At 47.7% G+C, this 57,671-nt stretch carries 51 protein-coding genes and 1 pseudogene (1 of these 52 running past the window's edge); 31 read left to right on the top strand and 21 right to left on the bottom strand.

The genetic code is table 11. The features are described 5' to 3' along the window. From pgi to edd, 3 genes are all read right to left on the bottom strand, one after another. Nucleotides 1–457 carry the 5' end (the start) of a glucose-6-phosphate isomerase gene (gene pgi / locus AAKU64_RS08240; RefSeq protein ID WP_354361989.1) on the bottom strand. The gene continues 1,163 nt to the left of window position 1, outside the view, so only the first 457 of its 1,620 coding nucleotides appear in the window; it begins with the start codon at nucleotides 455–457; its stop codon lies beyond the left edge, outside the window. 197 nt (nucleotides 458–654) lie between these two features. Further along, nucleotides 655–1,305, bottom strand: coding sequence for a bifunctional 4-hydroxy-2-oxoglutarate aldolase/2-dehydro-3-deoxy-phosphogluconate aldolase (gene eda, locus AAKU64_RS08235; protein WP_354361988.1), 651 nt, complete (start codon nucleotides 1,303–1,305; stop codon nucleotides 655–657). 73 nt (nucleotides 1,306–1,378) lie between these two features. Continuing rightward, nucleotides 1,379–3,247 carry a phosphogluconate dehydratase gene (gene edd / locus AAKU64_RS08230; RefSeq protein WP_354361987.1) on the bottom strand — a complete coding sequence of 623 codons (1,869 nt, stop codon included), beginning with the start codon at nucleotides 3,245–3,247 and terminating at the stop codon, nucleotides 1,379–1,381. A 390-nt stretch (nucleotides 3,248–3,637) separates the two neighbouring features. Between edd and zwf the strand changes: the two genes are divergently transcribed. The 8 genes and pseudogenes from zwf (at nucleotide 3,638) to AAKU64_RS08190 (ending at nucleotide 10,348) form a co-directional block, all read left to right on the top strand. Further along, nucleotides 3,638–5,107 (top strand): glucose-6-phosphate dehydrogenase, encoded by a 1,470-nt coding sequence (zwf, locus tag AAKU64_RS08225; protein ID WP_354332960.1) that lies wholly within the window; start codon nucleotides 3,638–3,640, stop codon nucleotides 5,105–5,107. Further along, nucleotides 5,094–5,795 carry a 6-phosphogluconolactonase gene (pgl, locus tag AAKU64_RS08220; RefSeq protein WP_354332958.1) on the top strand — a complete coding sequence of 234 codons (702 nt, stop codon included), beginning with the start codon at nucleotides 5,094–5,096 and terminating at the stop codon, nucleotides 5,793–5,795. The genes zwf and pgl overlap by 14 nt, the downstream gene beginning before the upstream one ends. A 33-nt stretch (nucleotides 5,796–5,828) precedes the next feature. After that, nucleotides 5,829–6,728, top strand: a complete 900-nt coding sequence (locus AAKU64_RS08215) for an SIS domain-containing protein (RefSeq protein WP_322117913.1) — start codon at nucleotides 5,829–5,831, stop codon at nucleotides 6,726–6,728. 157 nt (nucleotides 6,729–6,885) lie between these two features. Continuing rightward, nucleotides 6,886–7,728 (top strand): HDOD domain-containing protein, encoded by an 843-nt coding sequence (locus tag AAKU64_RS08210; protein WP_354361986.1) that lies wholly within the window; start codon nucleotides 6,886–6,888, stop codon nucleotides 7,726–7,728. A gap of 273 nt (nucleotides 7,729–8,001) precedes the next feature. After that, nucleotides 8,002–8,943 (top strand): DedA family protein/thiosulfate sulfurtransferase GlpE, encoded by a 942-nt coding sequence (locus AAKU64_RS08205; protein WP_354361985.1) that lies wholly within the window; start codon nucleotides 8,002–8,004, stop codon nucleotides 8,941–8,943. 58 nt (nucleotides 8,944–9,001) lie between these two features. Further along, a complete protein-coding gene (locus AAKU64_RS08200; RefSeq protein WP_354361984.1) occupies nucleotides 9,002–9,604 on the top strand; it encodes a tetratricopeptide repeat protein in 603 nt (200 codons plus the stop codon). A gap of 9 nt (nucleotides 9,605–9,613) precedes the next feature. After that, a pseudogene (locus AAKU64_RS08195) lies at nucleotides 9,614–9,790 on the top strand (hypothetical protein); the annotation flags it as partial. Between the two features lie 135 nt (nucleotides 9,791–9,925). After that, on the top strand, nucleotides 9,926–10,348 hold the full coding sequence (locus AAKU64_RS08190; protein ID WP_354361983.1) for a hypothetical protein: 423 nt from the start codon (nucleotides 9,926–9,928) through the stop codon (nucleotides 10,346–10,348). A 124-nt stretch (nucleotides 10,349–10,472) separates the two neighbouring features. Here AAKU64_RS08190 and ypfJ read toward each other — a convergent pair whose 3' ends face one another. The 6 genes from ypfJ to AAKU64_RS08160 all read right to left on the bottom strand — a co-directional run bounded on the left by ypfJ (nucleotide 10,473) and on the right by AAKU64_RS08160 (nucleotide 15,937). Beyond that, nucleotides 10,473–11,372 carry a KPN_02809 family neutral zinc metallopeptidase gene (ypfJ, locus tag AAKU64_RS08185; protein WP_354332953.1) on the bottom strand — a complete coding sequence of 300 codons (900 nt, stop codon included), beginning with the start codon at nucleotides 11,370–11,372 and terminating at the stop codon, nucleotides 10,473–10,475. 73 nt (nucleotides 11,373–11,445) lie between these two features. After that, nucleotides 11,446–11,799: a single-stranded DNA-binding protein gene (locus AAKU64_RS08180; protein WP_354332952.1), complete on the bottom strand. Its 354-nt coding sequence runs from the start codon at nucleotides 11,797–11,799 to the stop codon at nucleotides 11,446–11,448. An 81-nt stretch (nucleotides 11,800–11,880) separates the two neighbouring features. Next, nucleotides 11,881–12,252 carry a hypothetical protein gene (locus tag AAKU64_RS08175; RefSeq protein ID WP_322117918.1) on the bottom strand — a complete coding sequence of 124 codons (372 nt, stop codon included), beginning with the start codon at nucleotides 12,250–12,252 and terminating at the stop codon, nucleotides 11,881–11,883. A 96-nt stretch (nucleotides 12,253–12,348) separates the two neighbouring features. Continuing rightward, the gene (locus tag AAKU64_RS08170; RefSeq protein WP_354361982.1) at nucleotides 12,349–13,080 is read right to left on the bottom strand and encodes a flagellar brake protein; all 732 of its coding nucleotides are present in this window, start codon (nucleotides 13,078–13,080) and stop codon (nucleotides 12,349–12,351) included. Nucleotides 13,081–13,200: 120 nt separating this feature from the next. Further along, nucleotides 13,201–14,529, bottom strand: coding sequence for a sensor histidine kinase (locus tag AAKU64_RS08165; protein ID WP_354361981.1), 1,329 nt, complete (start codon nucleotides 14,527–14,529; stop codon nucleotides 13,201–13,203). After that, on the bottom strand, nucleotides 14,519–15,937 hold the full coding sequence (locus tag AAKU64_RS08160) for a sigma-54-dependent transcriptional regulator (protein ID WP_354361980.1): 1,419 nt from the start codon (nucleotides 15,935–15,937) through the stop codon (nucleotides 14,519–14,521). The genes AAKU64_RS08165 and AAKU64_RS08160 overlap by 11 nt, the downstream gene beginning before the upstream one ends. Before the next feature lie 349 nt (nucleotides 15,938–16,286). Between AAKU64_RS08160 and AAKU64_RS08155 the strand changes: the two genes are divergently transcribed. The 5 genes from AAKU64_RS08155 to AAKU64_RS08135 all read left to right on the top strand — a co-directional run bounded on the left by AAKU64_RS08155 (nucleotide 16,287) and on the right by AAKU64_RS08135 (nucleotide 24,387). Beyond that, nucleotides 16,287–17,573, top strand: coding sequence for an efflux RND transporter periplasmic adaptor subunit (locus tag AAKU64_RS08155; protein WP_354361979.1), 1,287 nt, complete (start codon nucleotides 16,287–16,289; stop codon nucleotides 17,571–17,573). Nucleotides 17,574–17,934: 361 nt separating this feature from the next. Further along, complete coding sequence (locus AAKU64_RS08150) at nucleotides 17,935–20,451, top strand: ABC transporter permease (protein WP_354361978.1); 2,517 nt, start codon at nucleotides 17,935–17,937, stop codon at nucleotides 20,449–20,451. 86 nt (nucleotides 20,452–20,537) lie between these two features. Beyond that, entirely contained in the window at nucleotides 20,538–21,218 is a 681-nt protein-coding gene (locus tag AAKU64_RS08145) for an ABC transporter ATP-binding protein (RefSeq protein ID WP_354332942.1), read from the top strand. Between the two features lie 115 nt (nucleotides 21,219–21,333). Beyond that, nucleotides 21,334–23,742 (top strand): ABC transporter permease, encoded by a 2,409-nt coding sequence (locus AAKU64_RS08140; protein WP_354361977.1) that lies wholly within the window; start codon nucleotides 21,334–21,336, stop codon nucleotides 23,740–23,742. Nucleotides 23,743–23,859: 117 nt separating this feature from the next. After that, a complete protein-coding gene (locus AAKU64_RS08135) occupies nucleotides 23,860–24,387 on the top strand; it encodes a GNAT family N-acetyltransferase (protein ID WP_354361976.1) in 528 nt (175 codons plus the stop codon). 145 nt (nucleotides 24,388–24,532) lie between these two features. Here AAKU64_RS08135 and AAKU64_RS08130 read toward each other — a convergent pair whose 3' ends face one another. Together AAKU64_RS08130 and AAKU64_RS08125 are read right to left on the bottom strand one after the other, a co-directional pair. Beyond that, the gene (locus AAKU64_RS08130) at nucleotides 24,533–24,967 is read right to left on the bottom strand and encodes a hypothetical protein (protein ID WP_354361975.1); all 435 of its coding nucleotides are present in this window, start codon (nucleotides 24,965–24,967) and stop codon (nucleotides 24,533–24,535) included. A 120-nt stretch (nucleotides 24,968–25,087) separates the two neighbouring features. Next, complete coding sequence (locus AAKU64_RS08125; RefSeq protein WP_354361974.1) at nucleotides 25,088–25,468, bottom strand: glutathione S-transferase N-terminal domain-containing protein; 381 nt, start codon at nucleotides 25,466–25,468, stop codon at nucleotides 25,088–25,090. Between AAKU64_RS08125 and AAKU64_RS08120 the strand changes: the two genes are divergently transcribed. Continuing rightward, the gene (locus tag AAKU64_RS08120) at nucleotides 25,467–25,592 is read left to right on the top strand and encodes a hypothetical protein (protein ID WP_354361973.1); all 126 of its coding nucleotides are present in this window, start codon (nucleotides 25,467–25,469) and stop codon (nucleotides 25,590–25,592) included. The genes AAKU64_RS08125 and AAKU64_RS08120 overlap by 2 nt on opposite strands. Before the next feature lie 54 nt (nucleotides 25,593–25,646). On the opposite strand, the gene AAKU64_RS08115 is transcribed toward AAKU64_RS08120, so the two are convergent. Together AAKU64_RS08115 and AAKU64_RS08110 are read right to left on the bottom strand one after the other, a co-directional pair. After that, nucleotides 25,647–27,050: a tetratricopeptide repeat-containing glycosyltransferase family protein gene (locus tag AAKU64_RS08115; protein WP_354361972.1), complete on the bottom strand. Its 1,404-nt coding sequence runs from the start codon at nucleotides 27,048–27,050 to the stop codon at nucleotides 25,647–25,649. A gap of 465 nt (nucleotides 27,051–27,515) precedes the next feature. Next, a complete protein-coding gene (locus AAKU64_RS08110) occupies nucleotides 27,516–27,890 on the bottom strand; it encodes a hypothetical protein (RefSeq protein WP_354361971.1) in 375 nt (124 codons plus the stop codon). 239 nt (nucleotides 27,891–28,129) lie between these two features. On the opposite strand from AAKU64_RS08110, the gene AAKU64_RS08105 reads away from it, so the two are divergent. Further along, on the top strand, nucleotides 28,130–29,008 hold the full coding sequence (locus tag AAKU64_RS08105; RefSeq protein ID WP_354332927.1) for a DUF4349 domain-containing protein: 879 nt from the start codon (nucleotides 28,130–28,132) through the stop codon (nucleotides 29,006–29,008). A gap of 85 nt (nucleotides 29,009–29,093) precedes the next feature. On the opposite strand, the gene AAKU64_RS08100 is transcribed toward AAKU64_RS08105, so the two are convergent. After that, on the bottom strand, nucleotides 29,094–29,405 hold the full coding sequence (locus tag AAKU64_RS08100; RefSeq protein WP_354332925.1) for a cupin domain-containing protein: 312 nt from the start codon (nucleotides 29,403–29,405) through the stop codon (nucleotides 29,094–29,096). 639 nt (nucleotides 29,406–30,044) lie between these two features. On the opposite strand from AAKU64_RS08100, the gene AAKU64_RS08095 reads away from it, so the two are divergent. The 3 genes from AAKU64_RS08095 (at nucleotide 30,045) to AAKU64_RS08085 (ending at nucleotide 33,901) form a co-directional block, all read left to right on the top strand. Continuing rightward, nucleotides 30,045–32,255, top strand: coding sequence for an OsmC domain/YcaO domain-containing protein (locus AAKU64_RS08095; protein ID WP_354332924.1), 2,211 nt, complete (start codon nucleotides 30,045–30,047; stop codon nucleotides 32,253–32,255). A 194-nt stretch (nucleotides 32,256–32,449) separates the two neighbouring features. Continuing rightward, nucleotides 32,450–33,067, top strand: a complete 618-nt coding sequence (locus AAKU64_RS08090; protein WP_354361970.1) for an SOUL family heme-binding protein — start codon at nucleotides 32,450–32,452, stop codon at nucleotides 33,065–33,067. Nucleotides 33,068–33,193: 126 nt separating this feature from the next. Further along, nucleotides 33,194–33,901 carry a TonB family protein gene (locus AAKU64_RS08085; RefSeq protein WP_354332920.1) on the top strand — a complete coding sequence of 236 codons (708 nt, stop codon included), beginning with the start codon at nucleotides 33,194–33,196 and terminating at the stop codon, nucleotides 33,899–33,901. Between the two features lie 151 nt (nucleotides 33,902–34,052). Here the strand turns inward: AAKU64_RS08085 and AAKU64_RS08080 are convergent, their stop codons facing one another. Next, nucleotides 34,053–34,592 (bottom strand): REP-associated tyrosine transposase, encoded by a 540-nt coding sequence (locus tag AAKU64_RS08080; protein ID WP_354332918.1) that lies wholly within the window; start codon nucleotides 34,590–34,592, stop codon nucleotides 34,053–34,055. Between the two features lie 352 nt (nucleotides 34,593–34,944). Here AAKU64_RS08080 and AAKU64_RS08075 point away from each other — a divergent pair, with 352 nt between their 5' ends. Next, nucleotides 34,945–35,091: a hypothetical protein gene (locus AAKU64_RS08075; protein WP_354332916.1), complete on the top strand. Its 147-nt coding sequence runs from the start codon at nucleotides 34,945–34,947 to the stop codon at nucleotides 35,089–35,091. Here the strand turns inward: AAKU64_RS08075 and AAKU64_RS08070 are convergent. Beyond that, nucleotides 35,074–36,765, bottom strand: coding sequence for an AIPR family protein (locus AAKU64_RS08070; RefSeq protein WP_354332914.1), 1,692 nt, complete (start codon nucleotides 36,763–36,765; stop codon nucleotides 35,074–35,076). The genes AAKU64_RS08075 and AAKU64_RS08070 overlap by 18 nt on opposite strands. Further along, nucleotides 36,762–38,525, bottom strand: a complete 1,764-nt coding sequence (locus AAKU64_RS08065; RefSeq protein ID WP_503012614.1) for a glutamine--tRNA ligase/YqeY domain fusion protein — start codon at nucleotides 38,523–38,525, stop codon at nucleotides 36,762–36,764. Before AAKU64_RS08065 ends, AAKU64_RS08070 begins: the two co-directional genes overlap by 4 nt. 721 nt (nucleotides 38,526–39,246) lie before the next feature. Between AAKU64_RS08065 and AAKU64_RS08060 the strand changes: the two genes are divergently transcribed. Then, nucleotides 39,247–40,326 (top strand): DUF2157 domain-containing protein, encoded by a 1,080-nt coding sequence (locus tag AAKU64_RS08060; RefSeq protein ID WP_354332912.1) that lies wholly within the window; start codon nucleotides 39,247–39,249, stop codon nucleotides 40,324–40,326. Between the two features lie 164 nt (nucleotides 40,327–40,490). Then, nucleotides 40,491–41,258: a DUF1223 domain-containing protein gene (locus tag AAKU64_RS08055; protein ID WP_354332910.1), complete on the top strand. Its 768-nt coding sequence runs from the start codon at nucleotides 40,491–40,493 to the stop codon at nucleotides 41,256–41,258. Between the two features lie 61 nt (nucleotides 41,259–41,319). On the opposite strand, the gene AAKU64_RS08050 is transcribed toward AAKU64_RS08055, so the two are convergent. Genes AAKU64_RS08050 through AAKU64_RS08040 form a run of 3 tightly spaced genes read right to left on the bottom strand, consistent with a single transcriptional unit; the run spans nucleotide 41,320 to nucleotide 43,959 of the window. Continuing rightward, nucleotides 41,320–41,895, bottom strand: a complete 576-nt coding sequence (locus AAKU64_RS08050; RefSeq protein ID WP_354332909.1) for a GNAT family N-acetyltransferase — start codon at nucleotides 41,893–41,895, stop codon at nucleotides 41,320–41,322. Between the two features lie 8 nt (nucleotides 41,896–41,903). Next, entirely contained in the window at nucleotides 41,904–42,755 is an 852-nt protein-coding gene (locus tag AAKU64_RS08045) for a LytR/AlgR family response regulator transcription factor (protein WP_354332907.1), read from the bottom strand. A gap of 4 nt (nucleotides 42,756–42,759) precedes the next feature. Continuing rightward, a complete protein-coding gene (locus AAKU64_RS08040) occupies nucleotides 42,760–43,959 on the bottom strand; it encodes a sensor histidine kinase (protein WP_354332905.1) in 1,200 nt (399 codons plus the stop codon). Between the two features lie 474 nt (nucleotides 43,960–44,433). Here AAKU64_RS08040 and AAKU64_RS08035 point away from each other — a divergent pair, with 474 nt between their 5' ends. Next, nucleotides 44,434–46,281 carry a M2 family metallopeptidase gene (locus AAKU64_RS08035; protein ID WP_354332903.1) on the top strand — a complete coding sequence of 616 codons (1,848 nt, stop codon included), beginning with the start codon at nucleotides 44,434–44,436 and terminating at the stop codon, nucleotides 46,279–46,281. 273 nt (nucleotides 46,282–46,554) lie between these two features. On the opposite strand, the gene AAKU64_RS08030 is transcribed toward AAKU64_RS08035, so the two are convergent. Further along, nucleotides 46,555–47,796 carry a CaiB/BaiF CoA transferase family protein gene (locus AAKU64_RS08030; protein WP_354332902.1) on the bottom strand — a complete coding sequence of 414 codons (1,242 nt, stop codon included), beginning with the start codon at nucleotides 47,794–47,796 and terminating at the stop codon, nucleotides 46,555–46,557. 71 nt (nucleotides 47,797–47,867) lie between these two features. Here AAKU64_RS08030 and ugpQ point away from each other — a divergent pair, with 71 nt between their 5' ends. From ugpQ to AAKU64_RS07985, 9 genes are all read left to right on the top strand, one after another. Further along, entirely contained in the window at nucleotides 47,868–48,602 is a 735-nt protein-coding gene (gene ugpQ, locus AAKU64_RS08025; protein WP_354332900.1) for a glycerophosphodiester phosphodiesterase, read from the top strand. Between the two features lie 156 nt (nucleotides 48,603–48,758). After that, the gene (locus AAKU64_RS08020; protein WP_354332898.1) at nucleotides 48,759–49,133 is read left to right on the top strand and encodes a hypothetical protein; all 375 of its coding nucleotides are present in this window, start codon (nucleotides 48,759–48,761) and stop codon (nucleotides 49,131–49,133) included. A gap of 214 nt (nucleotides 49,134–49,347) precedes the next feature. Further along, nucleotides 49,348–51,960: an alanine--tRNA ligase gene (alaS, locus tag AAKU64_RS08015; RefSeq protein ID WP_354332896.1), complete on the top strand. Its 2,613-nt coding sequence runs from the start codon at nucleotides 49,348–49,350 to the stop codon at nucleotides 51,958–51,960. Beyond that, complete coding sequence (locus AAKU64_RS08010; protein ID WP_322119582.1) at nucleotides 51,957–52,475, top strand: GNAT family N-acetyltransferase; 519 nt, start codon at nucleotides 51,957–51,959, stop codon at nucleotides 52,473–52,475. The genes alaS and AAKU64_RS08010 overlap by 4 nt, the downstream gene beginning before the upstream one ends. Before the next feature lie 4 nt (nucleotides 52,476–52,479). Beyond that, a complete protein-coding gene (locus tag AAKU64_RS08005) occupies nucleotides 52,480–53,001 on the top strand; it encodes an NUDIX domain-containing protein (protein ID WP_354332987.1) in 522 nt (173 codons plus the stop codon). Between the two features lie 176 nt (nucleotides 53,002–53,177). Beyond that, complete coding sequence (locus tag AAKU64_RS08000; RefSeq protein WP_354332895.1) at nucleotides 53,178–53,405, top strand: sulfurtransferase TusA family protein; 228 nt, start codon at nucleotides 53,178–53,180, stop codon at nucleotides 53,403–53,405. A 373-nt stretch (nucleotides 53,406–53,778) separates the two neighbouring features. After that, a complete protein-coding gene (locus tag AAKU64_RS07995; RefSeq protein WP_354332893.1) occupies nucleotides 53,779–54,531 on the top strand; it encodes an electron transfer flavoprotein subunit beta/FixA family protein in 753 nt (250 codons plus the stop codon). 100 nt (nucleotides 54,532–54,631) lie between these two features. Further along, nucleotides 54,632–55,561, top strand: coding sequence for an electron transfer flavoprotein subunit alpha/FixB family protein (locus AAKU64_RS07990; RefSeq protein ID WP_354332891.1), 930 nt, complete (start codon nucleotides 54,632–54,634; stop codon nucleotides 55,559–55,561). A gap of 171 nt (nucleotides 55,562–55,732) precedes the next feature. Beyond that, nucleotides 55,733–57,523, top strand: coding sequence for an acyl-CoA dehydrogenase (locus AAKU64_RS07985; RefSeq protein ID WP_354332889.1), 1,791 nt, complete (start codon nucleotides 55,733–55,735; stop codon nucleotides 57,521–57,523). Nucleotides 57,524–57,671 lie beyond the last annotated feature (148 nt).

The following is a 57,671-nucleotide window of genomic DNA, read 5'->3' as shown; positions in this document are numbered from 1 at the left end:
CTCCGATACCGATATTGATGACGGTACTAATCGGTTTGCCGGTATAGCCCAGCCAGCGACCTTCGCGTACCGCATCGCTGAAGCTACGCATTTGTGCCAACACCTGATGCACATCGGCGGCGATATTTTCGCCATTCAGATAAAACGATTCGCCTTTGGGTAGCCGCAACACGGTATGCAGTACGGCACGGTTTTCGGTATTGTTAATCGCTTCGCCGCGTAACATGGCATCACGATGAGACTCGACCTCTTGTTGTCGCGCCAGCGCCAGCAAATTGAGCTTGGCGGTCGTGTCGATTCTCTGTTTGGAGTAGTCGAGCAAGATACCGCAAGCCGATGCAGAAAAATGCGTAAATCGCTGCGGATCGGCGCGGAATAGTTCTTTCAGGCTGGGCATATTCGTCGCCCGTTGCTGCAGCAAACACCAAAGGGGAGTACGAGAAACAGAGGTCGTCATGATCAGAATTGATTCTATGAGCAAAAAATCGATTTAAGGGGGAGTATCTTGATTAAAACTCTAATTGTCCAATGAATCATTGGACAATTAGAGTAAAAATTACAATACCTAGATGAGTATATGTTTTTTTAGAGGGAGTTTTATGGATTGCTTCTTGTCAGCTTAGTGCGTTTTCTACATAGAAATTGTATGGAAAATCAAGCCAACTGAGGACGCCCTGCAATCATCGCTTGCGTCGCCAGTGTGCCGATTGCTTCCCAATCGCCAGCATTGATCAGGGAGGCAGGGCACATCCAGGAGCCGCCGACGCACAAGATATTATTTTGACGCAATAAGCCCGGCGTTGCTTCCACCGTTACGCCACCCGTCAGGCAAAAACGTACGTCGGGGAAAGGGCCGCCCAAGGCTTTTGCCATTTTGATGCCGCCCACGATGTCGGACGGGAATAGTTTGACGACATCAAAGCCATGTTCCAATGCCAGCATCAAATCACTTGCACCACCAACGCCTGGGAAGTACGGTAGACCGGATTCTGCAGCTGCTCGTGCCAGGGTTGGCGTGATACCTGGACTGATGCCGAATGCCGCACCAGCATATTTCACCGCATCCAGCTGGGCGGAGGTGAGTACCGTGCCTGCGCCAACAACGACATTCGGGCAAGCTTTGATGACTTCGCGCAAGACAGTCATTGCGTTTGGTGTACGCAAGGTAATCTCAACCGCAGGCAAGCCGTTTTCTGCGAGCGTCGTCACGCAACGAATTGCCTGATCCACATCGTCTGTCACCAGAATCGGCAAAACACGAAGTTGTTCTAATTGCGCAATGATGCTTTGTTTTGTGTGGATCATGATGGTCTCAATTCTTTAGTGATGGTTCTTTTTTAACAGATAAATAGCGGCACATCCTATTTGCTTGACGGCCTCAATCGATAAACAAAGTCGATGCACCGTGTTCTGGCGCAGTGACCACGCGTCGCTGTGCTGCAAATAATTCGCGACCGTAATCAAATGTTGCTTCGGTCGATGGCACGCGAACCGCGCGTTGTTCCCACTCTTCCGCATCGACTAAGGCCCGCAGTTCACCGGTATGGACGTTTAATTCAATGAGGTCGCCATCACGTACTTTACCTAGCGGTCCGCCTTGCGCTACTTCCGGGCTGACATGCAATGCAGCAGGCACTTTGCCGCTGGCACCGGACATGCGGCCATCGGTGACTAGGGCGACTTTATAGCCAGCCGACATCAGACTACCTAACACTGGCGTAAAGTGATGCAGCTCTGGCATACCGTTGGCTTGCGGCCCCTGAAATATCACGACAGCGACAAAATCTTTGTTCAGTTCACCTGCTTTGTAAGCGCCGACCAGTGCGTCTTGCGACTCAAACACAATCGCTGGCGCACGTACGATCCAGGCGTCTTCTGGTACCGCAGAGGCTTTCACAATCGCCCGACCGACATTACCCTGTAACAAGCGCAAACCGCCAGTCGCTGCGAACGGATCACTCACATTGCGCACGACGTCGTGGTTGGTCGAGATAGCGGGGAGGGTTTGCCATTGGACTTTATTGCCCTCTGGATGCTCTACCAGTGCCGGGCGGCTGGTGTGTCCTAACAAACCTTGATTACCGTAGACAGTTTTGACATCGGCATGCATCAAACCTGCCGACAATAATTCACGGATCACAAACGTAGGGCCGCCCGCATCTTCAAATGCATTCACGTCAGCAGTACCGTTGGGATAGACGCGTGTCAGCAAGGGGATAACCGAAGACAATTCATCAAAATCTTGCCAGTCGATCAGGATGCCTGCCGCGCGTGCGACTGCAACCCAGTGAATTGTATGGTTGGTCGAGCCGCCAGTGGCCAGCAAGGCGATGACTGCATTGACGATGACTTTTTCATCGACCAGCTTGCCAATCGGCGTGAACTGATCGCCATGTTCAGTTAGCTGCAAAACCCGCTCAACCGCCGCATCTGTCAGCACATGGCGCAAAGGATCGCCCGGATGGATGAAAGCCGCGCCGGGCAAATGCAAGCCCATGGCTTCCAGCAACATCTGATTGCTGTTGGCTGTGCCGTAAAAAGTGCAGGTACCAGCGCTGTGATAAGCCGCACTTTCTGCTGCCAGTAATTCTTCCTTGGTCGCTTTGCCTTGGGCATAGCGCTCACGTACTGCGGCTTTTTCTTTATTTGATAAGCCAGAACCCATAGGGCCGGCGGGAATAAAAATCGTCGGCAAATGACCAAATGCAAGAGCGCCGATCAACAGACCGGGCACAATTTTGTCGCAAATGCCAAGGCACAAAGTCGCATCAAACGCATCATGCGACAACGCTACCGCAGTCGCCTGCGCAATCACATCGCGTGAGAACAAAGACAGTTCCATTCCAGGGCGACCTTGGGTGACGCCATCGCACATGGCTGGCACGGCGCCCGCGACTTGGGCAGTACCGCCAAAGCGCAATGCAGCCTGACGGATTTGTTGCGGATAAGATTCATACGGTTGATGCGCCGACAGCATATCGTTGTAGGCGGTGATGATGCCGATATTCGGTTTTTGTGCTTGATTCAACCAGATTTTGGTGCCGCTATCCATCGCTGCGTTGGCATGTGCCTGATTGGCGCAAGACAAGCTGGCACGACGTGGACCGCGTCCCCGCATTTTTTCCAAGCGTGCCAGATAGGCAGTGCGCAAGGTTTTGCTACGCTCAGTAATACGTTCTGTCACGCGGGCAACAGTTGGGTTGATTGGGTTGATGTTGGCGGGTGTATTTGATGCAGATGTACTCATGAGGAGGCTCGCTTCAGACTTTTTTGGATAATTTTTTTGGATGGAATGAAGATAGCATAAATCTAGTAAAACTGTAACAAACTTTCATTTATGAGTATTTAACTCGATTAAAACAGTAAAAATGACAAATTTATCGTAATGAAACTACATTTTGGATTGAAATCAGGCATAATCAATAAAATAAAATCACATAATCAAACATGAAATCAGTGTAGTAAAAATATCGGTATAACCTAGTTTATTTTCGTTTCATCAGGACTTACGCAAAATTGTCCCAGCAAGGCGTAGCGACGACGACAGTACTTTAGTACGGCTAGGAGCTGCAACGCAGCTGGGGCGGTTTTGCGTAAATCCTATTCATCTCAAATTTAGAATAACTCTGGAGTCAGCATGACCACATTCGTATTATTTGGCGGCACTGGCGATCTCGCCAAACGCAAGATCATTCCCGCGCTGTATAGCGCATTTGTGAACGGTCGTTTAGATGCTGACTTTAAATTTATCGGTGCTGCACGCGAGGTGCTGACGGACGAAGAATTCCGGGTTCGTGTTGCGGCGAGTATTGAGTCACACGGCACTAAGGCGATTGATAAAGATGCAGGCCATAGTGAAAAGACTGCTGCCTTTTTGGCGCTGACGTATTACTCCAAAATTGATGCCCGCGAAGCTGGCGATTTTGACGCCTTAAAAAGTCAACTTAATACCAGCGACACTAATCCGACTTTGTTTTATCTGGCGACTGCCCCCGATATTTTTGTACCAGTAGTAGAGCAATTGTCCAAGCATGGTCTGGTGGAAGGCAATGCCCGGGTTGTATTAGAAAAGCCTCTGGGACGTGATGCGCAATCGGCAAAAGAAATCAACGCATCTTTGCGCACCCATCTGCGCGAAAATCAGATTTATCGTATCGATCACTATCTCGGTAAAGAGATGGTGCAAAACTTGTTGGCGCTGCGTTTTGCCAATGCATTTTTAGAGCCACTCTGGAACCGTAAGTCGATTCAAGATGTGCAGATCTCTATTTCTGAACAGGTCGGCGTCGAGTCCCGTGGTGATTTTTATGATCACACAGGCGCTTTGCGTGACATGGTGCAAAACCATTTATTGCAACTGGTATCGATCGTCGCCATGGAACCGCCAGTCAATGATAATCCCGATGCTATCCGTGATGAAAAGGTAAAAGTCCTGCGCGCATTGCGTAAATTTTCACCGGAAGACATCACTAAAAAGACCGTGCGCGGCCAATACCGAGCTGGCGCGGTAGACGGCAAGCCTGTGATTTCGTATCAGTCGGAACCCGGCGTGCCGCCTGCATCGCGTACCGAAACCTTTGTGGCGATTAAAGCAGAAATTGATAACTGGCGTTGGGCTGGCGTACCGTTTTATTTGCGCACGGGCAAACGTATGGCCAGCCGTAGTGCGGAGATTACGATTAATTTCAAACCGATTCCGTATTCTATTTTTGGCAGCTCGCAAAGTAATTTGCGCTCTAATCGCCTGGTCATTTCTTTGCAGCCGGAAGAAAGCGTACAACTGTTTTTAAAAGCCAAGGAGCCGGGTGAGGGAATTCGTTTGTCTGACGTCGCTTTAAATCTGGATTTTGCTGAAGCCTCTAGTTTGCGTCGGGTGGAATCCTATGAACGTCTGTTGCTGGATGCGATGCATGGCGACCTGACTTTGTTTGTACGTGATGATGAACTGGGTGCCGCATGGGCATGGATTGATCCTATCATGACCGCCTGGCAGAACGACAGCGAGGGTTTGAAATCGTACATTGCCGGTAGTTGGGGGCCATCAGCGTCCAGCTATTTGCTGGCGCAAAACGGTGCAGCATGGGGCGAAGAATATGTTGAAAACTAATAGCATGGTGCTGCATAGTTTTAATGATTTTGCCGAGCTTACTGACGCTTTAGTCGCGCAATGGATAGGTATTATCGATAGTGCAGCAGTTGAGCGACTCCCGGCTTATTTTGCTCTTGCTGGAGGCTCAACACCTGCACCGATATATCGCCAGCTTGATCAATTATTGTCGCAGCGCGATGTGAATAATGTGAACCTAGTTGCGACCGATGAGCGTTGGGTTGAGGACGCCGACGCACAAAGTAATGAAGGTCTGTTCAAAAAAAATATGGCCTCATCGTATCGTCGTCAGTGGAATTTAATTTCATTAAAAAACGATGCAAGTACGCCGGAAGTAGCGACCGAGGCCATCAGTCACCGGTTAGCGCAACAAATCCCACAGCCATTTAATGCCGTGTTGTTGGGAATGGGGGCGGATGGTCATGTCGCTTCATTATTTCCGCAAGCGCCGACCCGGCATGATGATCTGGCTTGTCTGGCCGCCTTACATCCGCAGACGCATCAAAGCCGCATGTCTTTATCGCTGCCACGTTTACTTGATACTGACAGAATCTGGTTAGTCATTACCGGCGCAGAAAAACGTCAGGTTTTAGAGGGAGCATTAGACACTCCTGCGGGTAGCGCTTTACCGATTTCTGTATTGCTGCAAGAAGCTAGCTGTGATGTCGATGTATTTTGGTGTCCTTGATTACCACTAATAGTTCTCTAATTAAAGAGCAACATGCCTAATTCTGCCACCGTACTACAAGACCCAAAACCAATTCCTTCTGAAAAAGGTTTATTGGCACGCATCCGCACGGCCAGCACGGCGCTGAGTCGTGCTGAGCGGCAGGTAGCAGAATTTTTGCTGCTCAAACCGCACGATGCATTGGAAATGTCGATACGAGTTTTAGCGCAGGCTTGCGATGTCAGTGAGCCTACGGTTGCACGTTTTTCGCAATCCTTGGGCTTTGACGGATTTAAAAGCTTTAAGCTGGCATTTGCCAAAAGTCTGGCAACTGGCATTCCGTATTTACATCTGGACGTGAATCAGGCTGATCATGTGCGTGATGTGTTGCCCAAGGTATTTGATCGCACCATCGCCGCCTTGATGGAGGCGCGTAATTCTGCCAATACAGCGACCTTTGAGGCGGCAGTCAATCTGCTGTCACGCGCCCGCCGCATTGAGTGTTATGGATTGGGGTATTCCGGTGCCTTGGCGATTGACGCTCAGCTCAAGTTTTTCCGTTTCGGGATTCCTACGACAGTCTTTTGTGATGCGCATTTACAGGCACAATCGGCATCTTTATTAAATAGTGATTGCGTGGTTGTCGCCTTCTCTCGCACAGGCCGTACCCGCGACATGATACGTAGTGTAGAACTGGCAAAAGGTGCTGGCGCCAAGGTGCTGGTGCTATGCGCCAGTGGTGGTCCATTGGCAGAATTGGCAGATGTCCATTTGAGCGTGGATGTAGAGGAAGATCCGGATATTTACACGCCCATGACCTCGCGTCTGGCACATCTGACGTATATCGATGCATTGGCAGTTGCCGTCACTTTACAGCGCGGTCCTGCTGCGATTGATATGTTAGAAAGAGCCAAAGCCAGCATTAGTGAAAAACGGTTGGACAGTAAAATTTAAGGGCGATTTTTTCTGTGGTGAAGGGTTTGGGTTTTTGCGTAAATCCACCGTATAAAATTTACAACAAGTTAATTTAAATCTGCGAAGCTATTCGCTATCCTTTGGCGATTCCCCTGTTTTGGGTAATACTGGGGAAAAACCAGTCTAGGAATTGTCTATGTCAGCCATTGCGATTGAGCAGATTATTCAAGAAGTCAAAGACTTACCCACCTTGCCTGGCGTGGTGATGGAACTTCTCAATACCATTGATCAGGATGACATGAATATCAATGAGTTAGCTCAAAAAGTCAGCCGTGACATCGCGCTTACTGCCAAGACCTTGCGTTACGCTAATTCGGTGTATTACGCCACCATGGTAAAGGTAGCGACAATTCCACAGGCGATCACATTGCTGGGATTAGACACCTTCAAGCAAATGGTAATGATCGCTGCCTTATCTGGCTGCTTTCCGGAAAACAAGTGCAAGGGATTTAGTCATAAACGATTTTGGTACCACTCCAACGCGGTCGCTATCGCGGCAAAGATTTTAGCCCGGCGACTCAACTTTAATCTCGACCTTGCCTTCACCGCAGGTTTGTTGCACGACATCGGTTCGCTAGTCTTAGTGACACATTATTTGTCTGAATACGAGGCAACGATCGCATTCCGCTTAGAACATCAAGTCACGCAATTCGAGGCAGAGCGCCAGGTCTTGGGCATTGACCATGCGGTAGTGGGCGAGGCACTGGCAAACCAGTGGCAGTTTTCTGAACTGATGGCCAAGGCCATTGGCGGTCATCACCAGCCGGACAAACCAGGCCTCGGTTTTTTGGCAACCATCGTGCATGTCGCTGATGGTATTGCGCATGCACTCAACATCAGCACAACACCCGATCACACGCCACCAGAGATTAGCGGCCAGGCATGGGAGAGTCTGGGACTAGATCAAGCATCGCTAGAAGAAGTTCTGGCCGAGGCGCAACTTCAGTTCGATAAACTGAATGCTGAAATGGATGTTTGATTGTTTAGGGTGCATGTGATACTGGTAGTAAGTATATTTAATCGTCCATAGAATCATTGGTCTGTAAGCTGATTTTAATAAAATTAAGAGGGAGTATATGGATTTCTCCTCGCTGAAAAGAGATTTTGAGTCTTCGCTAACGCGCTCCACTCAGTCACCGCAATATCTCAAAAGCTAGCCCGGCATACAATGCGTATTTGCCTCCATCCTGCAATTTGTTCTCCACTATTTAGCTTCATTTTGATTTAATTCTGCAACTGGGTTCCCCAAATCATGATGCAATCCCTGATCCACCTGGCACAACAATACGGCTTGATTATTGTTTTCGGCAATGTCTTGCTGATGCAATTAGGCCTGCCTTTGCCGACAGTTCCTACCTTAATTATTTCTGGCACATTGGCTGCCGATGGTCAGGTATCGCTGGCAGCCTTACTTGCGGTCACGCTGCTGGCCAGTTTGATTGGCGATACCGTCTGGTATCTGATCGGTCAACGTCACGGTGTGCGGGTGATGCGCCTGTTATGTCGCTTATCTTTATCCCCAGATTCCTGCGTCAGACAAACCGAAACCCGGTTTGAGCGCTGGGGTTTGAGTACTTTGCTGATCGCCAAATTTGTACCGGGTTTATCGCTGATCGTCGCGCCAATGGCAGGAGCTTTGCGTTTGCCATTGCTAGCTTTTTTATGTTTTGATGCAGTCGGTATTTTATTGTGGGGCGGGATAGCCATCGGTGCTGGCTGGTTGTTTCATCCCGATATTGAGATGATCAGCCGGCATCTGCTGGAGATGGGCAATGGCGCTTTGGCGCTATTGGGCATTGCGCTCATTTTGTACGTCAGCTACAAATGGTGGCAACGCTGGCGTTTTCAAAAAATCCTGAACATCACTAGGATCAGCGTCAATGAATTAGTAGATCTGATGGCAGCGGGGAAAACACCTGTGATCGTCGATATCCGCTCTTCATCCGTACGCAATCTGGATACCCGTCACATCCCCGGTGCCAGAATGATCGCTTTAAACGAATGGCAAACCTTAATACCTCATGTGCAGCAAGACAGCGATATCGTCGTCTACTGCAATTGCCCTAACGAAGCCTCCGCCGCGCAAATGGTGAAATTGCTGATGGGACGCGGCTACACCAGAGCAAGGCCGTTGCTAGGTGGATTAGACGCGTGGGAGAAAGCCGGGCAGGCGATACATACTCTGGATGCTTGATATGTTCTTCTTCTTATTGCTATAGCTACCTCAAAAACATATTGTTTCTATCGATAACATGACTAAAACAACTAGGACTTTTCTCTTTTTGTTGGCTTTGTTAATTCCTAGCATGGCTTTGCCTCATGCTTGCCTTCCACGACCAGATATTAAAGACATTAACAAACTGAAAACGGCTGCACAAGGTGGTGATTTCGCTTCAATGACCACGCTTGGCTGGTACTACGAACTAGGATTCGGAGTTGAGCAAGACTATACGCAATCTAGCTTTTGGTACAAGTTAGCAGCGGATAACGGAAATGTTTTTTCACAACGCAAAATTGCTATCAATTATGAGTTGGGTCAAGGTGTTAGTTATGATCATAAAGAGGCAATTCGTTATTATAAGATTAGCCAGTCGGCTCAGAAGGAAGACCTATACTCTGGTTCAACGATTCTGATGCTGTTCCAAAATTCAAAAAAGCATCATGACTTCTCAACTGCTTTTGAATGGTTGGAGCTTTGTGCAGAATCCAATATGCAAAAATGCCAGTTCGAGCTTGCTCGCAACTATCGATACCAAGGCGGAGTGGTAGACGTTAACTACTCAAAAGCGATGAACTGGTTTATCCGATCAATGCAAAGCGGGATGGCGGTTGAATCCATACGTCAAGAACCGTAGGCTTATGAAATCGGGAAAATTTATGTCGAAGGTTTAGGGGTACAGAAGAACTATGCAACGGCCCGCGATTGGTACGATAAACAAGCTGATAATGAGTACAGCCTATACGGAATCGGACAATTATATGCGCAGGGTTTCGGTCAGCATCAAGATCAAATAAAAGCAATTTCCTGGTACCAAAAAGCGGCTGAAAAAAACCTGTTTTTGGCGGCATACGCTATATGTGGATTGACCCAAAAAAATCTGAATCGTGCAGCCGATATAGTCGAATCGGCACAATGTTATGCCGAGACTGTTAAGAAGAATAAATATATAAATAAAGTGGACGATCTACAGCAAAAAGAAAATGATCAATTGGTAGTCGAAAAAATTATTCATCTTTTGAGCGAGAGTAAAGAACCGATTAGAGATCCCAAAACCTATTTCGAACTCATCAAAAAAAATGCTGAGAACGGCAATGAGAAGAATATGGGGATATTGGCAGTTTTATACTACTTTGGCTATGGAGTTGAGTATAGCGAGGTGAAAGCAAAGGCAATATTGCGGTACACGATTACAACACACCCGAAAACAAAAGAAGGTCTCATTGCAAGCTTTTTTAGCTCCAAATATATTGATTCTCAAGACGGATTATTATATTTTCAAGAAGGGTTTTTGTACGACTCAATGGTAAGAGATGGATTTTCACAAGCGTTGAACAAATGGGTCGATATTCCAGCGTTTCAACAACCAAGTTGCGTTTGACACGCGTTGTGGATCAACAAGGTTTGGTAGTACTGAAAATAATGCCGCTTAGGAATTGCTTAGGTTTATATCGACCACGTGCTGTTTGTTATTTTTTCATTCAACTAGTTTTGAACTACTGTAATCAAAGTTGCTTTGCCTGGAAAGTATTGCACTGATCGACTTTGCCGCTCTCCAATCCGCGACTAAACCAGCGCACCCTTTGTTCTGACGTGCCATGCGTGAACGAGTCTGGCACGACCTGACCTTGTGCCTGACGTTGCAATGCATCGTCACCAATCGCGGTTGCTGCACTCAAGGCGGTTTGTACATCACCGCTTTCTAATATGCTGCGTGACTGGTTGGCGTGGAACGCCCAAACACCTGCAAAGCAGTCCGCCTGTAATTCCATCCTGACCGACAAAGCATTGCCCATCACTTGTGATGCGCGTGATCTCGCCTCATGTACTTTGTCGGAAATGCCCATCAGATTCTGTACATGATGTCCGACCTCATGTGCGATCACATAGGCTTGCGCAAACTCACCGCTGACATGAAAACGATCACGCATTAGGCGATAAAAGCTCAAATCGATATAGACTTTTTGATCCACCGGACAATAAAAAGGCCCGGTCGCGGTCTCGCCTTTACCGCAAGCAGTAGAGGTACTATTATTAAAAATGACTAAAACTGGTTTGACATATTGCTTACCGCTGGCGCGGAACATTTCAGTCCACACGTCTTCCGTATCACCCAGTACGGTTTTTACAAAGTTAGTTTCTCTGTCATTAGCAGGCGGGCGATGTGCTTGCGGCTGTTGGCTTTGCTGAGACGATGTGACCGGCGCTGATCCGCCGCTTAACAGGCTTAACACCGTCATTGGATTAATACCAAAAAAATACGAGGCCACCAAAGCGATCACGATCGAACCGATACCAATATGACGTCCGCCAAAGCCACCTCCGCCGCCACTATTGCTGCCATCATCACTATCACCACGACGATCTTCTACATTATCGCTCTCGCGATTGCCTTCCCATTTCATATTATTCCTCCAGCTTGATCATTTTTGAGTGATTTCATCAGGCTTACTTTTTTATACGTAATTCGTTTTAAGCTCAGTGGTTGTCGTCGCGCTCTTCATCATCCATCAGCATCGCATCCCGCTTTTGTCTAACGTGATATGCCGTCAATACAGCATGCGCTACCAAATCTACGGCTGGCCTGGTATTGCCTTGTTTATCTTCCCAGACTTTGGGTGTTAAGGCGCCCGACAACGCGACGGCATCGCCATCACCCAGCGCTAATAACTGATCTTGCAGATCGTCGTTAAAAGCGATGACGTTACAGAAAATAAAGTCACCATCCGGTGTTGGAAGTCGTAGTTTGCAAGTGACATAACTACTGCCGCCTTGTCCTTTACCCTCTTGTGCTTGGCCATACAATCTGCCGGAAATTAATGCATCTATCACTTGAGCCCTGTTATGTGAAGGTTGAAACTAAGTATTGAAAAAATACTGAAGAAACAAATACTGAAATCCAGAGGTGAATTTTTATTTCAGTAGTTGAAAAAAATGTTCAGATTTACGGACTATTTTTTTTGATTCCATGCCGAACAGATCATGCGTTTCTTGCAGTACGAATTCATTGACTTCTTTGAGGTGGAAAATCAGACCACGGAAGTTGGTTCCCAAATAATCAAACGGTGCCAATTTGGTTTTTACCGGCACATCAGTTGCCAGTAAGGTACGCAGCTTACGTTCCAGATCATACAAACTTTTCTCATCAAAACTGACAATCGATCCCTTGGGAGTAGGGAAGCTGGTTGAGAATGAAGAGTTTTGTCCCATTGGGTTTTTCAGGGTAATTTTGATGCCTAGTCGCAAAAACTTCGCTATCGCAAAAAAATCATTATCGTCGTACATAGGTTCTCCGGGTGTTTTCTGTTTTTATACTGCCTGCCAATATAGGCTGACTTGTGATTGATCAATCTGCAAACTAAACATGAAAAAGACCAGCGATCAAAGCATCAGTAGCTTACGTCTTTCATATTCGGTCTTGATGATAAAGCGTTGAATCGCGACTTCCATCACATGTGGTAATTTTAAAAATTTGACGCCTATGCGATAACGGCCATTGCCATCACGACTAATCAAGGTGACATGCCGAATTTGTCCGGGACAGATCAGGACATTTTTATCGGATAACTGGATTTCTAACTGCGCGATTTTATCGTCTGATCGCAACGGCGTTTCGCCATACACGGTGGCGGCAAAACCACCTACGCTCAAATCATGTAGTGCCAGATCATATAGTTGGCTATCTTCTTCCATGAGTAATTTCACTCTTAGAGGATTGACCACCGGCAGAGCATTACGATAACTCTCGCGTCTTTGCAGACGGACGATACGTTCTGGTAAAGGGACCCAAAACGCATCTTTATCACCCCATAAAAACCGATTCGGCTCTATCCCGGAAAATTGCACGCGTATCCCATCCGGCAGTGCTAAAAACGTGCAACTAGCTGCTTTTTCTAACAGTTTGTTCGCTCTTTCATCGCCACCCAGATCAAAAATCAATGCCTCTGCTCTGGCCTCTAACAGCAAGCTCAATATAAATTCATTACCGCCATTAAAATAAACGGTCACAGGTTCCCGGCGATGGATCAGATCATTCAGTATGTTCAGGATCTCCATTCGCCCAAGCAAAAAAAAGCGATCCTCAATTTCGTCATTACTTAAGGACGCTGACATGGGTTTGTCTCCATCAAACGTTGGTGAGTATGACCATACCCTTTGCTGTTAGGGAGGTCAATACTCTTCAATCCAGATGTTGGATGCAGCTATGTCGATTAGGTACTATGAGGGCGATTATTAAACAGTCAAAATGAAGCGCGCACCGCCTTGTACCACGTGGGCATAGCGGATAGTGCCGCCGTTACCCTGGATCAGTTGCTGCACCATTGCCAGGCCGATTCCGCTACCTTTTTCTTTGGTTGAGAAAAAAGGCGTAAAAATATGAGGAATAAATTCTTCCGGTACACCAGGCCCGTTGTCGGTGACTTCTACCCGCAAACGCCCGCCACGACTCAGTTTGGCGCGTATGACCACTTCGGGCGAGGCTTTTTTGGATGTCGCTTCTTCCGCATTTTTGATGAGGTTAATCAAGGCTTGTTCAAATTGGGCAGGGTCTATCATCAATTCTAGCGATGCCGGTTCTGTTATAAATTCGGCACGTCCGCCACGTTGTGCCCACGCTGGAGAGATTAAGGTGGATAAGCGCTTAAAAAGTGTTGCCAGATGGATACGTTCTGGATGTGCCGCAGGGACGTTCGACAAGCTCCGGTAGCTACCGACAAACTCCGCTAAACCATGCGCGCGGCGACTGATAGCGTCTAAAGCCATGGTCAAGTCCTTGATGCTGTCGGTGGGTAAGCTTGGTTTTAGGTCCTCTAACAAATCATGCGCGGTGCGGGATAAAGATGCCACTGGTGTCAGAGAATTCATAATTTCATGGGTCAGCACATGCACTAATTTTTGCCATGCCTGTTGCGCCTCGGATTGCAGTTCGCTTTCTACCGGCATTAAGGCAATCATCAATCGCGTGTTGCCATGCGTGGTCAAACTGCTGGTTGCAAGTAATGCGCGCTCTAGTCCTTGCTCGGTTTCAAACAAAATCATGCTGCGCTTGCCCACCACTTGCGTTCTCAGCAGATCAAATAATTGCTCAGGCTGAACCGCACGACCTGGGGCGATCAGCCGACGTGCGTTGCCATTCATTGCTTGCACGGGATAAGGCGTGGAGGTGGTATCAATCGAAAACAGGGCAATCGGTGCGTGTTCCAGACTATTTTCTAGTGTGCTTAGATTTTCTTGCAGTGTTGATGAGGTATGCGGTAATGCGGGTGCCACATCGGCTAGGACATGGATTTGGCGTGGTAATAAACCTGCCAGACCAAAACCAAATAGCCAACTACCGATCAACGCTAGTAATCCAGACAATGCCAATAATCGTGCTGTCTGTGCAAGCTGTGTTGCAGTCAAAATATAAGCCGTAGCGCCCGCGGCAAGCATCAAAATCAATACGCCAGAAATGCAGAACAGTTTGCGATATCGATAGCGCGGGTCCGGCGTTGGTGATGCCGGTGACACTGGTGACGTTGGCGATGTTTGCAATATTTCAGTGGGCATCTCAGATGTCATGCTTTTCTAATTTTCGGTACAAAGCAGCGCGACTTAAGCCCAGCAATTTAGCCGCCTGACTAATATTGCCACTAGCTTGCGTCATGGCGCTGGCAATTGTGTCGCGTTCTAGTTTGGTCAGCTTAAATGTATGAACGGTATTCTGAGTATTGTTATCTGGCGCAATCCCCGCTACTTCCGCCATCGCTACCAAAGTCGCGTTTGCAAAGCTTAAGCCAAAATCCTGAAGCTGATAATCTGCCTGCGTTCCTAAGATCACGGCTCTCTCACATGAGTGCCTTAAAGAGCGAACATTGCCCGGCCAATCGTACTCGCATAGCGCGTTCAAAGCGGTATCGCTGAGCTGGCGTGCAGGGCGCTGATATTGATTTTGATATAGCGCCAGATAATGGCTGAGCAAATCAGGGATATCTTCCCGCCGCTCGCGTAAAGGTGCTACGCGCAGGACGATGGTATTTAAGCGGAATAAAAGGTCCGAGCGAAAAATAGAGGGATCAAATAATTTGATCTCGCTTAAATTAGTCGCGCTGACGATACGCACATCAATTTTTTCTGCCTTGTCCATACCGACCGGTGTGACTTCACGCCGTTCTAGCGCGGTCAGTAATTTCGCTTGTGCCCCCAAAGGTAGATTGCCAATTTCATCTAAAAATAACACGCCACCGCGCGCCGCCTGAAAGCGTCCTGCACGGTCGCTACGCGCATCGGTAAAAGCGCCTTTGCGATGACCAAACATATCGCTCTCAAATGTGGTCTCGGGTATCGCGCCCATATCGACCGCTAAAAAATGAGCTGCTTTACGTGGTGACGCTAAATGGATGGCGCGTGCGACCAGCTCTTTACCCACGCCGTTTTCACCCAGCACCATGACATTGGCCTCGGTCGGAGCGACGTTGGCGATCATGGATTTGAGTTCACGCATGCTGGCAGAATTACCCATCAGGTTTGCAAATGCGATGGACGTATCATTATTGCTGACCACATCAGATGTACCTGATATGTCAGATACGTGCGTAGTAGATTTTCTGGCGAGAGCCGTTCCTACCGCTGCCAGTAGTCTGGCATTGTCCCAAGGCTTGGTGATGAAATCACAAGCACCGCGTTTTAATGCCTCCACCGCCAAAGGTACGTCGGCATACGCCGTTACGGCGATGATCGCAGGAGCGGGATATTGTGCCCGCAATAAATCCAGCATCGCCAAACCCTCGCCGCCATCAGTGCGGCCAGCGGTGAAGTTGAAGTCGAGCAAAACGACATCTGGGTGTTCATGCACTAACAAAGTTTTTACTTGTGCAGGCTCGGTCACGACCTTGACTTGCGCATATTTGCGACACAGCAAAAGTTGCGCTGCACAAGCTACATCGGGGTCGTCATCAATGATCAGCAGATGAGGTGCGCTATTAGACATGATTGTGCATAGTTGAAAATAAAGCTGGCTGAGATTTCTGTAGGTGCTGGTAGGATTTTAATTTGCACGGGTCAATGCACAGTCTAGCTTTGATAAAGGACACTAGCAATGATTCGCCAATGCTAACGAGCGTAAAAACAGGAAGTATCCGTGAAGTGTTCAATATCGGACAGTTTTTAAAATCTGTCTGAATCAGATTGTCCAATACCGATCAATGCCGATCAATAATCCCCAATTTTTAGTCCTTTTCAATCCAAATCAGCATGGCACAGAGATTGCGATAGTAGACATGAGTTTCAGAATGAGTAAAACATTCTCAAACAAAACCTCCTACCATTTTGATTGAACCATGAAATTATCTACGCCTCATCTTGCTGTGACCGGTGCCGCGATGGATGTCATCGTGCCGCAGAATCATAATAAGAAAATTCTGATTAGCGTGGTGTCAATATGTTTAATCGGATTGGCGATTGCTGGTTTATGGAATCTGATGCCGCGTGGTTTGCAGGTATCTGCCGCCGATGTACGTATCGCCAACGTCGAGAGCGGGATTTTTTTGGATGACATTATCGTCCGCTCTAAAGCCGAGGCGCTGCATTCTGTGATACTGGATTCCATTGAATCCGGCAGGGTAGAAGAAGTGTTTGCGCATGATGGCGCGTTGGTGAAAAAAGGCGATATTCTTTTTAGGATTTCTAACCCTCAACGCAATTTAGAACTATTGCAACGTCAGTCAGAACATACTCAGCAGATTTCTAATCTGGCCAATTTGAGAGTGAATTTTGAGGCCGCAAATTCTGATCATCAGCGCCGCTTATCTGACCTTGAATTTAATCTAATGCAAGCGAAAAAAAAGCATGCCCGGAACGTCAAATTGGCTCAGCAAGGCTTTATTTCTTCGGTCGCGCTGGATGAATCCGCCGATACCTTGGAGCAGCAGCAACGTGCTTTTAATGAAGAGAAAAATCATAGCGCGAATGAGACCGAAGTCAAGCGTGACGCTGTTGCCCAGATGGAGCATGCAATTAAGACGATAGAAACGGGCTTGACGCTGGTCAACGCCACGGTCGATGCGCTGGTGGTACGTGCCCCAGTTGCTGGTCGCCTGACAGATTTCCGTTTGCAGATCGGTGAGACCGTAAAAACAGATCAGCATATTGGGCGTATCGACGATCCCGACCAATTTAAGCTCACAGCACAAGTCGATGAGTATTATCTGAACCGTATTGCGATAGGGCGACAAGGCGTGTTTAAGCAAGATGCCAAAGAGTATCGTGTCGAAGTCAGTCAGGTTTACCCACAAATTAAGGATGGTCGCTTTTCGATTGAATTAGTGTTTAAAAATGCACAACCCGCCAGCCTCAACCCCGGTCAAAGCCTAGATGCGCAAATTACCCTAGGTGAACCGAAAGACGCTTTGTTATTACCCAATGCGCCATTCATCACCGACAGCGGCGGCGCCTGGGTCTTTGTGGTCGCAGCCAATAGTGTTGATGCCGAGAAGCGCATGATTAAAACTGGGCGTCGCAATAACCGTCAGATAGAAGTCTTATCAGGCCTCAGTGCAGGAGAAAAAATAGTCGTGTCGAGTTACGCTACATTTGGTAATGCGACGCGCTTGCAATTGAAAAAATAGCTTCAAAAAAATAGCATCCTCGGCGCGTCAACTTAGGAAGGCGACAGCATCAATACGATAGTTTTTTCTTTGCTGTATCAGAATGATAATTTATATACTCATAGATAGTATATTTAATTGTCCATATAAAGTCTGGACAATAGGCCAATTTTTATAAAAATGATGGGGAGTATATGGTTTTCATCAAAATTTTAAGATGTTTAACCTCATCACAAGCGCTGCACAGAACAGAAGAAATTTATTAGGGATTGTTGAGTATCTTAGATGTAATGAGAAAGCAAGCAGAGACGGTTGATGTAACTAAGTCTTTAAACAGTAAATTGGTAGTAAATCGGCAGTAAAAAAAGAAAGAGATAAGACAATGAACTTTAAAGATTTTCGGATGGGGTGGCGCTTGTTGCAACAGCAGCCTGTGTATTCCGCCATTATGATTGTCAGCCTGACGATAGGATTTACTTTTTGCTTTTTGGTACTGGCATTCACCCGCTACGAATTTGGATTTGATACCAATGTTCCAGAGGTACAGAATGTGTATGTCGTCAAGGCACGTCCTAATTGGGGATTTGGTTTTTGGAGCGAGAATGTCCCTTTGTCGATGAAAGACTCGCTGGAAAAAAGCGATGCTCCTTTATTGGTCACAGCAGTGTTGCCGTATTCCGCCGCAATGCGGGTGAACGACGGCGGCAACGATGTCGTGACCAAAGTAGAGCTGACTCTGGTGGATCCGGCTTTTTCTAAAGTATTTGGTATCAAGCCAATGGAAGGTGATTTGCAAGCGGCACTCAGCCGCCCAGATGCACTGGCACTGTCAGTAGCGACAGCGCAAAAACTCTTTGGCGATCGTCACGTTGTTGGCAAAAATTTACAGATCAGAGGCGCTTCTTACCGTATCGCGGCGGTATTGCCTGATCAGCCGGCCACCAGCTCGATTCAGTTTTCCGCGCTAGCTGGTCTTAACTCTGCCGCATGGCCAGAGGCAGAGCGCCAGCGCGCAAGAGATAACTGGAATTACTATTCCTATGACGATAAAAATTTTCTGAATAACAAAGTCTATTTCCGCTTATTGCCCAATACCTTATTGCCAAGTACGCAGTCGAATGCGACATCAGGTAATAAAACGGATATCAAGTCTGATGGTTTATTGAGTGAGCTTGCCAGCGCAATCAACACCGACATCAGTCGCTCGGCATTGGCCGGACATCTGAATACAAAAGATACGCAAGAGCTTGGCAATAAGCCTTTATTGAAAATCGCATTTGGCGCGTTAGCAGATTCGCATCTGGATAGCGAGGCGCGTAGTAATAGCGGCTCTAAAGGGGACCCTATCGCTACGTTGGCGATGAATGCCGTCGCGTTTTTAATTCTTTTGCTGACCGCAGGTAATTACGTCAATCTCGCCACCATCCGCACCATAGCGCGTCAGCGCGAGATGGCGATCCGCAAAGTGCTGGGTGTGACAGCAGGGCGGTTGCTGATGCAGATGATGGCAGAATCGATCTTGGTATCTTTGATCGCCGCAATTGCCGGTGCCTTCTTAGCTTGGTTATTACTACCAGTCTGGTCGGAGTTAACTGAGTTAGATATGGTGAGCATTTTAACGCGCCAGGACTGGATGGCATTTGTCGCCATTGTCATCGTGATGGGTATATTGGTCGGTATCTGCGCTGCACTATATCCAGGTTGGATTGCACTCAAGATGCGCCCTGCCAATGCTCTGGGTGGGCGTGGGAATAGTGAGACAGCAGGCGGTTTGTGGCTGCGCCGCGTGTTAACCGTGATGCAATTCGCTATCGCCATGTTCGTGACCGGGGTGGTGGTGACGATAGGGACGCAAATCCAATATCTGAAGCACATCGACTATGGCTACCAATTAGACTCACTGCTGATCATCAACTTGCCTGCGGAATTGAGCCAGACTGAGGTTCGTAGTTTTCAGGATGCTCTGGCACGTCGGCCAGAGATCAACGGTGTTGCAAATACAACGCCATGGCCTGCTAAGGTGGAATTTAAGACGACCAAAACAGAGACTATTAGTCTAAGCACCTTGAGAGTAGGTCCAGAATATTTCCATACCATTGGTTTGGGGGCAGCAGTAGGGCGCGTGTTTGACCCCAACATCGATTCTGGTGACAACAGCAATGGTTTGGTGATGAATGAGTTAGCCGCAACCCGGCTGGGCTATGCCAATGGCAATGCGGCGCTGGGACAGATTGTTAGTATGGAAGGCAAAGCGATGCAGATTGTCGGCATCAGTAACAATGTCAGCAGCGGCTTTATGCATGGATCACCACGTCCAATTGTGTATCAGATTGCGACCTCAGAAAAATCGTCGCTAGCGCCGCTCTTACCGCAATTAACGGTCAATGGACGCAACGATCTGACCGCAGCAAAAACAGCCATTACTGAAGTCTGGCATCAGCATTTCCCAGATATGTATTTAAATCTTAGTCATCTGCGACAAAATTTGGAAGTCAACGCAGGCGGTCCTCAAGCTATTTTTGATTCTTGCGTGATTGTCGCTGCCATCATGATTCCGCTAGCCATTTTCAGTATTTATATTCTCTCTGCCTATGCAGTTCAGCGACGCGCTAAAGAGATCGTTATGCGTAAATTATTTGGTGCTGACAAACTCGATATCGCCAAGCTACTGTTCAAAGAATTTACGATTTTGCTCAGCATTGCCGCCATCGTCGGCTTGCCCTTGTCGTATGTTGCGGGTAGGGGTTTTGTCGAGCAATTTGCAGACCAGGCACCGATGGGATTATGGCCAATTGTCCTGGCATTGCTGGGTGCTGTCGTAGTGACTTTGCTGGCGACTACCAGACACACCTTAATCGCCGCAAGAATGTCCCCGGCAGTCGCCTTACGCGCTGCCTGAGTAAATTAGTTGTAGCAGAATTAAAAGTAAGCTGAATTAACAAGTAAATTTATTCCAGCCTTTAACAAAACATATAAGGAAGCATCATGCTAAAACTAGTCAACGTCAGTAAACTCTATGTCGCAGGCGAAGTACAGACCGCCGCACTGAACGGGGTAAATATCGAAATCGATGCCGGTGAATATGTCGCCATCACAGGCCCTTCTGGTTGCGGTAAATCGACTTTACTTAGTCTGTTGGGTTTGCTGGATATTCCCAATTCTGGTGAGTACTGGTTTGAGGGGAAAAACGTCGCAGGCTGGAGTGAGTCGCAATTAAATCAACTACGCCGCGGCAGAGTTGGCTTCATCTTCCAAAGTTTTAACCTGATAGAAGAACTCAGCGTGTATGAAAACGTCGAACTGGCCTTGGAATATTCTGAAGTACCAGTCAAAGAGCGTCGCATTAAAGTCACCGCAATGTTAGAGAAGTTGGGCATAGGGCATAGGGCAAAACACAGGCCATCCCAATTGTCTGGTGGCCAGCAACAACGTGTTGCTATTGCACGTGCCTTAGTCGCTGGCCCCGCTATTTTATTAGCCGATGAACCGACAGGTAATCTCGATACTGCACATGGCGATGAAGTCATGCGCATCTTGCGCACCATTAACGCCGAGGGCACGACTGTCGTGATGGTTACGCACTCGCCATCGCATGCAGCACAAGCATCACGGACATTGCATCTGCTGGACGGGCATGTGGTGGTGGATGCTTTGCGTGCCGCTTGATTGTTTACTTTCTGACGAACTTGCCTGCTGATTTTGCATGGTGAGTTCATCATATGGCGACCTGAAGTCCCTGTCAGTAATAGCTGACGCCCCCCATTACATACGATAGACATTGATGAAATTCAGAGATTTCCGCATAGGCTGGCGCCTGCTGATACAAGAACCTGCGCATTCGCTGGTAGCGATCATAGGATTAGCCATAGGATTTATGGTGTTCTTTCTTGGCCTTAGCTATATTTATTACGCTTTGCATTTTGATCGTCATGTACCCGAGTATCAGCATATTTTTATCGTCAAGAGTTTGCCAAATTGGGAGGATCAGCGCTGGCATGAAAATATTCCGACTTTAGTAAAAGATGGCCTGGAGCGCAGCGGCTTGCCATTGCATGCAGCACGCTTGGTGGTGCTGGATACCGAGATGCGCGGTGACGGCGCGGTACAAAACGTCAAACTCACGACGGCTGATGCCAGTTTGATAGAGGTATTTGGTATCAAGCCGGTTGAAGGCGATCTGTTAGTTGCCCTAAGTCGTCCGAATGCTCTGGCACTCACCGTATCGACTGCACGACGACTTTTTGGCGATACCCATGCCTTGGGAAAATACGTGCATATCAAAAACGATACTTTCCTCGTATCAGCAATTATCAGCGATACACCGGACAACTCTACAGTTCCGTTTTCTGCTGTCACCGGTATCAATACCTTGGCGTGGAAAGCGGATGAGCGTAAAGCCATATTAGACAGCTGGTCCGATTTGTCAGCTCGTCTTTACATCAAGTTAGGTGCAAATATCTCCGCAGATCAAATTGCGCGGCGTATTGCAGAGGATGCCGACAGGTCGCCTTTACGTGCGCAACTCAAAGCGGAGCAACTTGCACAATTAGGTCACGATCCATTATATGAAGTGAAATTAGGGGCGCTGACAGATTCTTTCCTTGACCCGGTAGTCGGCGGTGGTAACGGATCAAGAAAAGGCAATCGAACGATCACTATTTCAGTTGCCTGCATCGCCTTATTCGTTTTGTTGTTAGCGATTGCAAATTACGTCAATCTGGCTACGGTCAGGATCATAGCGCGGCAGCGCGAGATTGCTATTCGTAAAGTGCTTGGTGCTCCGCATTGGCGTGTCGTCATGCAGGTATTGACAGAGACGATACTGGTCTCCCTGATCGCGGCAGGTGTCGGGATGCTGTTGGCATGGCTAGTCTTGCCAGGATTTTCTGCTTTATCCGGTTTTGCATTGGAGTCACTGCTGACCGCTACCAATTTCTTATTGGGTATATTGGCTGTGCTAGGTTTCAGCATCGTTATAGGATTGCTGGCAGGTTTTTATCCGGCGTTGATGACAGCCAAAATACGTCCCTCCGCAATCCTCGCTGGACGCGGCAGTTCGGTGAGTACTCATGGGATGTGGTTGCGCCGCAGCCTGACAGTATTTCAATTTGCAGTCGGGATGTTTTTTATTAGCATGGCACTGACAATGTCAGGGCAGCTTCAACACATCAGCCGTTTAAATTTTGGATTTGATCCAGACAAATTTCTCTCGATTGAGATGCCCTACGGATTAGAGCAGGCAAACGCTAAAAGCTTCAGTGATGCAGTAAGGCGCCTGCCTAGCGTCGTCAAAACAACGGCTTCTACCGTGGCAATCGGCCAGGCTGATTTTTGGAATGTCGATATCACCATGCCCGATGCTCGTGTCATCAAACTCGATAAAACGCTGGTCAGCCCTGACTACTTTAATGTCTATGAGATCGCCCCATTAGCAGGTCGCTTATTCGATGCAAAGATAGATAACGTTGACAATCCCAGTGTGGTCGTGATTGACGCTTTGGCTGTTACGCGCTTGGGCTTTAGCTCGCCTACCGCTGCCGTTGGACAATTCATTAAAGTCAAAGATAAGCCCTTACAAATCATCGGAGTCAATCAACCTGTCAGGACCCAGAGCCTGCTGATGGATGCCGCACCACGCGTGTTTATGCTGTCGCTAGAAACGCCATCGCTGTCCGTCAAATTTGAGGGTGATCCAGCTATTGTTAGCGCCGCTATCACCCATCTTTGGGCGCAACATTTTCCTCAGAATATATTGCAGATTAAGCCGGTAAGGAATTTGCTGGAAAGAGGGCCAAGACAAATTGAACCTATGTTAATCATTGTTTCGATTGTGATGTGTATTGTGATTTCTCTGGCGTTTGTTGGCATGTATATCTTGTCTGCCTATAGCCTGCAACGACGGTCAAAAGAGATCGTTTTGCGCAAGCTATATGGAGCCATGGGACGAGATATCGCTCAGTTACTTAGCTATGAGTTTATTGTGCTGATCGTCGTCTCGGCGCTACTTGGTTTGCCTGTGGCCTACGTCATGGGGGAATCTCTTTTAGATGAGTTTGCTGAACGTGCGGCGATCGGACCATGGGCGGTATTGGCCGCGCTGGTCAGTGCTTCGATCGTAGCAATGATCTCGACCATACGGCATACCAGAGTGGCAATGCATATGTCTCCTGCATCGGCGTTGCGAGGATAAAACTCTTCGTCATGTATTGAAAACGAGTGACTGGCTGGTACACTGGAAGGATAGAACGTTGTTCATTTTCATTAAAAATTCTTCTAGTGTAGTTACCCATGACAGGAGACCATTCATATGATCAAAGGTAGTTGCTTTCATCTTCGGCATGTGCAAAAAGACGATATCCCTGAGCTCATCAGATTGCTCAACGCACCGGAATCTAAAGGTGATTTTCTCTCTTTAGAGATGATGCTGCCAGGTGCATTGGAGAAGAAATTTGAAGCAGAATCGTTGAGCAAAGAACTCAATGAAACGTTTTTAATCGTTGATCACGACGGGACGATTTTAGGTCGCGTGTTTCATTTCAAAACTATCTCTTACTTCAACTCACGTGAGATCGGCTATGGACTATTTGCTAGCGGTCAGCGTGGTAAAGGCATCATGACCGAGGCCGTGCAACTACTAACCGACTATCTGTTTAAAACCTTACTGATCAATCGCTTAGAAATCCACATGCATGTCGATAATATCGCCTCAGAAAAAGTGGCGATCAATTGCGGCTATCTAAAAGAAGGCATCGCCCGTGGTGCCTCTTTTAGTCGGGGAAAACATGTTGATATGGCCATGTATGCATTGTTGCGGCATGAGTGGGAAGTGCTTTGAGAAAGTCTGAGTTAGTTGATATGGGTTTAATTACCGGATCAATCTAAAATTTCGATTTAGAGCGTCCAATCATTCTGCGGCTTCTGGCGTGATTTCCTTCCAAGAGCCGCAGAATGATTGGACATTTGTTTTTAGAGTTGACTTGTTAATCTGCTTTACGTGTTCTGGCGATGAACTCTGCATGCGGATAATCGGCTACCGTAAAATCAAATCCGCGTGAGGTCAGCCAGGTACAAGCTTCTTCTATCGTAGAGAAATAGTGGACTAAGTCTTCTGGCAAGTTGCCAGTTTGGCGGCGGTGGATTTCTTTGCGCATATTGTCTGGCACAACTACAGCGAGACAGACGCAAGAATTCTGGAATGCCCATTCACGCATTTTAGGGAATGCTTGTAGCGAATCTACATTCGACATCTCCCAATGAGCTGCATTGGTCAGACCCGCCCAAGGCTGGCTGACCGGTGCCTTTTTTTTCGTATCGAGAAAGCAAGCCCAGGTGCCTTCTTCATTAAAGCTACCCGCTGTAGTGCGTACGAGAACATTGCGTACTACGGTAATTTCCCATTGACCATGTATTTTCATCAGATTGATTTTAGATGATGGAATTTGTATTTTACTAGTGTCTTATTAATGTCGGATCGATGTCTAATCAATGCGTTATTCGCGCATGCTAACAATTAAACGCCTTGCTAAATCCTATGTTTATATTACCGCAAATTCCTGCTGCAAATAGTGCACGATATCCTTGGATTCATATAACCACTTCACGCTGCCGTCGTCGTTGCTGATCTTCAGGCAGGGGACTTTAGGGCTGCCGCCTTGGGCTAATAAAGTTTGGCGATGTTCTGTCACATGTTGCGTATTACGTAGTTCTATAGTCAGCGACAGGCGCGCCATTTCTTTCCGTACCTTGATGCAAAAAGGGCACGTTGCAAACTGATATAAGGCCAGCTTTTGGCATGCTGCATCGACCTTAGTCTGATCAGCGACGGAGCGCACGACACCTTTTGGCCGTGTCAGGCTTTCTTTCAACAGCATGAAAGGGCCGAGGACGATGCGTAGCAGTCTAAAAAAGTATTTCATGAGTTCTACCAGGTTTAAAAATGATGATGCTGTTATCGAGATTGCCGATGTTATGGACGATGTTGTGGACGACGGTATCGACGATGTTATTGATATTGAATCAGCGCAGAAGGGCGCATTGTAAGCGACAAGCGCATGATTTCGGCAGATTGTATTGATGCGTGATCCACGCATCTCCCTAAGAAAATGTCTTACCGTCTTTGACCCAAATTGCCAGAGCCGCAGCAAGCTCGTCCATCACAGCATCCCAACGTCCAGCTGAGTCCTGCCTGAACAGACGCATTTGATGCGGGTACCATGGGCTGTCCTGACGATGCGCCAGCCAGCGCCAGTCTGGTTTATAGTCCGGCACTAACAGCCAGCACGGCACACCCAAAGCACCTGCCAGATGTGCGACAGCGGTATCGACACTGATGACTAAATCCAGTTGTTTGATGATCGCCGCAGTATCTGCAAAATCTGTGACGCAGTCACCCAGCATTAATACTGAAAATGACTCTGGGATAGATTCTCCGTCCAACTCTTTTTGCAGGCTCACAAATTGAATGCCAAGCACCTTTAATACAGGCGTCAAATACGTCACCGACGGCAGCGAACGGTGCGCATCATTTTCAAAACGGGAATTACCTTTCCAGACCAGACCTACGCGTTTCTGATTGGCAGACGACAGCTGTGAATATTGGGCTGGCCATTTTTCCGACCACTGTTGCAGCACATCTGCATCGGCATGTAGATAAGGAATAGTCGCAGGGATAGTATCTAAGCGGGTCTCAAAGTGGAAAGGCAAACTCATAGGCAAGGTCCAAAAATCCCATTCCCGGTTCGATAAATTATCATCTAGAGACAAAATTTCATCCACGCCCGCCAGACTGACGAATAACCTTTTTAAACCTGGATGACAAATCAACGTGACTTTAGTCGCGCCTTTTTCTTTCAGTAAAACCGCATAGCGACAGAATTGAATCATGTCGCCATGACCTGCCTCAAAACCGATTACGATCGATTTGCCGGACAGGTCGCCACCTTGCCAGCGCTGACAAGTAAACACGTCCGATATACGTGTAATCCAATCACGCGCTTCCATGCAAGGCCAACCTTCGGCATAGCGCCCTTGCCGCAGCAAAATATAGGCTAAATTAAAACGTGCTTTCGCATAATCTTGGTCCAGATTGAGCGCATTACGGTAGCAATCCTCAGCTTCTTCCTCTCGTTTCGTACAGGCTAGCAAGACACCCAAATTGGACCACAATGCGGGTGAGTCGGAGGTAAATAATAAACACTGCCGGTATACGTTCTCCGCCTCATCAAAGCGATCGCGTGCCATCAGCATCGCGCCTAAGTTCAGATAAGTTTGTACCACGTCGGGTCGTACCGTGATCGCTTGCTGATACCAAAATTCAGCACTGTTCCATGCGCCAATTTGCTCTTGCAGATAAGCCAGATTAATCATCACCTCGGCAAAGTCAGGGGCGATTTCCAGCGCTTGTGTAAAACAGGCAATCGCTTTGTCATTCTCAGCATCGCCCATCAACTGATTGCCGGTAGCGAAAAGTGTTAGCGCTGATTGGGGATAATCTGACATCGGATTCGCTTATGAAAGGTGTTAGCAGTGAGATTCGCTATGCAAAGTTGAAATGCTATCGTATAAGAATTGTTGGCAGTGATTGTAGCAATTTATATGCGCCGCAATGCTACAGATAAGAGGACTCTACGCTGAGGTTTGGTCATCTTATGTAGAGTTCTAAAATCCTCGTGCCCGGACACGTCGCGTCGTTTTATTTTAAACTCCGCAAAACTCGCAATACCTAGGCATTACTGTGCCAGCTTGACAAGCTCTGCATGTACTCCAATACGGATTTTTTAAAATTCTGTAAAAAGAATCTCCAATCAAAGTGCGCCTCGCAGCCCAAAAACACGCCACCAGCCGCAATATCATTGGACATGCTTTACACTTAAAATAGAAGATATCCATCGAAATAGTATATGTGGTCATCGTTGAGGTACGTACGCGAATGGATTAGCGTATCTTGCCCCTGCGATGTGCGTGCTAATTTGGTGGACTAAGGTGGATTTTTCCGAGAGCGATTTTGGCGTTACTTTGACTGACGTGTTTAAAAAATGGTCTGCCGTTTTGATTTGACACAAACATAAAATATTCGCCCGCTGCATTTCTGGCGAAACAGGTTAACGAATATTGAACAACTAGGTCATCGTCTTCGTCACCAATAATAGACTCTTCCTCTTTAACGATCTCAGCATCCGCTCCATTGAAGACAAAACGAGCATCGCTGGACTTCGCTCGATAAGCGCGAAACTGTTCCTTCGCCTCTTCGCGATATCGACTTAGATCTTTATCTGAACCCTTCTTTAGCGAGAGTGCAAAAACAACTGGCAAGATTAAAAATATGATTTCTATCATCAAAGATAAACTTTCAAATCAAGTGTGAAGTTGCATATTGCGTGTTGTGCATTATAAGCACTCGCCTATTCGCCATCCATATTCACTCTGCAAATTACATATAACGATCTGTATCGTTCCTCAATCTGACGATAAAACATCTTGTACGAAATACCGCTGGAGCGTCCGATTTATGTTTTCAGCGTGCATATTTCAATGCGCTCAGTTAGTATCTATTTCATATCCAAACTACAAGTCATCTTATGAAAAAAACTGCTTTCTTTTGTATGCTTCTAGCGATGTTTAGCCTGAGTGCTTGCTCGAAAAAAGAGACTTCGGATGATGAGTATAGAAGACCGACAGGCGTCGTGTTGGCGCAAGAGGTCGCTTCTCCTCTTCAGGCAGAAATGCCTGCGTCAGCGCAAAGGGAACCTGGAGAAAGTAGGGCACCATCAAAAGCCAAGGAGTCCTCTCGTCGCTATCTTGCTTACGAACATTCCATCGGTATCAATATTGCTGAAGAAAAAATTACGCCATTGGTCGATAACCTCAAGCGCATCTGTGATGCTACCGAGAGTTGCGATGTTTTGGATATCAGTGTCAGCGGTAACGATTTCGCCAGCGCCGAATTGAAATTGCGTGCAAAGCCCACAGATATTCCTAAGCTGATCGCGTTAGTCAGCCACGAAGGTAAGTTATCCGATCAGCGCACCAGCGCAGAGGATTTGAGCGGACGGATTGAAGACACGGCAAAACAGATCGCTCTCAAAGAAGATTTTCGTAGTCGGCTGGAAGGTCTACGCGCCAAAGCGGGCAGCGATATTGATGCGCTGATTAAAGTCAATGAGCAACTGGTGCAAGTCCAGTCCGATCTAGAATCATTGAGTGGACAACGCGTTGTCTTGATGAAACGCGTCGATACCGAAATTCTCAACATCCGAATTGCCTCTGCAAACAAGGCTTCTGTCTTGGCACCATTAAGCCGCGCCGCTTCTGGCTTCGTACGCAATAGCCTAGATGCACTGGCAATGGTCGTCACCTTTATCGCAACCGCATTGCCATGGCTGCTGCTTCTGACTTTTTGTGTTTGGCTATTCAAAAAAATCAAGCAGTACAGAAGACGGAAGTTTGAAAAGAATTGATGTGTGCTTTAGTACTCACAAGATGAAGGTTCATGATGAACCTTCATTGTTTGAAGCGGTGCTCATGGCGACCCCATGTAAGTCATTAGCCGCGCTGAAACACCTTCATCAAACTCACACCGTCGGCACCCGCCACGCAAGCAGTTACCCCCGCCTCCAGATGGATTAACTGAGCAGCAGCCAACGCTACCGACTTACCAGCGATCGTCAGCGTGCATTCGCCTTGCAAGACATACAGCACAAATGCATGGCTGGCCTTGATGCTGATTGCCTCACTCTCGGGGTAGGTATTCAGATACAGCTTATGGGATTCCTCTGGATGCAATTGACGCACCGCGTCTTCAGAAATAGTAAGCGGTGACAGTTCAGACCAGGTTTGTGGGTGGGCGTGTGTCATGTGGATTCCTTTAAATATGTCAGACAAAGAGCCGGCAAGCGCTACAGCCTATTTGCCAAAAGGCGCGAGTATAAGAGTAAACGCGGTAAGAAGACAGCGAACGGGCAGAAATAAATGCGTGCCGATTATTGCAGAGTCAGTCTATCAGGCATCGGCTAAGGCTTTGCTTCAAACCACAACATCAACCTATCTTTGAACCCAGATTTTCCATTAGACCGCTACCACTTCGCAAAAAACGCAGACGGCGTGCGGTCTTCAGAGGGATAGCACGACCGCGATTTGAGTGCGAGCGCTACAGCGACAATTGCACCTTTGGCGAACTACCTGGCGTTGTTGCTCCTCCTAGCAAGATGTAGCTTGCGTCGTCGTCGCGTCTAGCCAGTCAGTCCGCCAAAGGCACACTTGTCGCTGTTTCAATGGAAAATCTGGGTTGAACGTCAGCATCTTGCAGGATGATGCGCGTCAAATTGTTTAAAAAAAGATAATGACCGTTTAGTATCGTTAGCTTGGTGGCTGTACTAATTTCTGCTGACAGACAGAGTCGACTGATTCTACCGCTTACCCTATCAGGCTAAAAGAACGGATAATGGCGCCTAATTCACGTTTACGCACTTTTGGCCGCCTTTTTGGAACACTCTCATGGAAATTAAAGTTAACTTTCTCGATAAGCTTCGTCTCGAAGCCAAGTTCGATGACTTCACAGTGGTAGCCGACCAGCCTATCCGTTACAAAGGCGATGGCTCAGCCCCCGGGCCTTTCGATTACTTTCTTGCCTCGTCGGCACTGTGCGCCGCTTATTTTGTGAAGTTGTATTGCAATACGCGCAATATTCCTACTGAAAATATCCGGCTATCCCAAAATAATATTGTTGATCCAGAAAACCGTTACGCGCAGATTTTCAAGATTCAGGTCGAATTACCGGCGGATATTTCTGATAAAGATCGTCAAGGAATTTTGCGCTCTATCGACCGCTGCACAGTAAAAAAAGTGGTGCAGGCTGGACCAGAGTTTGTGATTGAAGAGGTAGAGAGTTTAGATGCCGACGCGCAAGCCTTGCTGACTTTAAATCCAAATACGGATGCGGCCACTTATATCGTTGGCAAAGATCTGCCTTTGGAGCAAACCATCGCCAATATGTCTGGCTTGCTGGCAGGCCTGGGCATCAAGATTGAAATTGCCTCGTGGCGCAATATCATCCCGAATGTATGGTCGCTGCATATCCGCGATGCGCATTCACCGATGTGTTTTACTAACGGCAAGGGCGCGACCAAAGAAAGCGCCTTGGCATCAGCTTTGGGCGAGTATATCGAGCGGCTGAGTAATAATCATTTTTACGCAGGCTCGTTCTGGGGCGAAGATATCGCCAACGCCGAGTTTGTGCATTATCCGAACGAGCGCTGGTTTAAGCCTGGTAAAAAAGACGCGTTGCCTAAAGAAATTTTGGATGCGTACAGCTTAGCGATTTACAACCCCGATAAAGAGCTACGTGGCTCGCATCTGATTGATACCAATTCTGGTAATACAGAGCGCGGTATTTGCTCGCTGCCATACGTGCGGCAATCCGACGGCGAGGTAGTGTATTTCCCATCCAACTTAATCGAAAATTTATTCGCCAGCAATGGCATGAGCGCCGGTAATACGCTGGTCGAGGCGCAAGTGCAATGTCTGTCTGAAATTTTTGAGCGCGCCGTCAAACGCGAAATTTTAGAAGGCGAAATCGCTTTGCCCGATGTACCGCAAGAAGTGCTGGCGAAATATCCCGGCATCTTGGCCGGCATTCAAGGCCTGGAAGAACAAGGCTTTCCGGTGCTGGTAAAAGACGCCTCGCTCGGCGGACAATATCCGGTCATGTGCGTGACTCTGATGAACCCGCGCACAGGCGGCGTATTTGCCTCCTTCGGCGCACACCCGAGCCTAGAAGTAGCACTGGAACGCAGCCTGACAGAGTTACTGCAGGGTCGCAGTTTTGAAGGCCTCAACGATTTACCTCAGCCTACCTTTGTAAGCCAAGCCGTGACTGAGCCGAATAACTTTGTCGAACACTTCATCGATTCCAGCGGCGTAGTGTCATGGCGCTTTTTCAGTGCTAAGTCCGACTACGAATTTGTGGAATGGGATTTCACCAGCGAAGGCAGTAACGCCAATGCAGAAGAAGCCGCCACCTTATTCGGCATCCTCGCAGAGATGGGCAAAGAGGTCTACATGGCTGTGTACGATCAGTTAGGCGCGACCGCTTGCCGGATTTTGGTACCGGGTTATTCAGAGGTTTATCCCGTCGAAGATTTGATCTGGGATAACACCAACAAATCCCTATTGTTTCGCAACGATATCTTGAATTTGCATCAGCTCGACGATGATGCCTTAGAAGCGCTGCTCGATCGTTTAGACAACAACGAGCTAGACGATTACAGCGACATCGCCACCTTGATCGGCGTCGAATTTGACGAGAACACGGTCTGGGGACAACTCACCGTGTTGGAATTAAAACTCCTAATTAATTTAGTCTTAGAGCAATTTGAGGAAGCGCAAGAGCTGGCGCAAACCTTCTTGCAATATAACGATAACACGGTCGAACGCAGATTGTTTTATCAAGCCTTGAATGTCGTACTAGAGGTCATGCTAGATGATGATTTAGAGCTAGCCGATTACGAAGTCAATTTCCGTCGCATGTTTGGCAACGAGCGTATGGATGCGGTAATGGGATCAGTCAACGGCAGCATACGCTTCTACGGCTTAACGCCTACGAGTATGAAGTTGGAGGGCTTGGACCGCCATCAGCGTTTGATTGATAGCTACAAGAAATTGCACACTGCGCGGGCTAAGCTGGGGGCTACATCGAGTAAGGCCTGAGATTCATCTCGGACCCTGTAGTAATGAGTTTATTCAGCGCACAAACGAATGTTTTATCTCAGAGCAGTCGTTTGTATTGGAGCGTCGATATGCCCATATGTCGATATGCCGATATTGGCTAATGTTAGGTAAACAACAGTTGCAATATCACTTGGCCGTTATCATTGCCAGCACTTAGTTGAGGAAGAACACCAATGATAAAGATTCTCGTCTTATCGATTGCTATATGGGGAATCACCATGAGTGCTTTTGCGATTGAAGAACCGCGGTATGACCTGGTAAAGCAATACCCTGAGTTTGACATCAGAAAATACCATGCCTACATAGTTGCCGAAGTGATCGTGCCCGGCCCGGCGGATAAAGCCGGCAATAAGGGTTTTGACTATCTGGGCGGCTATATTTTTGGTAAAAACAAAGGCAGTAAAAAGATAGCGATGACGGCGCCAGTGGCACAAACCGCAGCACCAACGCCGATAAAAATCGAAATGACCGCACCTGTCTCGCAGACCGCAGCCGACGGTGGTTGTCTGGTGCAGTTCACCATGCCCAAAGAATTTACCTTAGATACCTTGCCGGAGCCGACCGATCCCAAAGTCAAGCTACGCGAGATATCCGCACAAACTTATGCAGTGATCACTTATTCGGGTAGTTGGTCGCAATCGCTATATGAAGAAAAACTCAGCCTTCTCAAAAAGCTAGCCAGTGAAGCAGGTTTGAAAATGGAAGGCGAACCTGTTTTTTCACGCTACAACTCACCGTTTTCATTACCGTTTTTTCGTCGAAATGAGATCTGGATACGGGTGGTTATGTAGTCGGAGTAGGGTGCAGTTTTTTTAGGTCGATAAGAAGAGTAGCGTGCACGATGCACTCATTTTGTCTAACAAAAAAGATATTAAACAGATTACAATTTCGACTCTTAATTTTTCATCAAGGTTCGTATGCGTAGTTTGATTAGTGCGGTATCGTTGTTGGTCTTAAACTCAATCCTGTGTCTTCCAGCGGCGGCAGAACAGCCGGTCGTTACAGATCAGACATCCGTGGCGGCGTCTGCGGCATCGGCCTCTGCTGCGGTAGTAGATGCATCAGAGCCACCTAAAAATAACGACATTAAAGTTATCGAGATCGATAAGGTCTGTGCTATTCCCGCCTATCCCAAACCAGCTCTCCGCATCGGCATGCAAGGCAAAACCATTCTTAACCTGATGATCGACAATGCAGGCAAGATCAGCGCCTTTCAGTTAGAGAAAAGTAGCGGCTGGAAATTACTCGACGTCACTGTGATGCAAGCAATCATTGGCTGCCAGGCGATACCCGAGGGTCGGTGGATACCGAGCGAGCGCAAAGTTGCCTACCTATGGAAACTCAATCAACCTGATGTCAGCCCAGCAGTGATCGACCCAAAAAGCTGTAAACCTTCAGAAAAGCTTCGCGTAGCCCTCGATAAAGAAAATGGAGTCGGCATCGTCGTTGGTATGTCCGTTTCCGACAAAGGTAAAGTACTCAATGCCCAAGTCCAGTGGGGTAGTGATGACGAACAACTAGACCAAGAAAGTCTGCGCATCGCACGGTCATGTGAGTTTGTCCCAGCCGAGAGAGGTGGCAAACGCATCGCGGATGCACAATCAATCAGGTTCGTTCAGAAGTAGTAGGCGAGGGCAGCCAGGCTCGCTGATGAAACGATAGGTTTGTTTAGTATGTCCAATCAAAATAAGCCTCGCAGCCCGAAAACCTGCCAGAAGCCGTAATATCATTGGGGGTAGGGTGCACAATGCGCACCAATTTATCCCCAGCGAATAACTATTCCCCAAAGTCCCCGGCAACATCGGCACCAATCCCCCAATCCGGCGGCAATATCTCTTGCGCGACATAACGATGAAATGTCGAATGTGGCCAATCCATCGCACGCGTAACCAGGCCATGTTTCGCCGGGTTAAAGTGAATATAATCGACATGCCGTGCAAAGTCGTTATCGTCACGGATTTGATGTTCCCAAAAGCGTCGTTGCCAGATGCCCGATTCTTTTCTTTGCGTTCGTGAGGCAGATAAATTATCCACGCCAAACTCATCGGCACAAGCTTGTGAGACCAACCGTTTGATCATCGACCAGCGAACAGAGAAGTCCGCATCACCTTGCGGCAGCGTCCAGATACAATGCAAATGATCTGGCAGAAGCACCCATGCATCAATCTCAAACGGATGTGTCAGACGTGTTTTTTGGATCGCCAGGCGCAAGGCATTACGCAATGATTCGGTGGCCAAAATAGGTCGTCGACGAAAGCTATTTACGGTGAAGAAATAGGTGCCGCCAGCGATATTTGATCGTCGGTAATTAGACATGAGAAAGGCGCGAAAAATAAAATCACAGCGTGCCTTGAACGCGATAGCTCGTCAATATTTGTAATAATAATCCCGCAGTAAAGATGCGCCTAGTGGCACAAAAAAATCACAAGGCGCATAAATATTAAGTAGGGTGCGCCATGCGCACCAATGATGGAAAAATGAACGGCTTAAAAAATGAGGATGTCCGGTGAAATGGTGCGCATGGCGCACCCTACGGAGGCACGCACGCTACGCTTGCTGCTTTGAACGCGATATCTCGTCAATCTCTGTGAAAACGATCCCCAGCAAAGATGCGCCTCGTGGCACAAAAACAAGCCACAAGCCGCACAAACATTAGGTAGGGTGCGCCATGCGCACCAATGATGGAAAAACAAACGGGGTAGAAAATGAGGATATTCGGTGGAACGGTGCGCATGGCGCACCCTACGGAGGTACGCACGCTACGCTTGCTGAGGTACGCACGCTACGCTTGCTTAGCTCACGGCATTTTTTTTAGCATCTGAGAATAAATATCTTTACATTTAGTTTGATTTTTAAACAAGCTTGGAATCATCGCATTTTCGTAATAATTTTGAACGTAAGTCACAACTGCCGCACTATAAAAATTTGTTAGTTCCACAATCTTCTCATCGGAAATTATGGATTTAAGTTCAGCACTCGGATTGTTTAGATCGTTTTTGGGAATGTGTTGAAAAACTAAGCCAGAAATCAATCTGTTTCCATATCTAACAATTTTTTGCTCACGAAGAATCCTATAGCTTTTCTCAAGAAATGAAAGTTGATTTTCGATCTTCCGGTTTATTACGACCGCTCTCCACGTGAGAATTCCCGTTGTAGACGGATTAAAGAGAGTTTTATATGGAGGTCTAGTTAAGTCCTCCCATACTTTTCCGATTTGTCCTTTTACTTGAACAATTATTGAAACATCTAACGAGGCGCAAGCTAAAGCTGTTGTACTTTCTTGTAAGTCAAAAGACGATGATGTCGATAACTGTTCGTCATTTCGCATAATGACGTAGTTGATACCATCAATTGCAAGCTCTGACTTTATTCTTTTTTGTTCGGTATCTTGTGCAACGAAATCTCTATTATCAATTTTGTTTTGGCGATTATTTGTTTTTGTGATGTTGTCGCCAAAATTGATGTCTGCGCCATCTAGAGAAACAATACGAATTTGAACATAAGCTTTGTCAATCGAAACCGATGGTTCTGCTTCGGCAAATCGTCCAATGGTGCTGATCGTTTGGGCGCCATTGACAACATACAAATCCTCACACGCAAACGTCCCCACTTCGGTATCTGAACCCCCTTTAGCTGTTTTCTTAACGCTTGATGCGATTGCAGTAATTCCGTTATTGAAATACCAAAAATTCTCAGGGAACTCAGTAAGTGTTTCTCTAATTTCTGCGTTCACGTCCGTGTCACCTAGTGATCCCCGGAGATTCAATGCCAATAATCTTTCTTTGTGTTGCCCCCAAAGCTGAGCGAGATCACTTGCACATATTTGCCCATAAACTGCGTATGACGGATTTTGTTTTTTGCCCCAATATCGAAGTTGTAATTCCGCTGAAATTGGATCATTTAAGTTTTCGCTAAGAGATTTATGAAGTAATGACTGATTAAGAATCGAGATCGATAATATTTCACCTGCATCATTGACTTCATTTTTTAAATCTGAGAAATCGCGCTCTGCATGAATTGATAGTTTGGATGTACCTGTATGGGCAAGAATTACGACAATTTTTGTAGAGGACGAGTTGAGAGCATCTTCTATTTCTACAGCTCTGGCATTAACTTTTGCATTAAATCTCTCTAAATTTAAGCTTAATAAATCATGAATTCCGGCGATAAATTTTTTAACCGAACCAAGATCAGGCTCGCCTTCTCCGCTTTTTATCCATTTGGTTTGTACTAAATAGAGACTTGAACTTTGCTTGTCATATGCGATCGCATCAATCCCATTATCATCATAACCATCAGTAATCGACTCAGCCGCTTCCTGTTCTGAGAGGCTTGTAAGGTGATAAATGGAGTATGCAGCAAGTGATCTGGATAGAAACACAGACTCCAAATCATCCTTAAGTTTTGACTTTTGATCAGCTAAATCAATCTTTCCCTCAAATAATTGTTTGAGTCTATTTCGTATCTGATTTACATGAATGACACTCATTTCGTCCCCCAACCATCCTTCAAAGTAGTAACCCGATTAAACACAGGTTTACCCACCACAGAGTCCACACGATCTGCCACAAAATACCCATGACGTTCAAACTGCAAGCACGTATCTGGTGTTACGTCTTTCATACCCGGTTCTACATAGGCTTTGACGACTTCTAATGCGTTTGGATTGAGTAAGGCCATGAAGTCTTTGCCGCCCGCGTCCGGGTTTGCATCGGTGAACAGGCGGTCGTACAAACGGACTTCGACTTCTAATGCATCGGCGGCGCTGACCCAGTGGATGTTGCCTTTGACTTTGTAATTGGCGCTGCCTTCGGTGCCGGATTTGCTGTCGGCGAAATAGTTGCAGTGGACGGCGATGATGTTGCCGTCGGCGTCTTTGTCTGCGCCCGTGCATTCGACTACATAGCCGTAACGCAGACGTACCTTGTTACCTGGGAAGAGGCGGAAGTAGCCTTTGCTTGGGACTTCCATAAAGTCTTCTTGCTCGATCCAGAGTTCTTTGCTGATGGTGAATTCGCGGTTACCACGCTCTGGGTGGTGCGGGTGAACTGGTGCGCTGCAGGCAATGTTCTCGTTCTCAGGGAAATTGTCGATGATGAGTTTGAGCGGTCGCAACACGGCGGTGGCGCGTGGTGCTTTGGGGTCGAGGTCTTCACGCAGGCAGCCTTCGAGCGTGCTGTAATCGATCCAGCCATCAGAGCGGGTGACGCCTATGCGTTCGCAAAACAGTTGCAGTGATTCTGGGGTGTAGCCACGGCGACGGATGCCGACGATGGTGGGCATGCGTGGGTCGTCCCAACCGCTGACGATGTTTTGTTCTACCAGTTGGCGCAGTTTGCGTTTGCTGGTGACGACATAGGTCAGATTGAGGCGGGCGAATTCGTATTGGCGTGGCACGGGATGCTCACATATTCCTCCTTCGGCGGCGCGTTCGATGACCCAGTCGTAGAACGGGCGGTGATCCTGGAACTCTAAGGTGCAGATCGAGTGGGTGATGTTTTCAATCGCATCTTCCAGCGGATGGGCGTAGTCGTACATTGGGTAGATACACCATTTGTCGCCGGTGCGGTGATGATGAGCGTGACGGATGCGATAAATAGCCGGGTCGCGCATATTCATGTTGGGCGACGCCATGTCGATCTTGGCGCGCAAAATATGTTCACCATCTTTGAACTCACCCGCCCTCATCCGTTGGAATAAATCCAAAGACTCTTCAGGTGTGCGATCTCGAAACGGCGAATTGATCCCGGGTTTAGAGAAGTCGCCTCGATTAGCCGCCATGTCATCAGCCGATTGGCTATCAACATAGGCATGTCCTGTATTTATAAGGTAAACAGCTAGCTCATAGAATTTTTCGAAATAATCGCTTGCATAGTAGAGGTGACTGCCATCGTCTTGTTCCGGACTATCGTTCCAGTCGAAGCCTAACCACTTGACGCTGTCGATGATGGTGTCGACATATTCTTGATCTTCTTTTTCTGGATTGGTATCGTCAAAACGCAGATGGCAACGGCCAGCGTAATCGCGTGCCAAGCCAAAGTTCAGGCAGATGGATTTTGCATGACCGATGTGCAGGTAGCCGTTGGGTTCTGGCGGGAAGCGGGTGATGACGTTGGGCAGGCCGTCACGGGTATAAGTGCCTGCCGCAAGATCGCGGTCAATAATGCCGCGCAAAAAGTTGGACATCGGGGCAGGTGCGTTTGCATCGTGTTTTGTTGCAAGAGTGGTGTTTTTATCGTTATTGCTCATGGTGCCAATCGTTTCAAAAAATAATGTGATGACAAGCATTTTACCGCAGCGTAACAAGAAGCCAGCGCAAGTTATTAGTTAAACCCAGATTTTCCATTAGACCGCTACTACTTCGCAAGAAACGCAGAGGGCGTGTGGTCTTCAGAGGGATAGCACCACCGCGATTCGAGTGGGAACGCTACAGCGACAATTGCACCTTTGGCGAACTACCTGGCGTTGTTGCTCCTCCTAGCAAGATGCAGCTTGCGTCGTCGTCGCGTCTAGCCATTCAGTTCGCCAAAGGCACACTTGTCGCTGGTCCAACCGAGATTTTCCATTAGGCGCACCGAAGGTGCTATTTGAGTGCTGGCGGCGCATTTCCGGTCATTTTTGACGCTCTTCGTTGCTCATGGCTTGCCATGATCGCCTCATTCGCATCAAAACTGCCTCGAAAAGTGCATCCGCCATCAACTCAAATCCTAACGGAAAATCTCGGTCCAATGGAAAATCTGGGTTAATTATTGACCGTTTATGCAGTGCGCTTTCTCTCTATCAATGATCTCAACGATGACAGGCGGAAATAGATGCACATTTTTGTTGATGAAAGATTAATATTCTCGACTTGAGGTATCGGCTGGTGATACTTTAAGAACATCTGCCACAGCGATAGCAAAAACGCATTTAATACCAGAGGGCAAATGCACGCTGGTGCAGAGAAATAATCAGTCGGGAGGACAAGAAAATGGGCAAATTAGTTGAACGTAGCGCCTTGATGGAGGCGGCAGATCTGGGCTTATTGCATTACGGGCAGGTCGAGCCTTTGATGCGGTTTTTAGAAACCCGGGCGATGAAAACCGGTACGGCACGGTTTAGCGGGACGATGGTTTTATATTATCTGGGCGGCATGCTGGCGATTGCGGCGTGCTCCTTATTCAGCACCCTTGCGGTGGAGCGCTGGGGCATGCCGGTGCTGCTGGCGCTGAGTATTGGCTACTTTGTATTTGCTATAGCGGTCGCTACCTGGCTGGATAAGCGCGGGCAGGGCGTGCTGGCGGGTATTTTTGCGACGCTGGCGATTGCTCTGGTGCCTCTGATGGTATTTGCGTTGCAGCATGTCACCGGGTTTTGGGAAGATAGCGCTAATGCTGAGCATTATCGGGATTTTCATCAATGGATAGACTGGCACTGGCTGGTGATGGAGTTGGTGACACTGTTGATCGGTGCGCTGATGTTGTGGCGCTTTAAGTACAGCTTTTTGGTGATGCCGGTTGCGGTGACCTTGTTTTATATGGGGATGGATGTGGTACCTGCCTTGCTGATGCATGGTGATATGGGCGATATCTTGGGCGGTGACTGGCATGTGCGGCAGCAGATTTCGCTGGTATTTGGGTTGGTGATGCTAGTGTTTGCGCTGGTAGTGGATTTCCGCTCACTGCGCGGTGTGGACTATTCGTTCTGGCTGTATCTATTTGGCTTGCTGACGTTTTGGGGTGCGTTGTCGTCGATGGGCAATGGCGCTTTGTCTGGCAAGCTGATTTATCTGGCGATTAATGGGGGCTTGATTTTTATCGGTGCGGTATTGGGTCGTCGGGTGTTTGCTGTTTTTGGCGGTATTGGTATCGCGATGGTGTTGGGCGATTTGTCCTGGCATTTGTTCAAAGACAGTTTTGCCTTTGTTGCCGTATTGACTTTGTTAGGTTTTGCGCTGATTGCATCGGGTGTGTGGTGGAGCCGGCATCGTGTGCGTCTAACCGCGCAACTCTCGAGCAAATTGCCGATGGCAATGCAATCTAAACTGGCAATGCGCGGCTTATCGACCTGAATAGATCCTAATATTAATGAGATCGATGTAAGGAAACGCCACCTCCTTAGACTAAGACACATAGTCGCAGTATAAATAGGGATATGAATATAGGACTTGGACAGCGCCAGATGGAGGGCGGTGTCCAAGTCTTTATTAAGGTTCCTGATTTTTAGGGAGGTGGTATGAAACGTTTATTCTCAGTATGGCCGTTGGTACTGGTTGCAGGGATCGTCCAGCCAGCGTTGGCGCAAACTTGTACCAAAAGCAGTCCAGCGCACACGGTCGCTTTGCTGGAGCTGTACACCTCCGAGGGCTGCAATAGTTGCCCGCCAGCCGATAAGTTTGTCAGTAGTGTCTACAAAACGACCGGCTTAACATCCGACCAGGTATTGCCCTTATCACTGCATGTGGATTATTGGGATTACATCGGCTGGAAAGATACCTTCTCCAATCCTATTTTTACGCAGCGTCAGCGCTGGCTGGCGGAGCTGGCGTCCACTCGCACGGTGTATACGCCTGAGGTGTTTGTTGCTGGCAAAGAGTTGCGCAACTGGAGTAATGGCGTGGCGGATGCAGTCAAGCGCATTAATCAAAAACCTGCTCAAGCGGATATTCGCCTGACTGTGGATGGCGTGACAGATCGTCAGCTCAACGTGAGTATGACCAGCAACACGGCGCAAACCGGCAAGCTCTATTTTGCCTTGGTTGAAAGCGGCTTGGTCTCGCATGTCAAAGCAGGAGAAAACAGTGGCGTCACGCTACAGCATGATTATGTCGTGCGGCAGTGGGGCGATCCCGTTCGTCTGACGGGCGGCAGCAATACGACGATGCGTCAGATCAGCTTCCCTGCGAATGCTGTACGTAAGAATCTGGCAGTGGCGGCTTTTGTGCAATCGGACAAAGGTGAGGTATTGCAGGCGCTGTCGTTGCCGATTTGTTCGGGTTTATAGAAGGCGCTTTAATGCACCTTTTATCCGAACACATCGGTTGTAGAAGATCTCGGTTGAACCTTTATGTTTCGCTTGCAGCCCGTAGCATTTCTACATGTTCAATATCATCTTCCAGATAGATGTCTGACACGGTGACAAAGCCAAAGCTGCCATAGAATTTTTCCAAATACGCTTGTGCGCCGATGCGGATAGGTTGATTGGGGTAGCGTTGTTCTAACTGCGCGATGCCCTCGGTGATGAGTGCTTTTCCGCTGCCACTGCCACGAAATTCTTTTGTGGTGATGACACGGCCGATGGATGCTTCTGCAAACTTGAGACCCGGCGGAACGATGCGCAGATAGGCCGCGATCCTGATCTTGCTTTGAGTGTCGGGATGTTCTGTCGTTTCTTCTATGACTGTTCCAACCACGTGCAAACAATCCTGATCTGCGTCATCCATATCCGGGAACACGCAGTTTTGTTCTACGACAAATACCTCGCTGCGTGCACGCAAAATGGCATACAACAGCGCGGGTGATAAGTCATCAAACGCCAGACATTGCCATTGCACCGCAGCGCTGATGGGTTGAGTATTGTGAGACGCTGGCACTGAGTGCGATTCAGAAGTTGATTGCGAAGTCGATTGAAGAGCGGTCATAAATAAAATTACATTTGTCTGAAAAGATGGGCATACACACGGCTTACAGCCAGCTTCTCATCCCGATCGATCAGCTTGAGCGAAAGCTTGCCGGATTCATCCCGATGTGCCGAATGGATGCACTGGCTGTTGACCACCGTGCTGCGATGGATTTGCCAGAACTGGTTGCTATCAAGCTGTGGCAATAACTCTCTGAGGCTAACACGGATTAGTGAAGAATGTTCTGCTGTGACGACGTTGATGTACTTGTCAGTTGCTTCAAAATACAGCACATCATTGATGCGTATCATACGGATCTGGTTGCCGACTGCGGCACGTATCATCGTTAGTTTTTCTGTCGTCTTTGCATCGCCGCTAGCGACGCCAGCTTGACTAACACCAGCTTGATTTGCATAACCAAGATTGCCAACGCCAGGCATCAGATTGCGCAATTGCGCGACTACCCGTTCTAATTCTCCTGAACGCTCTTGACCGTCGTCTAAACGCGTTTGTAAACGCTTGACGGTTTTGCTCAAACGTTCTTCGCTGACTGGTTTCAACACATAATCGGATGCCGCATGTTCAAACGCATCTATCGCATAATCGTCATAGGCTGTGACGAAGACAATCAATGGGAAAGGTTTGTCATCAGGCCATTCTTCGGCCAGTTCTTGTGCGACTTCCAACCCGGTTTTCCCCGGCATTTTGATATCTAAAAAAAGAATGTCTGGTAGCTGCGCCAGTGCTTCTTGTACTGCGGCCACACCGTTTTCTACCACGCCGCAAATGCGTAGCTCTGGCCAGAGTTTTTCCAGATGCTTCATCAGCGTGAGCGATAATATCGTTTCATCTTCTGCGATGAGTGCGCGTAGTTGTGCCATATATTTATCCTTGTAGCGGAATAGTCAGGTGCGCTATGGCACCCTCTGGTTGATTGGGACTGAGTGTCAGGCTGGCGCTAGCGCCGTATAGCGCAAACAAACGGTCGCGTACATTCTCGTTGCCGACATGATGGGAGTTTTCATCGATACGGCCATTAATGTGGTCACTTTTTTCGTCGTTTTCGCCGTGATTCTGCGATTGAGTAAGTTGCGTTTGATTGGCGACCGGCTCTTTGTAGGTAGACGGTAGTCCCATACCGGTATCGATTACTTTTAGATGCAGAACTTGATCGGTGACGGCTGCAGAGACGTGAATGTGACCACCTTCTATTTTGGGTTCTACCCCATGTTTGATTGCATTCTCAACCAGCGGTTGTAGCAACATCGGAGCGATCTGTAATGACTGTAAATCTGCCGGTAAATCGATCTGATACGTGAGGCGCTTGCCCATCCGTATCGCTAATAATTCTAGGTAGGCATGCATCAAGGCAAACTCTTGTTTGAGCGTAGTCTTGTCGGTGCGCGAGGAGCTGAGACTGGCACGCAAATACAGAATTAATTGCTCTAGCATATATTGAGCACGCTCAGCATCGATAGCGATTAAACCTTGCAAATTCGCCAGCGTGTTAAAGAGCATATGCGGCTCGATCTGCGCTTGTAGCAATTGCAGTTTGGCTTGCATTGCCTGCCGCTCAATCGCGGCATTGCGGGCTTTCTCTTTTTCTGCCTGGGCTTTTAATTCTGCCAGTTTGCTTTGGTTCCAGAAAAAAATACCTGAGATCAGACTGATAAAAATACACATGACGACCATGGCGCGGTCACCACGGTTAATAAATCCATTAAAGCTCGGTATCGGAATGCCATAGATCAGCATGCCTATACTCAATCCAATATAGTACCCGACCGGAGCGGAGGCGGCGCAGACTAACAAAAAAGCCAGATTATTAGGCTTATTCGTTCTCCAGATCAGCCAGCGTAAGGCATCGATCAATAGTGAGATACAGGTACCAATAATGACCGAAAATACCCAGTTCATCTGGAAAGTTCCGTCGGTGACCACGACATAAGTCAGGAAAATCGCTACTAGCGTATTGAACAGCATTAAGATCGCCAGCGACCGTAGTAAATTAATTTTGTGGCCGCCTCTGGGGAAGATCAATGTCAGCATATGAAAAGTAGAGAATTTTTTTTGAATGTCTATCATACGTTGCTTAGTTAGCTTCCCTTTAGTTTTCCTTCAGTTTTACTAAAGGGTTCTTATTGCAGCAATGCTATTTGCGGATGACAGCCATGATGAGCAGAACCTTTTTATTGCGCGACAGTAAAGTGACGAAAGTACTCGATTTGGTCGCCAATCAGCGCTGAGCCGCCGCGAAATGACCCGCCAAAATTGCGTATGCGGTAATAGAAAATCCCTACGCCAGAATATTTTGCTGATATATTTACCGGCCTTGTTGGCAAGCTCTTTCGTAGCCTTGTTAGCAAGCCTTTGATTAAGCTCGTTTTTGAGATTGTTTTAGCCCAGCTTGTCCTGATCAATCTTGAGCTTCACTATGAGTATCAGCACAGCATAGGCACAAAGTAGTGCTGCATTGCAGCGTAAAAGAGTTGTCGCTTATTTGCTCATCGGCATACTGAAGTCATTACCGATGATTTCGTCGTTTTTAATAAGGATCTTATGCGTTATTCCACACGTTTTTTACCGGTACTGACTGCCATCGCAATGGCGTTATCCGTACCTGTGACCGCTATGGCACAAACCGCCGCGCCAGCCAAAGTCAAAACAAAGCCGCCGACCGTGGCCGAAGCAGAACAGTTTTTGCGTGACAGCGAAGTACGTTTGCAACAACTGTCGGTGATCTCGCAACGTGCCGCTTGGGTGTATGAAACGCATATCACCGATGACACTGAGGCAATGTCGGCGCAAGCCAGTGAACGGGCTTTAACCGTCGGCAGTGAAATTGCGATACAGGCGCGTCGCTATAACCATTTGCCGTTGTCAGCTGATAGCAAACGTAAGTTGAAATTGTTGCAGCTCAATTTAAGTCTGAGTAACGCGGCTGACCGCGAAGCTTATACCCGCTTGAGCACTTCGCTCGCGGGTGAATATGGCAAGGCTAAATACTGCAAAAAGGCAGATGATCCAAGCACCTGTCTGGATCTGGGGCAGATGGAACAAATCATGGCAGAGAGCCATGACCCAGCGGTACTCAAAGATATCTGGATGGGCTGGCATCATCAGGCGACTAAATATAAAAAGAGCTATGTCGATTATGTCGCCGTGTCTAACAAGGGTGCGCGAGAAATGGGCTATGTCGATACCGGCGCATTGTGGCGTTCAGAATACGATATGTCGGCGGATGAATTCGCTGCCGAGAGTGAGCGCCTGTGGCAGCAAGTCAAACCTTTGTATGAATCTTTGCATCAGTATGTACGTTTGAAATTACGTCAGACCTATGGTCCTGACGTGGTGCCGCTGACAGGGCCGATCCCCGCCCATTTGTTTGGCAATATGTGGAGTCAGACCTGGGAGAATTTATATCCTATCGTCAGACCAGAAGGGCAGGATGCCTCTTTGGATGTGGGCGCAGTATTAAAGCAAAAAAATATCGATGCCAAAGGAATGGCGCAATTTGCAGAGGGCTTTTACACCTCATTGGGGATGGAATCCTTGCCAGCGACGTTCTGGCAAAAATCAATGCTGACCAAGCCGCGTGATCGCGAAGTCGTGTGCCATGCATCCGCCTGGGATCTGGACAATATGACCGATGTACGTGTCAAGATGTGTATGAATCAGACGACCGAGGACTTCACTACGATTCATCATGAGTTGGGTCATATTTATTATGATCTAGCGTATCGCAAGCAACCGTTTTTGTTCCGAGGCGGCGCAAATGACGGCTTCCATGAAGCGATCGGCGATACGGTTGCCTTGTCCGTAACCCCAGAATATCTGAAGCAAATTGGATTGCTGAATCAGGTGCCGGATGTGTCGCAAGATATTGGCGTATTGTTGAATCGTGCCTTAGAAAAAGTTGCTTTCTTACCGTTCGGTTATCTGGTGGATCAATGGCGCTGGAAGGTGTATTCCGGTCAGGTTGCGCCTAAAGATTACGACAAAGTCTGGTGGGAACTGCGTGAGAAATATCAAGGGATCAAGCGACCAGCGCCGATGGAAGCGGATGGTTTTGATGCCGGGGCTAAGTATCATGTGCCGGCAGATACGCCTTATGCCCGTTACTTCATTGCTGATATTTTGCAGTTCCAGTTCCATCGCGCTTTGTGCAAAGAAGCGGGTTATGTTGGTCCGTTGAATCGTTGCTCTAACTACGGTAACAAAAAAGCCGGTGCCAAATATCAAGCGATGCTGTCCATGGGTGCAAGCCGTCCATGGAGCGAGGCACTGAAAACCGTTTCTGGCGAAGAGAAGATGGACGCCTCCGCGATTCTGGATTATTTCGCACCATTAAAAGTCTGGTTAGATGCGCAAAATAATTTGCTGATGAAGCAGGATGTAAAGGGATAATCGAGGCGATACATTAAAGGCCAGCATTGGGGACGGGTATTGAAATAAGCTGTATTTAAGCTGCGATAATATTAGATACTCTAGGTAAGTATATTTTATTGTCTAGATAAAGTCTGCTTAGTAGCTTATTTTGATAGCATACTCCCCTATTTGTTGGTATTTAAAAATACAAAAGGGAGTGGCTTTTTGGCCACTCCCTTTTTGCTTTCGTTGATAGTTTTGACTAAGTTGATGGCTAAGTCAGCGCAAGCTAGCCCCATGCTTAAACCAAGATCAAATAATGCGATTTTTAATCAGGGCTGCAATCTTCTCATCATCGTAATGCAGTACGTCGCGCAGAATTTGCTGGTTGTGCTGCCCCAATAACGGTGGCGGTGCCTGATACTGAGTGGGTGTGACGGATAATTTCATCGGGCTAGCGACCAGCCTGACTTTGTCTGCCGTAGGGTGGGGCAGATCAAGCCGCATCTCGCGGGCGATGACTTGTGGATTGTCGAATACTTCTTCCAAATTATTGATCGGGCCGCAAGGCACGCCGGCGCTTTCTAACAAGTCTATCCACTCTTGTTTGGTTTTTTGTTTGACCATCTCGGCCAATTGCGGCACCAGTTGATCTCTGTGCTGTACGCGTCGCGGATTGGTAAAGTACAGGGGATCGTCTGCCAGTTCAGGGCGACCGCCTGCATGTACAAATTTAGCGTACTGACCGTCATTTCCGGCGGCCACAATGATGTGTCCGTCTGATGTAGCGAAGGTTTGGTAAGGCACGATATTCGGATGTGCATTGCCCCAGCGTTTTGGTGCGACCCCGCTGGCAAGGTAATTGGTGTTCATATTGGCCAGCATGGCGACTTGTACATCCAGCAGCGCCATGTCGATGTATTGGCCTTCGCCTGTGCGATCCCGGTGTGTTAGCGCTGCCATGACGGCAATAGTGGCGTACATGCCAGTCATTAGGTCCGCAATTGCGACTCCCGCTTTTTGTGGGCCGCCGCCGGGCAAATCATCACGTTCGCCGGTCAGTGACATAAAACCGCCCATGCCTTGCACAATAAAATCATAGCCAGCGCGATGCGCGTATGGTCCGGTTTGACCAAAACCTGTGATGGAGCAATACACCAGATCAGGTTTTAGCTTCTTTAGGTTGTCGTAGTCCAGACCGTATTTTTTGAGTTGGCCGACTTTGTAATTTTCCAGCACGACATCGGATTGTTGTGCCAGTTCACGGATGATTTGCTGACCTTCTTTGGTGGCGATATCAACGGTGATGGCGTGTTTGCCGCGGTTGGCTGCGAGGTAATAAGCAGCTTCGCCGGTATTTTTCCCAGCATCGGATTTGAGAAACGGTGGCCCCCAGCTGCGGGTGTCGTCGCCGACTTCTGGTTTTTCCACCTTAATTACTTCTGCTCCCAAATCAGCTAAATTTTGCGCACACCATGGCCCTGCAAGCACGCGGGTGAGATCCAGTACGCGGATATGTCCGAGGGAAGTCTTGTTGTTTTCTGTCGTCTGCATATATGCTATGTCCGTTCGATTGGTCGATACTATTCTGGTAAGTCAAACAATGCTGAGAGGAATTCAATACGATGATAACTAGTTGGCCTTATCCTAAAATAATCGCGCACCGTGGCGGTGGCACGCTTGCTCCAGAAAATACCATTGCTGCAATGCGATGTGGACTGGAGTATGGATTTCATGCGGTTGAGTTTGATGTCATGTTATCAAAGGATGGTGTGCCTGTGCTAATGCATGATCCTTTATTTGGCCGCACTGTGTGCGGCGAGGGTGGCGTCGCAGCTAGCTTGGCAGTCGAGTTACAACAGATGGATGCGGGAAGCTGGTTTTCTGAGCGGTTTGCCGGAGAGCGTATCCCGACTTATGTGCAAGTGATTGAGTTTTGTCAGCAACATCGGATCTGGATGAATGTCGAGATTAAACCGGCACCGGGGTTTGAAGAGATTACCGGACGGGTAGTAGCAGAAGTGACTAAGCAGATGCAGGCGGGTGGTGACGTGCTGTTTTCTTCCTTTTCATTTGACGCTTTAATGCAGGCTAAGCTAGTGGCACCAGAGATTAAGCGCGGATTTTTAACCGACCAGATTGAGTCGGATTGGCAGCAGCGATTAGAACAACTGGATGCGATTGCCTTGCATACCAACCATAAACATTTAACGCCTGAGATTGCACAACAGATCAAAGCTCCAGGCTATGGTTTGTTTTGTTATACAGTGAACACGCCAGAGCGCGCTCGGGAAATTTTGGATTGGGGTGTCGACGCGTTTTGTACTGACCGGATTGATTTGATTGCGGCCGATTTTTGATTGTTACATTCGCTTACGCGGCTTACAGTTTTAACGTCAGCAGCTTGTATTTGGAGCTCGTTATAGGCTCATGAGTGACGCAGTTAAAATTAGGATTTACGCAAAACTGCCTCACTTGGTCAGTAAAATTACTTTAATCCATCGAAAGGGAAGATCATGAAATCCAACAAAAACACAATCACACGTATCATCTCCAGCAAAATTGCTCCTGCATTGATTGCAAGCTTGTTCGCGATGCCAGTATTTGCGCAAACCGCTGCGACAACGAACACACCTAATATCGATAAACGTCAGGATAATCAACAACAACGCGTTGCCAATGGCGTTAGTAGCGGCGCACTGACCGCAAAAGAAGCCACTAATTTGGAAAAACGTGAATCTAAAATCGAAACTGATAAACAAGCAGCGAAAGCAGATGGCACCGTCACCAAACAAGAGCGCGCAAAACTGCAACATGAAGAAAACCGTGCCAGCAAAAAAATCTATGCAAAAAAACACAACGCACGTACAGCGAGTTCGCCAGGTCAATAAACTGAGTTGCGCTTAACAAAATAGACCGCTGTCAGATGTTTTAAGCAGCTGATTTAAGAGAGATAGGTCTCTCTAAAAAGTAGAGGAAAAGTAGAATCCGTCTGGCATTCGACGCCAGGCGGGTTTTGTTTTTATGGCACAAAATGCCGGAAGTTATCACGTATAATCAAGAGCTAACTTTTTAAAACCGCATCAATCTGCCCTGAAAATTACTATGAACTCGTCTGAAATCCGCGATAAATTCCTCAGCTTTTTCGAATCCAAAGGCCATACACGAGTCCGTTCGTCCAGCCTGATCCCCGGCAATGACCCGACCTTGTTGTTCACCAACTCCGGTATGGTGCAATTTAAGGATGTCTTTCTCGGTCAGGACAAACGCAATTACACCCGCGCGACTACAGCGCAGCGCAGCGTGCGAGCAGGCGGCAAGCATAATGATCTAGAAAACGTCGGTTATACAGCCCGTCACCACACATTTTTTGAAATGCTGGGTAATTTTTCCTTCGGTGATTACTTCAAGCGCGACGCGATCAACTATGCATGGGAATTGCTGACCGTTGTCTACGGTCTGCCAAAAGACAAGCTCACCGTCACGGTGTACCAGGAAGATGACGAAGCCTACGATATCTGGAAAAATGAAATCGGCGTACCGCCTGAGCGCATTATCCGTATCGGTGATAACAAAGGTGCGCGCTACGCATCAGATAATTTCTGGCAAATGGCAGATACCGGCCCATGCGGTCCATGCTCTGAAATTTTTTATGATCACGGCGCCGATATTTGGGGTGGTCCTCCGGGTTCTCCTGATGAAAACGGTGATCGTTTTATCGAAATCTGGAATCTGGTGTTCATGCAATTCAACAAGGATGAGCAAGGCGTTTTGCATCCTTTGCCAAAACCTTGCGTTGATACCGGTATGGGCTTGGAGCGCATTGCGGCGGTATTGCAGCATGTGCACTCCAACTACGAAATTGATATCTTCCAAAATTTGATTAAAGCCGCCGCGCGCGAAACGGGCTGTACCGATCTACATCACAATTCTTTAAAAGTCATTGCGGATCACATTCGCTGTGCAGGCTTTTTGATTGTAGATGGCATCATTCCTGGCAATGAAGGTCGCGGCTATGTCTTACGTCGTATCACGCGCCGTGCTCTGCGTCATGGTCACAAGCTAGGTCAGCCACAGCCATTTTTCTACAAACTAGTTGCTGATCTCGTGAAAGAAATGGGCGAGGCTTATCCCGAGTTGGCAGAGGCTGGTGAGCGTGTTGCCCAGGTCTTGAAGCAGGAAGAAGAACGTTTTGGCGAAACGCTGGAACATGGTATGAAGATTCTGGAAGCGGCACTCGCCAAAGATAGTAAAAATCTGGATGGCGCGACGGCTTTCACCTTGTATGACACTTACGGCTTCCCGCTCGATCTGACGGCGGATATTTGCCGTGAGCGAAATGTGGTGCTGGACGAAGCTGGTTTTGATGCTGCTATGGCGCATCAGAAGCAAACTGCTCGTGCTGCAGGTAAGTTCAAAATGGCTGCGGCAATTGAATACAACGGAGACAAAACGAAGTTTGTCGGCTACGAGCAACTAAGCAACGACAGTAAAGTGATTGCTTTGTACGTCGATGGCAGCGCGGCCTCTCAATTGCAAGCTGGTCAGGCAGGTATTGTGGTGCTGGATGTGACGCCTTTCTATGCTGAATCTGGCGGTCAGTGCGGTGACTCTGGTGTTTTAAAATCCAGCGCCGGAGCGGTGTTTGAGGTCGCGGATACGCAAAAAATTCAGGCCGATGTATTTGGTCATCACGGTACATTAATCACTGGCACATTAGAAGTTGGACAAAGTTTGCATGCGCAAGTCGCAATAGCAGTGCGCGCGCAAACAGTGCGTAATCACTCGGCTACGCATTTAATGCACAAGGCCTTGCGTGAAGTATTGGGCGCGCATGTATCGCAAAAAGGTTCCTTGGTTGATGCTGAAAAAACGCGTTTCGATTTCAGCCACAACGCACCGATGACCGACGATCAGATTCTGCAAGTAGAAACGATAGTCAACCGCGAAATTTTGTCCAATGTGGCTGCGCAAGCGCAAGTAATGTCGTATGACGATGCGATCAAGCATGGAGCAATGGCTCTGTTTGGTGAGAAGTATGGTGATGAGGTGCGCGTATTGGATATTGGCACGTCACGTGAGTTGTGCGGTGGTACGCATGTGTCCCGTACCGGCGATATTGGTCTGTTTAAAATTGTGTCAGAAGGCGGGGTTGCCGCAGGAATACGCCGTGTTGAGGCAGTTACTGGTGAAGTCGCACTTGAACTGGTACAAACCTTAAACCAGCGTGTGAATGAGATCGCAGCCGCTCTCAAAACTCAACCAGAGAAATTAACCCAGCGCATAGCGCAATGGCAAGATCAGGTGAAGTCTTTAGAAAAAGAACTGGCTACTCTGAAGTCTAAGGCAGCTGCAAATCAGGGTGAGGCCTTGGCAGATCAGGCGGTAGAGATCAACGGTGTCAAAGTATTGGCAGCAATGATGGAAGGTGCAGACGCAACCGCATTGCGCGAAACTATGATTAAGCTTAAAGATAAATTGAAAACAGCCGCTATCGTATTGGCCGCAGTCAATGAAGGCAAAGTCAGTTTAGTCGCAGGTGTGACTGACGATGCAACTTCAAAAATTAAGGCGGGTGACTTGGTGAACTTTGTAGCTCAGCAGGTTGGTGGCAAAGGTGGCGGCCGTCCTGATATTGCCCAGGCGGGTGGCACTGATCCATCTGGTTTGCCTAAAGCCTTGGCAGATGTACCTAACTGGATTAAAGAGCGCCTATGATATTTATCCGCCGTGCTGAATTAACAGATGCCGCTCAGATACAACGGGTATATGCAAGTACCAATGCGTACTCTAATACCTTGCAATTACCACATCCTACTGTTGAGATGTGGCAGGAGCGTTTAAAACAGTTTAATCCGAATGACACTTTGCTTATCGCGATGTACGACGGTGTGATCGTTGGCACCGCGGGTTTGCATGTAGAGAGTGCGGTCAGGCGACGCCATGTAGCCTCTTTGGGAATGGGCGTGGCGGACTCTTTTAGCGGCCGCGGCGTTGGTACGGCATTAATGGTGGAGTTGATGAATCTGGCCGATAACTGGCTTAATTTGTTGCGTCTTGAGCTTTATGTCTACGCCGATAATGCCGCGGCAATTCACCTGTATAACAAATTTGGTTTTGAAATTGAGGGAACCCATCGCGCACATTCTTTGCGCAATGGGGTTTTCATCGATACTTATTCTATGGCGCGTTTTCATCCTAAACAGCCACAAGTTCCACTAATGTCACGTTAGGTTTCTGATGGAAATTAAATTCTGTCCAGTATGCGCCCAATCGCTTGAGCATCGTGCCGATGAGCATGAAGCAGGAAAAGTTCGCCTGGCTTGTCCTGAAGGACATTGGACGCATTGGGATAATCCTCTGCCGGTACTAGCCGCTTTAGTTGAGGTTGAAGGGCACATTTTATTGGCACGCAACGCGGCTTGGCCTGAAAAAACTTTTGCCCTGATCACGGGTTTTATGGAGCGTGGCGAAACCCCAGAGCAGGGCATAGCCAGAGAACTAAAAGAAGAGACTAATCTCGATGCCGATCAGATCAGCTTGATTGGCGTGTATGAGTTCATCCGAAAAAACGAAGTCATCATTGCTTATCACGTCAAAGCGTCCGGTGAGATTCGTTTGTCGCCAGAGTTGTTGGAATATCGCTTAGTACAACCCGACAGATTACGTCCTTGGCATGCAGGCACTGGGTACGCTATGGCTGACTGGATGCGATCTAAAGGATTAGAACCGGTGTTTGCTGATTGGGGCAGCGCTTGAGTGATCAATCCGCAACAAATACTCACTAAAATTGTGCAAACGATTGTCAAACTATGTGGAATCTGTGGTTCCGTTGCTGCGTTGCACCATCTTGATTAATTTTCCGGTAGAATTGGTGCAAAGTTATAGACTTTAGTTGTTGTTCAAATTTGTTTATTCCCGCTACTGGAAAAATCATGCAATTCAATAAAGAACTGGACGCGCGTGGGCTGAATTGTCCGCTTCCAATTTTAAAAACGAAAAAAGCCTTGGCCGATATGATCACTGGCGAGGTTCTTCATGTACTGGCAACAGACCCTGGCTCTGTACGTGATTTCAAAGCTTTCTCCAAGCAAACCGGTAACGAGCTGTTATCGCATTTGGAAGGTGGCGCGGAATATGAATATTTTATTAAACGCAAATAAGTGTAAATAAAATAAGATTATTTGGTTGATAGCCAAGAGAAAACCATTTTTAAAAGCCCGCACTCTATTGCGGGCTTTTTTATTTTGTCTGACCCGTTGTTTTAGCCTGAATCTATTTTAGATACGACGCTCTACTGCTAAAGTGGCTTGAAAAGAACGATCGTGCTAAATTAAGCACTCTCTAAGTGTTTGGTCTTATAATTGATAGCATTAGCAGTCTCATTAAAGCTTAAATCAAAGTTTCAATCAGATTCACTTCAATTTGTAAGGCTAGCTGCACCAAATCTACATAATATTGATCAACAACATTGTTGCTAGCACGTAGTATCATTTACCGTTCAAAAATTAGCTTAATCTCAACAAAGGCAGAACTATGAAAGTCCTGGTACCAGTCAAGCGTGTCGTCGACTATAACGTCAAAGTACGCGTCAAATCCGATGGCAGCGGCGTGGATATCGCCAACGTCAAAATGTCGATGAACCCTTTCGATGAAATCGCGGTAGAAGAAGCCATGCGTTTGAAAGAAGCTGGTGTCGTTACCGAAGTGATCGCGGTATCTTGCGGCGTAGCGCAATGCCAGGAAACACTGCGTACAGCAATGGCAATCGGTGCTGATCGCGGTATTTTGGTTGAAAGTGACGCAGAGTTGCAGCCTTTGGCCGTAGCTAAATTGCTCAAAGCCTTGGCTGACAAAGAACAACCGCAATTGATCATTCTCGGCAAGCAAGCGATTGATGATGATTGCAATCAAACCGGTCAAATGTTGGCGGCTTTGCTGGGCTGGCCACAAGCAACGTTTGCCTCCAAGGTTACTATTGCAGATGGTAAAGCAACTGTCACGCGTGAAGTTGACGGCGGTCTGGAAACTTTGTCTCTGACTTTGCCAGCGATCATCACTACCGACTTGCGGCTCAATGAGCCACGTTATGTGACTTTACCTAATATTATGAAGGCGAAGAAAAAACAGCTGGATAATGTGAAGCCTGCTGATTTAGGTGTGGACGTTGCCTCGCGCGTTAAAACACTGAAAGTCGTTGAGCCAGCTAAACGCTCTGCTGGCATCAAGGTACCTGACGTTGCAACACTGGTCGCCAAGCTGAAGAACGAAGCCAAAGTATTGGGCTAATCCGGTATCAAGCGAGATTAAGCTGGACCCAAGCTTTTTATCTTTAAGAATAATCTTTGGGGCAGACGATTACGTCACCTCAATCAATGTGGAAAACATCATGACTACACTCGTCATAGCTGAACACGACAACGCTAGCCTCAAAGGCAGCACCTTAAATACGATTACTGCAGCGATTCAATGTGGCGGCGACGTTCATGTTCTGGTCGCAGGATTCAATGCTGCAGCCGTAGCGCAAGCTGCATCGCAAATTGCAGGCGTGAGTAAAGTATTACATGCAGACGCAGTGCATTTTGCCGATGGTTTGGCCGAAAATATTGCAGAGCAAGCACTTGCAATCGCTTCTGCTTACAGCCACATCCTGGCACCAGCGACTGCCTACGGTAAAAACGTGTTGCCGCGCGTCGCTGCTAAGCTGGATGTATCGCAAATCTCTGAAATTACGAAGGTAGATTCTCCAGACACTTTTGAGCGTCCAATCTATGCCGGTAATGCGATTGCCACTGTGCAATCGACTGATGCGATTAAAGTAATCACTGTGCGTAGTACCGGTTTTGATGCCGCTGCACCTGGTGGTTCTGCTGCGGTAGAGACGATTGCTGCGGTTGCTGATTCTGGTAAGTCGGCTTTCGTATCACGTGAGCTGGCAAAGTCAGATCGTCCTGAATTAACTGCAGCTAAAATTATTGTGTCTGGTGGTCGTGGTATGGGTTCTGCGGATGCGTTTAAGGTGCTGGAGCCTCTGGCAGACAAGCTAGGTGCAGCAATGGGCGCGTCCCGTGCGGCAGTGGATGCTGGTTACGTGCCAAATGACTGGCAAGTTGGTCAGACTGGCAAAATTGTAGCGCCACAGCTATACATTGCCGTTGGTATTTCAGGCGCGATTCAGCATCTGGCCGGTATGAAAGATTCGAAAGTCATCGTTGCGATCAACAAAGATCCTGAAGCACCGATCTTTTCAGTCGCCGATTACGGCATCGTTGGTGATTTGTTTGATATCGTTCCGCAATTGGTTACTGAATTGGGTTAAGTTGGGCTACGGTGATATCAGTTTAAATTGGCAGCAACAGAATTAAATCGATATGAATGTGGCGATCGCAGAATCGTCTCATTTAATCTTTCTATATAAATAGGGCAGGGTAAGCAGGTTTGTGATGATCCTGAATATCCTGTCCTTTTTTTGAGTGAATTTGGAGTGAATATGAGCTACGTTGCGCCCCTGAAGGATATGCTGTTCGTAATGAACGAGTTGGCAGGTTTAGCTGAAGTCAACGCTTTGCCTGGTTGCGAAGACGCGACGCCAGAAACAGTAGAGGCTGTGCTGGAAGAGAATGCCAAGTTTACCGGTGAAGTGGTTGCACCATTAAACTGGGCAGGTGATCAAGCGCCAAGTTATTGGAAAGAAGGTCAGGTTTTTACGACCAAAGGCTTTAAAGAAGCTTTTAAAATGTTTGGTGAGGCGGGTTGGCAAGGCGTGCAGCATCCAACAGAATTTGGTGGACAAGGATTACCTAAGTTGGTCGCTACGCCATGTATCGAAATGCTCAATTCCGCCAGTATCTCATTTGCATTGTGTCCGCTACTGACCGATGGCGCGATTGAGGCCTTGTTGACTGCTGGTAGTGATACTCAAAAAGCGCTGTATTTAGAGAACCTGATTGCTGGTAAATGGACCGGCACGATGAACTTGACCGAGCCTCAAGCTGGATCGGACTTGGCGATGGTTCGTACCAAAGCTGTCCCGCAAGGCGACGGTACTTTCAAGATTTTTGGCACCAAGATTTATATCACCTATGGTGAGCACGATATGGCAGAAAATATCGTCCATCTGGTACTGGCGCGCACACCAGATGCACCAGAAGGTGTTAAAGGAATTTCTCTTTTCCTTGTGCCTAAATTTATGGTCAACGCCGATGGTTCTTTGGGTGCCCGTAATGATGCGCACTGTGTCTCGATAGAGCACAAACTGGGGATCAAAGCCAGCCCGACTGCGGTGTTGCAATTTGGCGATAATGGCGGCGCCATCGGTACTCTGGTTGGTGAAGAAAACCGTGGCTTGGAATACATGTTCATCATGATGAATGCCGCACGTTTCGGCGTTGGCATGCAAGGTATTGCGATCGCGGAGCGCGCTTATCAAAAAGCCGTTGGCTACGCCAAAGAACGTGTGCAATCGCGCGATCTGGCAGGCTCTGCCGGCCCTGTCACGATTATTCATCACCCTGATGTGCGTCGCATGCTGATGTCGATGCGAGCGCAAACGGAAGGCGCTCGTGCTTTAGCTTATGTGGCGGCTGCTGCAAGTGATGCAGCTCATCACCATGGTGATGAGGCCGTGCGGAAAACCAATCTCGCTTTCTACGAATACCTGGTACCGATTGTCAAAGGATGGTCAACCGAGATGTCCCTGAATGTCACCTCGACTGGCGTGCAAGTACACGGCGGTATGGGCTTTATTGAAGAAACCGGTGCGGCACAACACTACCGTGATGCACAGATTTTGACGATTTATGAAGGCACTACCGCAATTCAGGCAAATGATTTAGTTGGCCGTAAGACCGCCCGTGATGGCGGCGCGACAGCAAAAGGGATCATCGCACAAGTGCGTAAAACGGCGGCAGAATTGGCGGCGGTGCAGTCGGATGACCTGGTCGCCATTCAGCGTCAATTGCTGGCTGGTGCTGACGCAATAGAAGAGGTTGTTAGCTATGTTGCTGCCAACTTTAAGTCAGATATTAAAGCTGTATTTGCAGGTAGCGTTCCTTACCTCAAATTGGCAGGTATTGTATTAGGTGGATGGCAAATGGCACGTGCCGCTTTGGTTGCTCAGCAGAAATTGCAAGCTGGTGACGGCGATGCCAGTTTTTATAAAGCGAAAATTGCAACTGCTCGTTTTTTCGCAGACCATATTTTGTCGGCAGCGCAAGGTTTGCGTAGTTCCATTGTTGATGGCAGTGCTGGTGTATTAGCGATGTCGGAAGACCAGTTCTAAATACTGACGAGGGCGGATTCAGCTACGAAGAGCAACGGGAGGTAAGTTTTAGGGGGAGTATATCCAAATTATAAAAAACCTCAAACGGCGTTCGATAGCCGAGGCATTTCCTAGGGCGATGATTGAGTTGATTGACTGCCCGTTGTAA

Source organism: Undibacterium sp. GrIS 1.8 (assembly GCF_040544445.1).
Taxonomy (GTDB): Bacteria; Pseudomonadota; Gammaproteobacteria; order Burkholderiales; family Burkholderiaceae_D; genus Undibacterium.
Note: the sequence above shows the minus strand (reverse complement) of the source record. Positions and strands in the feature narration are given on the sequence as shown.

Bases quoted from the DNA above. Each gene is read 5' to 3' on its own strand.
- AAKU64_RS08125 (WP_354361974.1), bottom strand. From the start codon at position 25,468: ATGAAATACTTTTTTAGACTGCTACGCATCGTCCTCGGCCCTTTCATG.
- AAKU64_RS08085 (WP_354332920.1), top strand. From the start codon at position 33,194: ATGCGTAGTTTGATTAGTGCGGTATCGTTGTTGGTCTTAAACTCAATC.
- AAKU64_RS08165 (WP_354361981.1), bottom strand. From the start codon at position 14,529: ATGACATCTGAGATGCCCACTGAAATATTGCAAACATCGCCAACGTCA.
- eda (WP_354361988.1), bottom strand. From the start codon at position 1,305: ATGATCCACACAAAACAAAGCATCATTGCGCAATTAGAACAACTTCGT.
- ypfJ (WP_354332953.1), bottom strand. From the start codon at position 11,372: ATGAAATGGGAAGGCAATCGCGAGAGCGATAATGTAGAAGATCGTCGT.
- AAKU64_RS08070 (WP_354332914.1), bottom strand. From the start codon at position 36,765: ATGAGTGTCATTCATGTAAATCAGATACGAAATAGACTCAAACAATTA.
- AAKU64_RS08020 (WP_354332898.1), top strand. From the start codon at position 48,759: ATGAAATCCAACAAAAACACAATCACACGTATCATCTCCAGCAAAATT.
- AAKU64_RS08120 (WP_354361973.1), top strand. From the start codon at position 25,467: ATGAGTTCTACCAGGTTTAAAAATGATGATGCTGTTATCGAGATTGCC.
- AAKU64_RS08215 (WP_322117913.1), top strand. From the start codon at position 5,829: ATGCCTAATTCTGCCACCGTACTACAAGACCCAAAACCAATTCCTTCT.
- AAKU64_RS08090 (WP_354361970.1), top strand. From the start codon at position 32,450: ATGATAAAGATTCTCGTCTTATCGATTGCTATATGGGGAATCACCATG.
- AAKU64_RS08030 (WP_354332902.1), bottom strand. From the start codon at position 47,796: ATGCAGACGACAGAAAACAACAAGACTTCCCTCGGACATATCCGCGTA.
- ugpQ (WP_354332900.1), top strand. From the start codon at position 47,868: ATGATAACTAGTTGGCCTTATCCTAAAATAATCGCGCACCGTGGCGGT.
- AAKU64_RS08170 (WP_354361982.1), bottom strand. From the start codon at position 13,080: ATGTCAGCGTCCTTAAGTAATGACGAAATTGAGGATCGCTTTTTTTTG.
- AAKU64_RS08145 (WP_354332942.1), top strand. From the start codon at position 20,538: ATGCTAAAACTAGTCAACGTCAGTAAACTCTATGTCGCAGGCGAAGTA.
- AAKU64_RS08115 (WP_354361972.1), bottom strand. From the start codon at position 27,050: ATGTCAGATTATCCCCAATCAGCGCTAACACTTTTCGCTACCGGCAAT.
- AAKU64_RS08200 (WP_354361984.1), top strand. From the start codon at position 9,002: ATGACTAAAACAACTAGGACTTTTCTCTTTTTGTTGGCTTTGTTAATT.
- AAKU64_RS08045 (WP_354332907.1), bottom strand. From the start codon at position 42,755: ATGGCACAACTACGCGCACTCATCGCAGAAGATGAAACGATATTATCG.
- AAKU64_RS08150 (WP_354361978.1), top strand. From the start codon at position 17,935: ATGAACTTTAAAGATTTTCGGATGGGGTGGCGCTTGTTGCAACAGCAG.
- AAKU64_RS08205 (WP_354361985.1), top strand. From the start codon at position 8,002: ATGATGCAATCCCTGATCCACCTGGCACAACAATACGGCTTGATTATT.
- AAKU64_RS08130 (WP_354361975.1), bottom strand. From the start codon at position 24,967: ATGAAAATACATGGTCAATGGGAAATTACCGTAGTACGCAATGTTCTC.
- AAKU64_RS08140 (WP_354361977.1), top strand. From the start codon at position 21,334: ATGAAATTCAGAGATTTCCGCATAGGCTGGCGCCTGCTGATACAAGAA.
- AAKU64_RS08040 (WP_354332905.1), bottom strand. From the start codon at position 43,959: ATGATAGACATTCAAAAAAAATTCTCTACTTTTCATATGCTGACATTG.
- AAKU64_RS08095 (WP_354332924.1), top strand. From the start codon at position 30,045: ATGGAAATTAAAGTTAACTTTCTCGATAAGCTTCGTCTCGAAGCCAAG.
- edd (WP_354361987.1), bottom strand. From the start codon at position 3,247: ATGAGTACATCTGCATCAAATACACCCGCCAACATCAACCCAATCAAC.
- zwf (WP_354332960.1), top strand. From the start codon at position 3,638: ATGACCACATTCGTATTATTTGGCGGCACTGGCGATCTCGCCAAACGC.
- AAKU64_RS08065 (WP_503012614.1), bottom strand. From the start codon at position 38,525: ATGAGCAATAACGATAAAAACACCACTCTTGCAACAAAACACGATGCA.
- AAKU64_RS08050 (WP_354332909.1), bottom strand. From the start codon at position 41,895: ATGACCGCTCTTCAATCGACTTCGCAATCAACTTCTGAATCGCACTCA.
- AAKU64_RS08135 (WP_354361976.1), top strand. From the start codon at position 23,860: ATGATCAAAGGTAGTTGCTTTCATCTTCGGCATGTGCAAAAAGACGAT.
- AAKU64_RS08010 (WP_322119582.1), top strand. From the start codon at position 51,957: ATGATATTTATCCGCCGTGCTGAATTAACAGATGCCGCTCAGATACAA.
- AAKU64_RS08105 (WP_354332927.1), top strand. From the start codon at position 28,130: ATGAAAAAAACTGCTTTCTTTTGTATGCTTCTAGCGATGTTTAGCCTG.
- AAKU64_RS08080 (WP_354332918.1), bottom strand. From the start codon at position 34,592: ATGTCTAATTACCGACGATCAAATATCGCTGGCGGCACCTATTTCTTC.
- pgl (WP_354332958.1), top strand. From the start codon at position 5,094: ATGTTGAAAACTAATAGCATGGTGCTGCATAGTTTTAATGATTTTGCC.
- AAKU64_RS07995 (WP_354332893.1), top strand. From the start codon at position 53,779: ATGAAAGTCCTGGTACCAGTCAAGCGTGTCGTCGACTATAACGTCAAA.
- AAKU64_RS08175 (WP_322117918.1), bottom strand. From the start codon at position 12,252: ATGTACGACGATAATGATTTTTTTGCGATAGCGAAGTTTTTGCGACTA.
- AAKU64_RS08100 (WP_354332925.1), bottom strand. From the start codon at position 29,405: ATGACACACGCCCACCCACAAACCTGGTCTGAACTGTCACCGCTTACT.
- AAKU64_RS08000 (WP_354332895.1), top strand. From the start codon at position 53,178: ATGCAATTCAATAAAGAACTGGACGCGCGTGGGCTGAATTGTCCGCTT.
- AAKU64_RS07990 (WP_354332891.1), top strand. From the start codon at position 54,632: ATGACTACACTCGTCATAGCTGAACACGACAACGCTAGCCTCAAAGGC.
- AAKU64_RS08210 (WP_354361986.1), top strand. From the start codon at position 6,886: ATGTCAGCCATTGCGATTGAGCAGATTATTCAAGAAGTCAAAGACTTA.
- alaS (WP_354332896.1), top strand. From the start codon at position 49,348: ATGAACTCGTCTGAAATCCGCGATAAATTCCTCAGCTTTTTCGAATCC.
- AAKU64_RS08075 (WP_354332916.1), top strand. From the start codon at position 34,945: ATGCGCACCAATGATGGAAAAACAAACGGGGTAGAAAATGAGGATATT.
- AAKU64_RS08055 (WP_354332910.1), top strand. From the start codon at position 40,491: ATGAAACGTTTATTCTCAGTATGGCCGTTGGTACTGGTTGCAGGGATC.
- AAKU64_RS07985 (WP_354332889.1), top strand. From the start codon at position 55,733: ATGAGCTACGTTGCGCCCCTGAAGGATATGCTGTTCGTAATGAACGAG.
- AAKU64_RS08160 (WP_354361980.1), bottom strand. From the start codon at position 15,937: ATGTCTAATAGCGCACCTCATCTGCTGATCATTGATGACGACCCCGAT.
- AAKU64_RS08155 (WP_354361979.1), top strand. From the start codon at position 16,287: ATGAAATTATCTACGCCTCATCTTGCTGTGACCGGTGCCGCGATGGAT.
- AAKU64_RS08035 (WP_354332903.1), top strand. From the start codon at position 44,434: ATGCGTTATTCCACACGTTTTTTACCGGTACTGACTGCCATCGCAATG.
- AAKU64_RS08060 (WP_354332912.1), top strand. From the start codon at position 39,247: ATGGGCAAATTAGTTGAACGTAGCGCCTTGATGGAGGCGGCAGATCTG.